This is a genomic window from Ktedonospora formicarum (genome assembly GCF_016587355.1).
Taxonomy (GTDB): Bacteria; Chloroflexota; Ktedonobacteria; order Ktedonobacterales; family Ktedonobacteraceae; genus Ktedonobacter; species Ktedonobacter formicarum.
In genome coordinates this window covers 2,585,020-2,642,690 of sequence record NZ_BNJF01000001.1, presented here as the reverse complement: position 1 = coordinate 2,642,690, position 57,671 = coordinate 2,585,020, and the positions used below count along the sequence as shown (strand labels likewise).

The following is a 57,671-nucleotide window of genomic DNA, read 5'->3' as shown; positions in this document are numbered from 1 at the left end:
GTTCTGGCGAGCCTATGACGATCAATATGCAGCCAAATGTAGCTGCCGGTCTGGCTTGTGTCTTTGGTTGGGTTAGTGGTCTGGTCTTCTTCCTGATCGAGAAGCAAAATCGTTTTGTGCGCTTCTTCGCGATGCAGTCTATCCTGCTCTCAGGTGGCTTTACTGTACTGTCTATCCTCTTGAACATCATGACTTCATTTATGCCTAGCAGTGTCGCAGTACTCTTTAGCTGCTTGACAGGCCTGATCTCGCTTGCATTCTTTGTTGGCTGGCTCATCCAACTCATCAATGCCTTCCAGGGTAAGATGTTCAAGCTGCCTGTCATTGGTGATATGGCTGAGAAGTTTGTGAATACTGGCTCATTCTAATCCGCAAATACGACGCACATAACTTTTGCAGGCCCTGCTACATGCCTATGTAGGGCTTGTATAGTGTGAAAGCCAGAGAAGGCGCGGCAGTTACGAAAACTGCCGCGCCTTCTCATTGGATCATATAACATATAAAAACCGCCTGTGTGAGCGGGTGAAACGGCGGTGTCTTATTTTCCCGTGGGGCTGCCCCCAAAGTATCGTCAGGGCTGAAGAGCTTAACTACCGTGTTCGGGATGGGAACGGGTGTACCCTCTTCGCAATAACCACCGGTTCGCCTGCGCATACAAGCGGTTCCGATTGACATGGTGTATAATAGCATCCCCTTGGGGATTTGTCAACACTTTTTCTCCCTCTTTTTTCAAAGCCGCATAAATTCTCTATTTTCTTAGATCGTTATGGATATTTCGGTATCATTCTCCTAGAGTCCTCCCTTAAGATACCATTTGTCACCTTTTTGCGTTCTCATCCGTGTACAAGAAAAGAATACTCATGCTTGCGAGCGCTTATAGAACGGCGCGCATGATACGGAAGGAGGATAAACGTGAGTACATACCAGAATCCCAATCCGCAGCAGACGCCGATAGTTGCTGGTGTCTTTCAGAATGAGAACCAGGCAAAGGTGGCCGTGGATGAATTACGCAAGCAAAACTTTGCTCATGACCAGATAGGAGTAGCCATTCCACAGAAGAGTCAGGTGGACAGTTTGTCACAGGATTTTATGAAACTAGGCGTTCCTCAGGAAAAGGCGACGTACTACGAGGATGAGTTCAAGTCTGGGCATATTGTTGTCTCTGTGCGCCCTGATGGACGCGACGAAGAGGCCCAGAGCATTCTCTTTGGCAGTGGCGGCTATAATGAGTCCGAAAAGGGCAAAAGCGAGAGCCAGTCCTCAACCCAGAATGGTAATGATCGCTAAGCGAGCATGTTCATATATGGAATAGAGAGTGAGACCGCGGCCCAAGCTTGGGCCGCGGTCTCACTCTCTATTTTATTTTGCATTTTATGTTAAGGTAGAGTTATTTTGCTTTTATCGGCTTTCTATGCGATTTTATAATATATTTTGGCTATGGTATTGACTTTATGTAAACCTATCCTATGGGAAAGTTTAACAATCTATTAACATGCCTTAACCTATCTATAAAGCATAGTTAATTCTGCAATGCTATTGTATGGATGCGACAGCAAAAGGGGTCGGGGAGAAGAATGGGAAAACCCGTTCTAGCCTCCGGCGAGAGATAGGATATTTTGGTTCGTATCATTTGTAGGAGATACTATGTTGAAGAAATGGCGCGTGGCGCTTGTACTTCTCGCTATTGTAGCGTTATCAATGCTTATTTCAGCCTGCGGTGGCGACACCGGCGACGCGAGTAACACTAACACCTCAGCTACGCAGACTCCCGTTGAGGGAACTGGTCAGCTCAATTGCGTTTCTGGCACGATCACAGCAAGCGGTTCGACCGCGTTACAGCCTTACGTTGACCAGGTTGCGAAAAAGTACCAGGCCAAGTGCTCTGGCGCGAAAATCTCGGTCCTGCCCGGCGGCAGCAAAAAAGGCCTCTCTGATGCCGAGAATGGCACCTCCCAGATCGGTAACTCCGACGTCTTCGCTGACACCACCCAGGGAGACCTAGTTGACCACCAGGTTGCTATCGTAATCTTCACCATGATCGTTAGCCCTGATGTGACCGCGAAGGACCTGACCACCGCTAACCTCATCGACATCTACACCGGTAAAATTACCAACTGGAAAGAAGTTGGTGGCGCCGACGAGCCAATCGTTGTTGTGAGCCGCCCTACCTCTTCCGGTACCCGCGCGACCTTCAAGAAGTTCGTGCTGGACAACAAGAACGAGAGCCCAGCGAAGTCCACTAACCTGACCGAGGACAGCACTGGTACCGTTGTGCAGACCATCCAACAGACAAAGGGCGCGATTGGTTATGCTGCTCTCTCCGCTTCACAGACCGCTGCTGACGCTGGCAAGGTGAAGATCCTTACCATCGATGGCAAAGAGGCGAATGCTGACAACGTCAAAACCAACGCTTACAAATTCTGGAACATCGAGCACATGTACACCAAGGGTGAGGCCAAGGATCTTGCCAAGGCTTTCCTCGACTACATGTTCAGCGACGATGCCAACCAGGCTGCTGAGAGCCTGAAGTTTGTCAAAATCAAAGATGTTCCCCAGGACATTCTTACCACACATGCCAAGTAAGTAAAACCCTGGATCGCCCTCATCCTGGAACCAGGCTAGGGCGATCCAACCTTTCTATTGCCATATGAAATAGTCCGTATTCGAAAGCCTGAGCGCTTGCCACAATGGCGGTGTTTGCCTCTCAAGTGAGGATTGGTTTTCGTCTAAGACCTTAGTCAAGGAGGATAGGTGTGCAGAGAGCGCGAATGATGCGTGTCTCAGACCAGATCGCGCATATTGTCTTCCTCATTTGCGCCATTCTGATCGTCGCCATTATTGTCGGCGTTTTTTACTTCGTCGGTTCCAAGGCTTTCAAGGTCTTCTATCTGCCCGGCGGTTCTAGCATCGGTGAGTTCTTTACCAGTACTCATTGGGATCCAACGGCGGGCAATAGTGATGTACCGGCGTATGGCGCATGGGGGCTTATTCTGGGTTCGATCTTCATTACCCTGGTTTCTGTGTTGATCGCTACCCCGCTTTCGTTCGCGATGGCACTCTTTATGGCGGAGATTACGCCGCGCTGGCTCTCGCGTATCCTCCAGCCATTGTTGGAGATTTTCACGGGAATGCCTTCGGTGGTTATTGGCTTCCTGGGCCTGACTATCTTGATTCCCTGGTTGAGCCAGATTACAAAGACGCTTGGATACGGTTATGGCGCGGCCATAGTGGTCCTGGTTGTTATGATTATGCCCACCATTATCAGCGTATCAATAGACGCGGTGAAAGCGGTTCCGGCCGGTGTGCGTGAAGCAAGCCTGGCTCTGGGATCAACTCGCTGGCAGATGATGGCGAAAGCGGTTATTCCGGCGGCAGCCTCTGGTCTGGCGACGGCAGTTGTGCTTGGCATGGCACGCGCTATTGGCGAGACGCTCGCAGTCGCGATGGTTTTAGGTGGAGAGACATTACCAGATAAGCTCTATAATCTTCAATCACTCTTTTTCTCACCATCCTCGAATATCACGCGTGCGATCCTGAATGACTTTGGTGAGACCTCTGGCTTGGCGCAGGATGCGTACTGGTCCCTAGCCTTCCTTCTCCTGGTCATTTCACTCTTGTTCATCTGTGTGAGCCGTTACCTGGCTAGTAGGAGTGTCTATAAATGAGCACACAGGCAATTGGGCGCAAACAAGAGCGGCAAGGCAGCCGACTGGGGGAGCTGACACGAATCGCGCAAAAGCTACACAGGGGGAATCGTGTCGCGCTCGGAGTGCTCTGGGCACTGGCGGGGCTCATTACGCTCCTCTTTATCGCCATCATCGTCATCCTCTTTTTGCAGGGCTTTGGGTATCTTATTAACCCTGCATTCTACTCGTTCGCGGATAACGGTGTTGGCAGGCAGATTTTCAATACCTTTTATATACTCATACTTTCAGAAGTGTTCCTCTTCCCTATTGCTTTGGCAGCGGCGATCTACACGGTCGAATACGCTCCACAGGGGAGGCTGGTGGCGAGCATTCGCTTTGCCGCAGAGACGCTGGCAGGTGTGCCGTCAATCGTGCTGGGTCTATTTGGTTTTGTCTTCTTTAGCGCCTTTCTTGGATTCCATATCAGCCGCCTGAGTGGTGCGTTGACACTCCTGTGCCTGAATTTCCCCCAGGCGTTTCGCCTGTTCGAAGATGCATTGATGTCGGTACCGCGCGACCTGCGCGAGGGAAGTCTGGCATTGGGTACAACTCGCTGGCTGACGATTCGCAAAGTGGTGTTGCCTTCTGCGTTGCCTGGCCTGATTACGGGTCTCATATTGAGCGCTGGTAAGATCATTGGCGAGACAGCCGCTCTGGTATATACCATGGGGGTATCGAGCCCTGCGAGCGTTTTCTCGCTTGATCCCTCTATACCAAGCGATACATTGACGATCCATCTGTGGTACATCAAGACACAGGGCGCAGGTTCGATAGTTGGCCTGACAGCGGCAGATTCTTCAGCGATCTCGTCTGGCTCTGCTGCCCTCCTGATAATCGTCTTGTTAGTCATCAATTTGCTTGCCAGAGGTGTTGGGCGTATGATCCAGCGCCGGGTAATGGCGGCATAATGAACGTACATGCATGGTACTCATCTAGAAGGGTGCCGCTTGCAGAACAAGGGTGAAACGATCTATGAACTCGATAGCAGTAAACTCTTCATTTGGTGGCGAGAGAGTTAATTTGCCCCGGGGTGCAAGCATCTTCTCGCGCAAAGTAGCACGTAGTGGGCATATCTCCTATGAGGGACGGCCCTACTTCATCAGCAAAGCGCTGGCCGGTCGCTACATTCGGTTGGTCGTTGTAGAGGATCGTTTAATTGTAGATGAGTCCATTCCGTTACACAAAGAATATGAGTTATCCTAACTCTTGTTGGGCACGCATTGCGTGCCCACTACCTCTCTTATGCTCCCAGGAGCGGAGAGGCTAAAGATACATCGGTATGAGGAACGCACATATCCCTGAAGCATGGCCGGAATATGCTACTGCAAGAGAGTGAATATCGAGAAGGAGATAAAGAGGGAACTATGTCAACAGAGGAACAGAGCAGCCAGTATCAGTCAGGGGGCGTGAGAACTGGGCAGCAAACATATGATCGGGCGTGGGAGAATGGTGAAGTTCGCATAGAGAACTTACCTGATAATGAGGCACAGCGAACGGAACTTCAACGTGAACAAACGCTGAATACCCATGCCGATATCGAAATTGATGTGCAGGGTCTTAACTTCTACTATGGAAAGAAGCAAGCTCTGTTTGATGTCTCACTGCCAATCCGCAATTGCCAGGTCACAGCACTGATTGGCCCTTCCGGTTGTGGTAAATCTACCTTCTTGCGTACGTTAAATCGCATGAATGACCTGATTCCAGGCACAAAGGTCGATGGAATGGCTAAGTTTGGCGAGGAGAATATATACGCTGCTAAGACTGATGTGGTGTTGCTACGTCAGCGCATTGGCATGGTGTTCCAGAAGGCCAATCCTTTCCCTAAGTCCATCTTTGAAAATGTTGCCTATGGTCTTCGTGTGCAGGGCAAATCCAACCGCGCCATCAAAGAGATGGTTGAGAAGAGCCTGCGTGGTGCAGCCCTTTGGGATGAGGTAAAGGACCGTCTCAATACCTCGGCGTTGGGTCTCTCAGGCGGTCAGCAGCAGCGTCTTTGTATTGCCAGAGCTCTCGCGGTTCAACCAGAGGTGCTCTTGATGGATGAGCCTTGCTCGGCTCTGGACCCTATCGCGACCTTAAAAATTGAAGAGCTGATCACCGAACTGGTGAAGGATTATACCATCGTCATCGTGACGCACAATATGCAGCAAGCAGCACGTGTCTCTCACTTTACGGGCTTCTTCTTGAGTGGTAAGCTAGTAGAGCAAGGGCCAACCAAGGATATCTTTGAGCGCCCACAGAAGAAAGAAACCGAAGACTATATTAGCGGTCGCTTCGGCTAGTCATTACCTTCTCTCGCGTTGAGAGGTATTCTATGGCAATTTGGGCGTGGTTTCCTATGTGGCTGGTGGCTTTGTTAATTGTGGGGCGCCGTGCTGAGGCAATGGAAATAGCCTGTGTTCAGGAGACTATGGAGGATATGGAGTGGCACGCAAAATCCTGGTAGTAGATGATGAAGCGGTCCTGGCAGAGACAATTGCTTATAATTTGGAGCAGTCAGGATACCATGTCATCACAGTAGCTGACGGTAACAGTGCTTTGGAGGCTGCGCGTAGCGAACGTCCTGACCTGATTGTGCTGGATGTCATGCTGCCAGGGATGGATGGTCTTGAAGTGTGCCGCCAATTGCGACGCGAGAACAGGACCGCGACGACTCCGATCCTGATGTTGACTGCTAAAGGCGATGAGATCGACAAAGTTGTGGGTTTAGAGGTTGGCGCGGACGATTATGTGACCAAACCCTTTGGCCGTAGAGAACTCCTGGCGCGTATTCGGGCCCTTCTACGCCGCTCTGATTATGTGCCAGCGGACGAAGATGAAAATCGATTTGAGGCTGCTCCTGAGCGGAGGCCCTCGAATCGAGAGTTGGTTGCCGGACCGTTGCGTATTGACGAGGCGGGACGCCAGGTTCATTGTCGTGGACAAGAGATCGAACTTCAGCCGAAGCAATTCGAGCTACTTACTTATCTGGTGCGCAATCGTGGCACTGTACTGACGAGAGATCAACTGTTACATAATGTATGGGGTTATGATTATGTCGGTGATACACGTACAGTCGATGTACATGTGCGCTGGCTACGGGAGAAGCTAGAGGAAGATCCAGCTAACCCTAAGCTTATCCAGACCGTCCGTGGCGTTGGATATGTCTTCCGCTGGTAAAATATAGAGCTTTTTGACAAGAGAGGTACGCTTGCGTCATAACTGATGGCACAAGCGTACCTCTCTTCCATTTCTCACCTTTTTTGGCATACAATAGAACATGCAGCCTCAATGAGAGTACGCGATGAGTGGGTAAGCCTGCGCCGTTTTACCTATCCTTTATACGTTATTGATGTGAGAAAGGGTCTTTGCATGGATGACATTGTACGTATCGGGCTGATAGGTGATGGTCGGGATGATACGCTAGCGCATCAGACAATTATACAGGCTTTGGAGAACGCGGCACACTTGCTGGCTCTACAGGTTGAGGCTCACTGGCTTCCCACATCGCTATTAGAATTCGCTACCTGGAGTGAGCTTGCGACGTTCAATGCCCTTTGGTGTGTATCTGCTGACGCATATGTGCAACCTCGCGGGGTTATACATGCCATTCGTCTGGCACGCGAACTCTGGATACCCTTTCTAGGGACTTGTCTGGGTTTTCATTATACGCTTATTGAATATGCTCAACATGTCTTAAGCCTACCCGAAGCTGATCATGGAGAGCATAATCCTTTGACTCCGCTTCCACTGATCTCTCCTCTGCTCCATTCACTCTCTTATCTCTCGCGCCGAGTCAATTTTATACCAAGTTCATCTATCAGCCAGATATATGGTGCCGATGAAACAGTAGAGGAATATGGTCGTTGTGAGTTTGGTCTTGATCCGCGTTGTCGTGATCTGATTGAGTACGACGGATTGCGTATCAGTGGTTTTGATAGGAGTGGAGAAGTGCACGCGATAGAGTTGCCTGGACATCCCTTCTTTTTCGCTACCCTCTACCAGCCGGAACTCTATGCTCTGCGACAGAAGATTCATCCCTTACTGCTAGCATTTTTGCGTGCAGCTGCCTGAAATTGTGGAAAACTTCGTGGAAAACTTGTGGAAAAGTATAGCAAATAGGAAAAATGGTCAAGCTAAACATAATCTAGGGGATGGTGTTTGCAGCCAGCTGCCCTTGCCCATGTTTCCTTGCTCCGATAGGGAGACATAAAGGAACCGCCCATGTGAGCGGGCGAAACGGCGGTGTCTTATTTTCCCGTGGGGCTGCCCCCAAAGTATCGTCAGGGCTGAAGAGCTTAACTACCGTGTTCGGGATGGGAACGGGTGTACCCTCTTCGCAATAACCACCGGTTCGCCTGCGCATACAAGCGGTTCCGATTGACATGGTGTATAATAGCATCCCCTTGGGGATTTGTCAACACTTTTTCTCCCTCTTTTTCAAAATCTCACAAAAGAGGGTGAAGATGATCGTGAAAGAGTTGTCGCGACAACATCATCAGAAGGCTTGACCCAATGAATAAGTGAGAAAATGGTGGGGAAAATACAGGGCTGATGGCTTGTGTTTTATATATGGTAGGGTTCAAGTCTTATCAGCCCTGCTGTATTACTGGATTCTAAGAAGGCCGCTCATTTCTGAGTTTCTGCTCCAGAGTCTCGTTCTGGCGTTTGACCTTCCCTTTGCGCTTCTCCGCATAGGCTTGCAGGCGCTCGCGGATCGTGGGATCGCCGATTGCTACTTCTTTGGCCGCGTGAATGGCGGCATTGACCGCGCCAGCATCGCCAATTGCCATGACCGCGACGGGAGCGCCCTCTGGCATCTGAACCATGGAGAGTAGCGCGTCGATACCCTTAAGCGCACCGAGGTCGCGTGGTACACCAATAACAGGAAGATCTGCCCGGAGATCCGCGATGTTACCAGGTAGATGAGCCGCGCCACCCGCGCAGGCAATGATGACCTGGATAGAGGCGGGTAAATGCTCAATGTGTTGTATTGCGGCTCGCAGGTCGCGATGTACAGAGTTGATTTGTACCAGGCAGGGAATACCAAATTCGTTGCATAGCGTGTTGACGGCCTTCATCATCAAGGGTAGGTCTGAGTCACTGCCCATAGTGATGAGCACTTTGGGCTCACCTATGGCCTGATCTCCTACGCCCTCTGATGAGACGAGGACACCATGATCTTCTGTCAGATTGAGCGCGTCACGCACATCCTTTAGTGGCTGCTTCTGTTGCATATTACTTTCCTGTTTCGGTTTTATGTGAAGACCAACGTCACTACCGTGCCCCCGCATGGGGGTTGCGGTTAACGCTGGCGAGTTCAGGTTTGTGGATAGATGATTCTTGATAGTTCTTGTCCTAAATGGAGAGGGAGGCGCGAACCTCTTGCGCTAGTTGATGGACCTCATCGAGTGTCTCGCCAACAACAGTGATATGCCCCATCTTGCGATCAACACGGGTCTCACGTTTTCCGTAGAGATGGACGAAGATGCAGGTGGTATCAAAGTGTTTCTGCCAGCGAACTTCGGCGGGACCGTTGCGCTCTCCTAGAATGTTGATCATGACTGCGGCGGGATAGCGCATACTGGTGTCTCCAAGGGCGAGATTGGTGATGGCGCGCAGATGTTGCTCAAACTGCGAGGTCTGGCAAGCCTCAATGGTATAATGGCCGAGGTTATGTGGACGGGGTGCGATCTCATTGAGCCAGAGTTTCCCCGCTTTATCCAGAAACAGCTCAACACCAAAGATTCCAATAGCGTTGAGGTGCGCGATAGCTTTATGTGCTATCGCTTGCGCCTCCTCCAGCAGGCGTGGGTCGATAGGTGCAGGCGCCAGTACTGTCTGACAGATATCACGCTCATGAATCATTTCTACGACTGGGTGGGCAGAGATCTCGCCACGTGCGTTGCGCGCAATCATGAGACCCAGTTCTTTTTTCAGATCCAGGCACTGCTCGACGTACAACTCACGTCCCGCCAATTTGGCAAGGGCTGTCTCGATATCCTCTGGGGCGTTGATACGCGCGTTGCCACGACCATCGTAGGCATCTTTCTTGGCCTTGAGGACCAGAGGGTAGCCCCAGGTTCGCGCCAGTTCCTCAATATCGGCTCGCGACTCAACAGAGCGGAAAGGGGCAACAGGAATAGCGTGCTGATCCAGGAACTCTTTCTGGCGATATTTATTCTGAATGATAGCCAGGATTTGTGGCGATGGATAAATGGTATAGCCATCCGCCTGAAGCTGCTCAAGTGCCTCAGTATTAATATGCTCAATCTCATAGGTCAGGATATCGCTCTGCTGTGCCAGCTCACGGAGTGCCTGAGGATCTTTCAATCCCCCCATGATCTGGCGCGCTACGGCTGATGCGGGAGCCTGAGCTGTGGGATCCAGCACAGTAAGTTCCCCATAGCCCATCGCGCGGCCAGCTTCGCTGATCATAAGTCCTAATTGACCACCACCAATGATGCCAATATGTGTAGAAGCGACAATTGCCACCTCTTCGGGATTCAGTTGTACGTTCACTCGCCAGATTTCTCCTTGATTGAATCTCTATCCTTTGGAGGACATCCTAATTCTAAGCAACCAGGGGTTAGGGTGTCAAACTCAGATACCGTGTAGCTGATAGAATGTGATAGAATGCACAGCGTTAGTGGTACTACTAGAGGAAGAAGAGGGTTTATAGAGGATGTCGCGAATACCTCCTGACAATAGAATTCGTCTTGAGAAGACGCCAGGCGGGGAGACCATGGAGACGCTGTTTCGTGTTATGGCTCATCGTCCAGAGATCATGCAGCCTGCACTGCAAATGCTTGAGGCGGCTATGCGTGGCGGAACAGTTGAGCCAAAGTTGAAAGAGTTATTGGCGATTCGTGTCTCCCAGGTCAACCACTGCTCATATTGAATGGCTGCTCATACTGCCTTGGCAAGGCAGCTAGGGGTTGAGGAAGAGCTATTAGACGCGCTCTTCCATATTGATCGTCATCGCCACCTCTTCAGCGAACGTGAACTGGTTGCTCTAAGCTACGCTGAAATTATGACGACGAGCGCGCGTGATATCAGTGAAGAGTTGTGGGATGCACTACAATACCATTTTGATGACGGCGAGATTGTGGAAATAACAACTGTGATTGGCATGTTCAATTTCTTTAATAGATTCGCGGATGCTTTAGAGATTGATCCGCCACCACAACAAGGGAAGAAATAAATATGGCAAATACTGAAGAGAAGTATCAAGCTCTGCTGAAAGATTTGCATGAGCTAGCGACGTATCTGCATGGGCGTGGAGATAAAACGCTCGCGTTGTCGCAACAGTTTAGTGTGAATGCTGAGAAGGACCCAGGTAATCGCGCGTTCGATCTGAATCAGGCTCGTATGCTGGATTATCAGCACCATATTTGGCATGAGATTGGTAGCAAGGTGGAGCAACTACTCAAACTCTATGAGCGCCAATAGAAGAGAATGACAGAGAGGGATAGAGCAGAGAGGATGGATAATCTCTCCCTGCTCTATCCCTCTCTATTCTGTGCTTAGAGGTTACCGGAACGAGCTTGCGTGTAGCGATCGGTTAGCTCCTCTTTCGTGCGGCTGTAGAGCTGACGGCCCTGAGCAATGGCTTCCTGTGCCCGAGTGCGCACATCATCGCCTAATGATCCCGAACGCAGTAAGATGCCTTGCTCACTGAGCTGAGCACGTGTCGCTTCACCGGATTGAGGTGCAACAAGCAGGCCAATGCCAATGCCAATGCCGAGTCCTAGTAACAGTCCTGTGACAAATTTCATGCGAATTTCCTTTCTCTACTGGCGCTCGCCAATAGCGAGAGATGTAGCGTGATGAATGGCGTGTCAAAACCTATATATTGTATATCGTATGACACATGCATTTAGACGCGGATTTGACCAGGAATGCCTATGATTAGATGCGGAGATACCAGTCGTCTGAGAGGTTCCCTTGAGAGTTGGCATCTCTACACTTGAAAGCTGATTAGTGACCGGTTTCGGTCTTTTCGAGTAGTTCTTCTACTTTGTCGAGAAGGACCTGAAGTTCAAATGGCTTGCGTAAGAGGAAGACCCCATTGTAGAGTTTAGGGTCGCTCTCAATCAGCTTTGAGACCTCATCAGCTTCCAGAACAGCCGCTGTATAAACGATCACTGGAATATCGCCAGTCACGTGATCGCTTTTGAGCTGCTTAAGAATATCCTGACCAGAAATATCGCCCAGTTTAAGATCGAGGATGAGAAGATCGGGTAACTGGCTTTTGACGCGTTCAACCGCGTCCTTTCCTTCTTGCAGGATGGAGACCTGATACTGCTCGTCTTCAAGGACGCGGCGCATCAGGTGCAACAGCTCATTCCTGTCGTCGACAACTAATATCCGTTTCGTCACTTCTATTCAGTGCCTCACGCAAGCTATGCTTGCTCAGACACCGCCTCCTGCTAGCGCGGTCGCGCCCCTCTTCCACTTCTTGTGTTCGCGAGGCACGGTTTTAGCGTCTCACTATGTGGTACAGCATTTTGCTTGTATTGTAGTGTACCACGTTTCCCTTAGCCCAACAAGACTACAAAGCTAAAATGCATACGGATTATGGAGAAAAAACTTTATAACAGGTATTGGAAAGAGTTGAGAGCCTCCATGCTCAATGTGTCTTTGTGAAGATGGAGAAAGATTCTGTATCTCTAGAAGCGTGTCGCAAAAATAAAAATAATGAGCGTGGTGGGACTCGAACCCACGGCAACCCGATTAAAAGTCGGATACTCTACCACTGAGTTACACGCTCATTTGACAGGGGTATTGTAGCGTATTTTCTGCGATCTGGCAAGGGGTATTCACGCTCAAGATGAAGATATTTCCAAGAAATATCCATTAAATTGATAAAGTTTATCGCTTCTTCGGCCCTTTAGGGCGAAAGTAACCCGATTATACGCGCTCTTGGGGTGGTAGAGCTTCATGTAGTACAGAGAATTTTAGTATGGCTTTGTCTTCCTGGCTTCTAGCTAAATATTTTTGCTATGATATGTATATATATAAGATTAAAGCAACAACATATATTAAGGGATTACACGATGAACGACGCTTCCTCCAAGCCTTTGCGCCTGCTCATCGCCAGTGCGCACCCAGTTATTCAAGAAGGTTTGTATTCCATGCTCGCGAGTTGTTCCAGTATAAAGGTTCTGGGCATTGCTATATCTCTTTCCGAGACTGCCCGCCTGGTAGGAGAACTGCGACCAGATATACTGCTTCTAGATTTGCACAATCTCACACCTGCCTTACTAAAGACGCTAGCACTAATTCATGGGGAATGGCCTGACCTCGTTATCGTCGGATTCGAACTTCAGGAGAGTAATGCGCCAAAGCTAGTGGAGTATATGCGCGCTGGCGTAACTACTTGCATTTCTTTCCAAACTAGTTGCGCTGCTATCGTCCAAGCGCTTCATGCTGCTATACGTGGTGAGGCGTTACTTCAGCCTGCTATCTTATGTGCTCTACTCCAGCATATATCCACGTCCAGCCAGCCAACTCCCACGCCGTCGGTGGAAGTGTATAAGGAGAGCGTGGGTCTGACTAAACGTGAGTTAGGGATACTTCGACGTGTTGCTCTGGGCGAACGCAATAAGGAGATCGCTACATCTTTGAATATCAGCGAGCCAACAGTTAAAACTCACTTGGCGAATATTTACTTTAAATTGGGAGTAGATTCACGTGCCTCTGCTGTCGCAATAGCAATGGAGAGAGGTCTATTAACGCTACGACCGCAGGCATTATAAATATATATTATCCTCAGCGGAGGAGATCTGATATCTATCCCTGGCAGTTGGTGAGCACACAATCGATGCATTCCTCCAGGTTGGAGCAACTACAATTCTGACCCAGGGTCAAGAGGCGTTGGAGGGTGTGAGCTCTCGTAATGATGCTCTGGATTTCATCAAGTTTGTGGTAGACCAGCGCCTGCCACCTTGTGGAGAGGGGAGCCTGCTCTTTTCGTTGTTCTTCAAGAAGGGACTGTATTTCTGTCAGGGTAAATCCCAGGTGGCGAGCGGTTTGAATAAATTTCAGGGTATCGATTGTGCTCTGATCATAGCGTCGCTGTCCACTGACCCTGCGTGGCTCCGGTAAGAGCTGTATGCTTTCGTAGTAGCGAATGGCTGAGGCTCGTATGCCAACGCTTTTGGCGACCTCGCCAATACTCAGTTCTTCCATAAAGCCCTCTTTTTATTTCAAATGACCACAAAAAACCGCCTGTGTGAGCGGGTGAAACGGCGGTGTCTTATTTTCCCGTGGGGCTGCCCCCAAAGTATCGTCAGGGCTGAAGAGCTTAACTACCGTGTTCGGGATGGGAACGGGTGTACCCTCTTCGCAATAACCACCGGTTCGCCTGCGCATACAAGCGGTTCCGATTGACATGGTGTATAATAGCACCCCTCTGGAGATTTGTCAACACTTTCTTGAAAGAATCTTAAAAATTGCTCAAATCTTATTAGAGATGGGCTTCATGTTGGAAAATCGATAGCGCTCTGTTTAGCTAAACAGAGCGCTATCGATTTTCCAGCTTCCGTCCTCTTGTTGAATTATTATCCCTGTCCAGTTCATGTTTTTAGTATCAACGCCACCCTGATCATTTGTTTCACGAATCACGAGATGAACAGCTACCGTCGCGGAGCCATCACTATTGAGATTTTCGCTGATAAAGGTCACATCCTGGCGCTGGACATTCGCATAACCGCCCGCGAAGGTATCGTAATCCAGGCTATTCTGGAATCTGGGTGAGAGTTGGTCATAGGCGCGCCGATAGTTGCGCTTGTTTAAGCTATCATAGTACGTCTTGACGACGTTGTGCGCCTGTTGAACTAGCGAGGGTGTGGGAGAGGGGTACTGGTTGGCGTAGGCTGTGTTGTAGGCGTGGTAGCGTTTGTTTGTGTGCTCCCATCGTTGTTTTGGGAAGCTGTTGGCTTTTGCGCGAAGGCTCCCATGACCTGTAAGCTGATAATAACTATGGCTGCGAGGATCATCAGGCTAGGAATGATTTTCAGAGCCAGAGGCCAGCCTCCCTCTCGTTTTTGATTAGGATCGGTGTTTGTCTGGTACCATCCATTGTGTGCGCCTTGCTGTGGTATTCCCTGCCATGAGCCAGGATGGGCTGGCGGCTGATTGGTAGGGTAAGGGTACGGTGGATGCTGTGGTGTATATGGTTGCGCAAATTCTACTGGAGTAGGGGGCTTGCTCTCCTCGCTCTGTGGTGTGTCCTTCAGGGCCGAGGCACTCGCCAGTTGCGTTGGCAGCGTGCTATCTGGCATGGATCGTATTGTGGTGGCTGCTTCCGAATTTTCGACGGCTTCGCGCAGCGCTTTGACGAACTCGCCCGTCGTGGGATAGCGCTCATGTTTGTCCTTGGCGGTTGCTTTCGCGAGCACAGCATCTGCCGCGAGCGGAATTTCAGGGTGAACGCCATAAAGAGGTGGGAACGTTTCATGCAGGTGCTTATCAACTATGGCGAAATGGCTCTCACCCTTAAAGGGGATCTCACCGCTTAGCATCTGGTAAAAGACCACGCCGAGCGCGTAGATGTCGGCTCGCCCATCGACTGCTTCGCCACGCAAGGCTTCAGGTGACATATAGGCGGGTGTGCCAAGAATTGTGCCAGCGGTGGTTAATGTCGTGTGCTCCCCATCCTCAACCTCTTCGGTCAGTCGGGCAATACCAAAGTCTGCCAGTACGAGTCTTCCATCAGGATAGAGTAGGAAGTTACTCGGTTTCAAATCGCGATGGATTACATGTTGGCTATGCGCATAGTCGAGAGCTGAGGCCGCTTGTGACATGAAATTGAGCGCCTGATGGACTCCCAGGCGTCCCTGTTTGGCTAGCAGACTACTCAGGCTGCCACCGCTTATATAAGGCATCACAAGGTAGGCTTGCTGATCCTGTTCTCCATATTCATAGATAGGAATGATATTAATATGTTCCAGCTTGGCGATGATGTCGGCCTCGCGCTGGAAGCGTGCCAGGAAAGCGGCGTAATTGGCCTGATTTTTTGCTTCTGTGCGCAGGACTTTAATCGCTACTGACCTTGCGGGCCGCTTCTGCTGCACCAGGTAAACGGCGCTCATCCCCCCTTTGCCAATTAATTTCTCCAGGGTATAGTTACCCAGTGTTGTGCCTATGAGTTCGCTTCCATTCTCCGTCATCGCAGCCCCTTTGTATCAATCTATGTATTCCATTATCTATTCTGCTGATTTCTTAAGCCAAAACCCATGCTAATTATAGATGCTCGGATAGTATAATTCAATTCCATCATTCTCCTGACCCAGGACTATTTTAGTGTTTTCCTTGTCGTAGGGGGTAAACCATTCTCCATATCCCTTTGGTCGCGGTCTACATAAATATGGTTACCTTTACCTCTGGCAAAGTGTATAATGAACCAGAACACGAGAAGTTATACTCCTCTCGCTGCTTGCATTATCTTTACTCAATCCTACCAAGGAGTACCTATAACTTATGCAGAACAATATGAGTAGAAATTGGTCTGACCTGCGCAACCTTGTCGTCTATATCCCTAAATTAGGCAAATCTGTTGGCTCTGTTGTCGACTTTTTCTTTAAAGAGGGAACTAATGCTGTCTATGCTCTCCGTGTGCACACACATGTCAATGGAGACTATGCTCTCCCTGTGCGTGGCATTAAAGCCATTGAACTGGACAAGGTCATAATAGAGAATGAGAACATGCTTATCAAGGCACTTCCTCCCTTACCTCAAAGCCAGGATCTCATCGGGCAGCCTGTCTTTAGTGAGAAGGACGAGGAGCTAGGGACCATTAGTGAGGTTGTGCTGGCGCTCAATCCTCCGGCGGCGATGCGCCTGAGTGGTATTACCCTCGCGTCCAATGGGCATAAAGCCTATACCATTTCTGCGGACAGCATTTCGGGATTCGTGGATGGCAAGGCTGTCATCGAAAACCATATTGCTCGTAAGCTGAGTTAAGATTTGTTATCTCTTTGAGAAAGGCGCAGACCTCTTCTTTATGTTCGCCATAAAGAAGAGGTCTGCGCCTTTCTATCTGCCGTTACATGCCGCGCAGGCGTGCAGCTTCAGCTTCGGCGGCGCGAGCATCCTTCTTGCGATAGAGTTTGCGGAGCGCTTCGGCCTTACGTAACCAGTTGTCTGGATCACCTGGGGCGAGGCTGATGGCGGCCTCGGCGGCCTGGAGAGCTTCGTTATAGCGCCCTAATAGTTTGAGTATCAGAGACTTGTTGTGCAGGGCCGAAACCATGCGCGGATTGGCTTTGAGTGCTCCATCGTACGCGAGCAAGGCCGCGCTATAATTTCCCAGGCGGTACAGCGAATTACCTCTTCCATTGAGTGCTGCCGGGAGGTTGGGATTACGGCGGAGCGCCTCGTCATACGCAGTCAAGGCGAGATCATAGCGCTCCATGCGACTGAGAACTGCTCCTTTGCCTACCCAGGCGGGAGCGAACATGGGATCAAGCTGTGTCGCGCGCTCATAGGATTCCAGCGCTTTGCGATAGTTGCCCAGATCTTGCAAAATTTGTCCGCGTCGTTCCCACACTTTGACGTAGTTAGGATCACATTGTAACGCTCGATCATAATTGTCCAGCGCGAGCTTGAACTTCTGCTGAGCGTAGAGCACATTCCCCAGACCATAGAGGGCCGGAGCGAAGCGCGGATCGCGCCTGATGGCCTCCTGATAGGCCTGATATGACTCACGCAGTTGCCCCATCTCGAAAAGAATCAAGCCCTTGCTGTTCCAGTTCAGCGCTGAGTTCGGTTCCAGGCTTAGAGACTTCTCTGCTGCCTGGAAGGCCTCACTGTAATGCTTCATCTGGCGTAGTACCAGACTCTTGTTGCTCCATGCCAGCGCCATTCCGGAGTCAAAGCTCAAGGCCGTATCAAAGGCATTAAGGGCTTGATCTGTCAGACCGAGAGCACTGAGGGCCGCGCCCTTGCCATTCCAGGCTACGGCATTCCCAGGCTCCAACAGTATAGCTCGATCGAAGGCAGACAGCGCGTCGCGATTGTGGCGCATACGATTGAGGGCTACCCCCTTGCCGTTTAAGGAGGTCACTAGATCGGGATCAAGTTGTAGGGCGCGGTCAAAGGACTTCAAGGCCTCGCGATGTTGTCCGTTGAGAGCCTGGGTTAGCCCTCGCCCCTGCCATGCCTGAGCATTGAGTGAATCAGTCTTGATGACCCGGTCATACAGGGCGAGCGCTTCTGGAACCCGACGCTGCGCATAGAGTTTATAGGCGTCCTGTAAGAGTTGGCTGGTCTCAGGCGCTGAAGAGGTGGTTTTGGTATAGGTGCCAGTCATCCCTGAGGGAATGCTAGTTTTACCTACTATATTTATCGCAGGCTGACTTAGTGTACCGCTGATACGTTGCTGCTCAATGTAGCGTAGCACATCCAGTACTTCTTGCGTGCTGGCAGGGCGTTTATCTGCATCCATTTGTAGCATGCGTTCGAGCAGGTCCTCTAATTCTGGTGGAACCTGTGGATTAAGGGCTGAAGCGGGTCTGAAGAAGAAGGGTTGTTCGCTGGGATCGACCCCGGTGAGTAAACTATGTAAGAGCGCGCCCAGGCTATAGATATCCGAGCGGGGCGTGCTTTGAGCCTTGCCATACTGTTCGGGCGCGGCAAAGCCCGGTGACCCGAGCGCGACTGTGTCATGGGATTGCCCCGGCTTGAAGACACGTGCGATTCCAAAATCAATCAGGTAGATGTGGTTGCCATTGATCATCACATTCGAGGGCTTGAGGTCACGAAAAATGATGGGCGGCTGATGTTGATGTAGATACCCTAGAACATCACAGAGTTGCTTGCCCCAGTCTAAGACATCATCAAATGGGAGTGGCTTCCCACCGGCTTTCTCTACATCATCCTCTATAGAGCGACCCTCAATAAAATCCATGACCAGGTAGGAGCGTTCATTCTCGCTAAAGTGGTCATAGATGCGAGGAAGATTGGGGTGTAGGAGGTCCGCAAGCAGGAGCGCTTCTCGCTCGAAGGCATCTTCAGCCTCTTGTGCGCTTGTGTCTGAGAGGCCTGCCTTGCTCATCTCCTTGATGGCGATGGTGCGATTATTGAACCGTGTATCCAGGGCTTTATAGACCGCGCCCATCCCACCCTTGCCTATTAGCGTTTCAAGCTGGTAACGCCCACTGAGCAAGGTTTGTTCGGGTAGCGACCCTGTGGTGTGCCGGAATGGTAATGCTTTGGCACAATATTGGCAGAAGTGCGCCGTAGCCGCATTCGCTGCTCCACAGTTCTCGCAGAACTGCTCCTGTGTCGACATAGATTTCGCTACTTCTTCTTCCAAAATAGAGTTCTTAACACACTAAGATCTGATACAAAACCCCCGCCTTCATGCGAAGACATGACAGCCTATTATGTGGCTAACGCTGAGGTGCTTGAGTGTTCATATCCTTGTATTTTAAGGAGTAATAGCTTTTCGTATAATAGCATACCTACGAGGAAATGTTGCGTGTGGCCTCGATTTGCCTCCACAACTTTATCCACTCCTCAATACTTAACATCTCAGCACGCCTGCTAGGCTCAATGCCCGCCTCCATAAGGCACTCACGAATGATCTCATTTTTGTAGTGCAAGGCATGGGTTAGTGAGTTGTGTAGTTGTTTGCGCTTTGCCGCGAAGCCTGCTTGTACAACGCGAAAGAAGCGATTGCGTTCCTCCAACGTCAATGGAACCTCATCGTTGACATCGATCCGTAAAATGGCCGAATCAACTTTTGGTGCGGGATAAAAGGATTGAGCAGGAACCCTGGCGACGATGCGTGGCGTTCCGTAGAACTGAATGCTTACTCCTAGCAGGCTCAAATCACCTGGCTCTGCAACGATGCGTTGAGCCACTTCCCATTGGACCATCACAACTAATAGTTGGGGAGCATTTGTGCTCTCTAGAAAGTGACGGAAGGTTGGCGCGGTAATATAATAAGGCAGGTTCGCGACCAGTTTGTAGGGTCTGTGCTCAAAATAGTCTGTAGGATCGATGAAGAGCAGGTTTTTCTCGACAAGCTCTACGTTGGAGGTGTTTCCTACTGTCTTGTCAAGCAGTGCCAGCATATCGCGTTCTAGTTCGACCGCTACTACCCGATGTGCCACCTTCGCCAGTTCGCGTGTCAGCACTCCGGTTCCTGCCCCAACCTCAAGAATTTCATCTTGCGCGTTGACCTCTGCCGCCTCGACAATCTTCTCAAGCACAGAACGATTTATAAGGAAATTCTGACCAAAAGACTTATTTGGACGCATATTGTGTGCGTAGAGGAGGTTTCGCAAGTCGTGTATATTTGTGAGATCAAGCGTATCGTAGTTTGTCATGGGTTTCGCCACTGGTTGGCGCTGCTCCTGGTGTTTTACCACTCTCTCTTCGTCCGTCCTTCACCGCGTTGCCCTCTGCCCGAAGGACAGGGGAATGAATAAACGATACCCCCTCACCGTATAATGGCATCGCGAAGCTTATCAGGCCCGGTATGTGATAGGTATACACCATTTTCTCTTTCTCGGGCCTCTCATTTAGTTCTGGAATTACAGCACGCAAGCGCCTATCTTGATGGTATGAGGTTCCTGATTATTATATACTACCAAGTCTATCTTGCCTCTCCGTATCCAGCCCTCAATGTACTACTACGTCACTCAAGCACTTGAGTTGCAACATTCACCTCTTTTCCCTTGTTCATATCTTACCTGCCAGCAAGAGTACATTTTTATAGTTATAATTATCGATATTCAGCCATAATACTGCCTAAATACTCCAAATCACTATCCCATACGTTTTACTATAATGTGTAGTAGGTGAGTGCAACACGTGAACTTACCGGGAAATATGCTGGTGCGTAGCTTGGATAAGGATTTGTTGTGACTAGTATGGACTTGGAGCCGATACGCCGCCTAAGAGTTCCCAGACAAGCCCAGTGGGCCACGTAAGTGGTGAGGATACTGAAGTGATGAGATACTGAATAAAAACCTTATTGTACAAAGCATGTGGATAGGAGTGGGACGTTTATGAGTCAATTTATAGGGAAAATGTACTATGATCCAGAAGGGATATATATAAATGTCAACCGAGCATCCTGATACTAATAAATCAGACATTTCAAGGCAGAACTTCAGCTCATCACAGGACGCTCTACCGCAATCAGCCGATAGAGGTATGCTTGGCAAGGGTAACCACAAGCAACCGCCCACGTTGTTTAAACAACCCTTACCCTATCTGCCAGACCACAGTGGTTCACACCTTGCACATACTGCACCAGATTCGCCTACGCAGCACGTTTCGCTCTCTCAGGCGGAAAGCGACTCTGAAAAGCGACCTCGAACGCTGCAAGCGTATATCGCCCATCTAGTTGATATCACAGAGCAGAAGACGCTGACTATGCCCAGTATTGTTGCTGTCCTCAAACCATCCATACAAACGCGTGAGACTAGAAGAAACGCAAAGGGGCATAGACAAGCCTTGCGTAAAAGGCGTTCACGCTTGAAGCATCCCAGGAGAGGGCGTTCAGGTCCTCCACGCCTGCTCATTAGTGCTTCCTTGCTCTTTCTGGTAGTTTTATTTATTGCCTTTGGTGGCACTGGCCTTGCATATGGCTATTACCAGGTTCAGCAAGCTTCCATTGACGGTATTGCCCATCATTCACTTTTTCAGACTACCCATATCTATGATCGCCATGGCAAACTCCTATATGAGTTGTATGATAAACAAATCGGCAAGGGGCGACGTACCTATGTCAACTACCAGGATATCTCGCCACTTTTGATTAATGCTACTGTAGCTGCTGAGGACCATACCTTCTGGTCTAATGGAGGTGTTGATCTCCAGGGTATTGGACGTGCGTTTCTCTCCAACGCACGTAGTGGGGAGGTGCGCGAGGGGGGAAGCACGATCACCCAACAACTCATTAAGAACCAGTTCTTTGCGGGCCAGGAGCGCAGTTTACCAGTCAAAGCGCAGGAGGCTGTGCTGGCAGCGGGTCTAACACAAGAGTACCCCAAATGGAAAATCATGGAGATGTATCTCAATACTGTCTACTATGGCAATATCAACTATGGGGTCGAAGCGGCTGCGCGCAACTTTTTTGGCCTGCAACCACAATGCCAGAAAAATGTTTGTAAGCCAGCCATCTCGCGCCTGACACTGGGTGAGGCTTCACTCCTTGCGGGTCTGCCCCAGAGCCCGACGTACTATAATCCTGTGATTAACAAAGAGGCTGCACTGGAGCGTCAAGCCATTGTGCTGAACTCGATGGTTGAGATGAAGATGATTACTCCCGCCCAGGCAGAGCAGGCCCGTGCCGAGATGCGTCAGAGCGTCATCAAGTCCTATAATGCTAATTCAGGTATGAAAGCTCCCCATTTCGTTCAATATGTCATTAATCAACTTGAGCAAGTGCTTGGAGGCCCCGTCAATCTGCGTGATGGTGGCTTTGATGTATATACTACGCTCGACTATGATTTAGAACAGAAAGTAGAGGCCATAACCTACAACAACCTGTATACAACGACCTATGACCAGGGGTTGGGTACCTATAATGTGTTGAGTCGAGACAAGAACGTGAACAACGCCGCTGTTGTGGTGATGAATCCCAAGAATGGCGAGATCCTGGCTATGAATGGTAGCGCCTCCTATGAAGCCAACACGCCTGAGGCCCCAGGGCAGATGAACGGAGCCACGACTGAGCGTCAGCCAGGTTCATCCTTCAAGCCTATTGTGTATGCGACAGCCTTTGAAATGGGCTGGTATCCCGCCATGATTGTCTCTGATCATCAGACCGTGTACCCTGTTGATCCGCCAGATTATTATCATCCGCAGAACTATGACGCCAAGTTCCATAGCGATTATCCCATGACGGTTCGTACAGCGCTTGCGAATTCGTTTAATATTCCCGCTATTGATGCCATTATGTATGCTGGCATCCCGAATGTGAAAAATATGGCGGGCCGTCTGGGCATTCCAGAGGTGGCGAATCTCCCTACCTCGCAAACAGGCCCCTCATTGGCGCTGGGCTCAAAAGAGGTTTCGCTGCTCAATATGACGGGTGCCTATGCCACCTTTGCTAACCAGGGTCTACGCATGCCTCCCATTTCAATTCTCTCTATAAAAGATAATCAGGGCAAGGAGATATACAAGTTCAATAGTGCTCATCCTGCTGGTATACGTGCGCTGAGACCAGATGTAGCGTTCTTGATTAACGACATTCTCTCTGATCGAACCGCGCGCTACAAAGAGTTCTATCCGGGAAATCCGTTGGAGCTAAGCCGTCCAGCGGCGGCAAAGACTGGTACTACTGATAGTTTCCGTGATAACTGGACTATTGGCTATACGCCGTATCTGGCTGTGGGCGTTTGGGCTGGCAATAGCAACAATGAGCGGATGTATGATGTCATTGGTATTACTGGTGCTGGTCCTATCTGGCGAGATGTGATGGAGTATACCTCTCAATATTATGACTTTCCGCCTGATGGTTTTCCTCGTCCAGCGGGCGTGCATTTAGGTACTGTCTCAGCGAATACCGGACTAGTTCCTGCGTCTGGTGAGGGGACCGTGAGTGATTGGTTTATTGATGGTACTCAGCCTACGCTTCAAGGGGCGAACTACTATGTCCCGCCTGTAGTCTGTCCGGAGCCTAAAGACGAGGATGAGGAAGATATCAGTAATGATACTGATAGCGATAAGGAAATTCCCGAAGCCTGTAAAGATCCCAAATTGAGGGATGGGAACGGGAAAGATGGTCGCGACAAAGATGGGAAAAATGGCGATAAAAATAATAGCTCGGGCGGCTCTGGTGATGGTAGCGGTCGCGGTTCGGGCAATGGTAGCCGCCGCAATCCGGGTTCGGAGTGGAGCCGTGGCAATGAGGGCGGTGACAATGATGCTCCCGGTATGATGCCTTCGAATAGGAGGAGCAGTGGTTCTAATGGACCTGATGCACTTCCAACTAGCTCAGCGGCTCCTGGTTATTGAGAGCCACTTCCCTTGTGAGCGATATGCAAGCCACCCTTCCTGGTATTCGGAAAGGGTGGCTTGTGCGTTGTGCTTTTGAGAATCAGCTCTGTGGACGCATGAGCATGCAGGTTGTTGTACCGTGGGCGTAAAGTTTTCCTGCTGCGTCAACGATGCGTCCCTCTGCTGTTGCGATGCGTCCACCCTGGTGAATGATATTACCTTCACAGCGAACAGGACCAGTCGAGCTTGTCAGGGGACGAAGATAATTGACCTTAAGTTCTAGAGTGGTATAGGCTGTCTTGAGTGGTAGCACCGATTGAACGGCGCAGCCCATTGCGGAGTCAAGCAGGGTCGCTGCCACACCGCCATGTACGGAGCCTATTGGATTGTAATGGTATTCGGCAGGCTCGACAACAAAAACGATGCGTCCTTCTTCAACTTCAGCCAGACTCATCCCCATAAGTTCCGCTATTGGTGGGGGCGCGATGGCTCCACTTAATAGTGCTTTGAGATATTCTAGCCCGCTCATCTGTCTGCCCAGTTGGGCGCTGGCGAGTGGATCGGTCCAGGTAACGGTGCGTGAGCGGGTTGGGGCTTCACTTTGTGTCTCAATCTCTTCCATGTCTGGTCCCATTTCTAGCTCTGAGCGATAAGAGCCCATATAGAGCGATTACTTGTGAGCGATTACGCGGGCGAGGAAGCCCAGGTTGGTGATTGGGGATTCTCAATGTCCCAGAGGAGTAGCGTTGCGCTATCTAATCCGCCCTCTTCATGTACACGTTCTAGCGCGGTACGAGCCAGCGGTCGTAAATCTATATCGCGAACCTCACGCTTACGTGTGAAATGATCATAGAGATACCAGGGATTCTCAAAGGGATGCTGCCCAAATTCTAGCAGCCCATCAGTGAGTAGAAGTATTCGGTTGCGGCCTCCGCGTAGTTCACGAATGCCAGTTGCATAGCAAGGAATGGGGAGGTCAAAGATATTTGAGCGCCCTACCCACTCAAAAAAACTGCGCTGGTTAAGTGCGAACTGACCAAGCCGTGCCAGTTCTGGATGCAACAGGTAGAGTACACAATCGCCGATGCAGAGCCACCAGAGAAAACGTTCTTTGCGTGCGCAGATCAAGCATGAAGCTTCGCCGCGTATAGTGCGGCAACGTTCTCTAAAGGCTGGTGAGCTAAGTTGCTGATAGATAATTTGTTGAAGTGAGATGAATGCTGTCTCGATGGGTTGCTGCATGAGGGATGCAATCATGTCTTGTTGGTCTGTAAAGAGATCCAGCAGCAGGCTTGTGCTTTGTGGGCTGTAGTGTCCATCAATGAGTGCCGCGACCTCCCAGGAAGCATCCTGAGCGCAACAAATAAAAGCTCCATCCTCATTCTTATGCGCGCCTGATGAGGAGCGACCACCGTAGCGTCCTATGACCATATGAGCACATGGGCTCACATTGGGGGTATCGAGATACATCGCTTCGCTGCCGAGCCAGCGTAGCGTTGCGATCTGTGATTGCGTGGTAAAGTGCTTCGCCAAGTGTTTCGACCTCCTGTGCAAGCATGCGCTACAAAAGCCATAAAATGGGCGAGTGCTCTCATTATATGCTCAGTCTCTACTTTCTGTACAGACGAGGGCAAATGTGATCGCCAAAATATGATACATATAAGATGTGGCATATTTAAGATGTGGCATATTTTGCTGGATGCGCGATGGCGCATTATGTAAATATCCCTTAATTATTAAGGAGTTATCTTGTGGCGAACCTTAATCTGGAGCCTGCCTCGCGTGCATCTGATGTGGAGGCTGCTGCGCCTGTTGTGATAGATGGTGCAATGAGCAGGGGGCGTGCGACAGTTCGTATCTTGGTTGCGCTCTTCACTGGCATCATGATTTCTGTACACTATACTAATTATAGCCCTCTCTCTTCAGCTATGCGTTCCGAGATGCACATTACAAGCGGTGAGGTTGGGCTCTTCTCCACGCTTCTCTTTATCGGAATGGCACTTACATATATGGTTGGTGGCGTGCTGGCGGATCGCTTTGGTACGAAGCCAGTTCTGCTCATATCATGTAGCTCGCTAGCACTGGGAAGCATCGCGCAACCACTTGTTGCCAGCCTGGCATGGATGTTGGCCTGGCAGGTCGTGATTGGATTCGCGGCTGGCTGTGCCTTTCTGGCAGGGGCGAATGTGGTTGCGGGACTAGGACGTTACTCTACATTAGGACAGGGGTTTTATGGGGGATCGGTGCAACTGGGGGCGGGTCTGGGGCTCCTCTTTACCCCACTCTTGTTGCCTCGTTTGGGCTGGCAGGGCTGCTTTCTCTTCTGGGGATTACTGACGCTTGCCTGTATTGTAACCTGGTTGCTGATCCCGGAGCGTCGAGAGGCGCGGCAGGTCAGCGCTCCTCGCTTTGGTACTGCGCTCCGTTCGCGCTCGCTCTGGTTGCTTGGGCTCTCACATATGGGTACTTTCAGTCTGGGGAATGCTATTGCGGCGACGATTACACTCTACCTGATGCATGTCTATGGTATATCGCTGGTTGTAGCGGGTGCTATTGGTTCTGTGCCGCCAATCATCGGCATGTTTTTCCGCCCGTTGGGAGGTTGGTTGCTTGCGCGTCGTTATGTGCGCTCAATGTCGCTGCTCCGGTCGGGAACCGCGCTTGGTTGTCTGGGTGTTATCTTGCTGGCCCTTCCTCTGCACCTGCCCTGGCTGGCGGTTGTGGCCTTACTGATGATCGGGATTGGCTCGACTATCCCATATGCATCTGTCTTCAATAGCGCGGCAAATCTGCGTAACGTCAAGAAGGGGCTGGCTCAGGGTTTTATGAGCACTGTCTCCACACCGCCAGTGATTCTAGGTCCCCCCTTGATTGGCTTGATCTTTGATTACACGGGTAGTTTCCTCTATGCCTATGGCTTGATCGCGCTTTTTGGTTGTATCGCGACGGGGGCCGCTTTCCTGGCTCGTTCTGCTTTGAAGAATGAGTCCTTGCAGCCTCCCGAGACAATCTAGTCGGTTATAGCTGCTCAAGCAGAGGTAAGAGACGCTCGACGTAGAAATCTGGCCGTGAATGCCGAAACCAGCGTAGAGGAGCGAGTAGAGCTAGGGGGAGATGGGCGCTGATAATGGCGCTGTCCAAAGCGGAGAAAGCCTCATCGTCCATTTCTAGTATGCCAGAAGTCATAGCAAGCCAGAAGAGCATTCCCCAGTCATTTTCATTAATTGTTTGCGCTTTATAGAGTTCTGTGAGCGCATCTTCTGCCTTCTCTTCTAATAAAAGGGCGACCGCGAAAGACAGGATAGCGTGATAGTCGTATGGGTCAATACTGGCAATGAGTTCCAGGCGCTTCGACATTATGTCGGGTTCATAGTTCTCAAGGCACATATCCAGCCATGCGCATAGCCAGTGAGCCTCAATTTGTGTGCTGTCTAGTTCGCTGCTCCGTTGATAATCGTCGCGTGCGCGTCCAAGATCTCCTTTGCGCAAGTAGACTTCCCCGCGCCCTTTATAGGCGTAGGCGGAATCGGGATCCTGTTCAATAACCTTATTAAAGTCCTGTAAAGCGCGATCAATTTCATTGAGCCAGAGATAGGTAGTGCCACGGTGGTAGGTAGTAAGCATATTTTGCTTATCGAGTTCAAGGGCATGGTTGAAGTCGGTAAGTGCTTCCTGATACATACCAAGATCAACATATGACATTGCCCGGTCAGCGTACACCAGGATGAGTTTGGGATTTAACTCCAGGGCTCGATGGAAGTCATCTAAAGCCCTGGAATGCATATCGAGCGAAGCCAGGGTCAGAGCGCGATTATAGTATACTGTCGCGAGTGATGCATCGAGTTCAAGAGCCCGGTTGAAGTCAGCAATGGCTTCATGATAAAGCTTTTGTAGGCGGTAGGCTTCCCCACGATTGTTGTAGGTAAAGGGCGCGGAGGTCGAAAGCTCAAGAGCCCGATTGTAGTAGGTCAGCGAGCGTTCGGGATGTCCGCTATCGGTACAGGCTGCGCCCATGTGGTTCAAGAGCGCGATATCGTTAGGCGCGAAGCGTAGAGCCTGCTCAAAATCCGATAGGGCATCGCTATATTGTTGCAGAGCCGCATGTGCCTGGGCTCGACTGGAGTAGGCTCCATGTTGTCCAGCAGTCTTGGGAGAGAGAGCAATTGCGCGATCAAGGTTCACAATAGCTTGGGGAAACTCATGCAATTCGAAGTAGCCGAGCGCACGCCCTATATATGCTGAAAGTTCATTCTTCTGTAAGGAGATGGTCAGACTAAACTCCTGAATAGCTTTGCGATACTCCTTTGTGAGGAAGTATATCAGACCGCGTTGGTAGTATGCTGATGGATAGTTTGGTTGCAGTGAGATGGCCTTAGAGAGGTCGTCGAGTGCTCGCTGAAAGTCATTCAGGTTACGATAGACTAGTGCACGATTGTGATAGTTAGAGGCGTCATAGGGTTGTAATGAAATGGCTTGGGTGAACTCGGCCAGGGCGCTCTGGTAATCGCCAGCCTTAGCGTAAGCCGTTCCGCGTTTCTGGCGTTCAAGTGTTTTATCGGACTCCATACCACGGGACCCTTCGTGCGATTAGTGCTTATGCTCTATAATAAGCTATTATATACCTATTGTCAACCTTTGTTGTATATCCATGAATATATATGTAAAACACATATAATATCTCAATTACATGAAATGCATATATGTATATATTTGGCGATTGTAAAAACAAAAGGCAGAGAGGTGGAAATGAACCGATGGTTACTAAGGAATAACTCTTAATCAATACCCTGATATCGTTGTAGCATCGCGCGAGCCTCTTTCTCTACGCGCTGGCGGAGGGTTATGGGCTCTAGCACGCGCGCGTGGCGTCCCCAGCCCAGTAGCCACGGCATGATATCTTGTTCATGGCGAATGTGTAAGGTGATAAGCAGGCCATCTGGCGTCTCCTCACAATTAGTCATAAAGTAGTTTGGTGTTTCCTGAAGCCAGCGTGCGATCTCTGGTGCGAAGAGCACGCGTACCACAATAGGGCGTGGGCGACGCTCTTGAGGATTGGGATTTTCAAGCTCATAGGGGCGCTGGAAAGTGCTTGCAAGCACTTCAATTGCCTCTATGCGGTCGAGGCGGAAATGGCGGATCTCTTGGCGCAGATGACAGTAGGCTACCAGATTCCAGATGTTGTAGAGCGAGACCAGACGATAGGGATTCACTTCGCGCGACGTGACGCCACCTTTGCCGTTCTGCTCACCGTGCCGAGTATGATAAGTGAAGCGGATACATCGTCGGTCGAGAATGGTCCGGCGGAGTAGGAGTAACTTTTCATGCTCGTCTGATGCGTTTTGTGGACCTGGGGCTACAAAAACAATATTATTGCGCAGGTAGCGGACCTCTTCGTGTAAAAGTTTGGGAAGAGCACCACTTATCTTGCGCGCTGCTGCCAGCGCTGCTTCGCGATACTGTTCGTCGAAGTGCTGTGCCATCAGATCACTGCCAAGGAGTAGCATGGTCGCTTCGGGTACCGAGAAGCTAAGCGGGGGCAGGAAGTATCCCTCCATGAGGGCATAGCCCTGCCCAGGCGTCGAGACAACGGGAACCCCCGACTCACAAAGAGCCTGGATATCACGATAGATTGTTCGCTTGCTGGTCTCAAAAGTCGCGGCTAGATCTTCGGCGCGTTGGCGGTCTTTGCCTTGTAATTCTAAGATAATGGCAAGCAATCGGTCCGTACGATTCATGCCCTAATTATAGCATGCGTACTACTTATATAGCGGAACGCTCTTCCTTGCCGCGTACCAGCGAGGCAAAGATACCAAGCGCAGCGATGCATGCACACACGATGAAAGTGACCTGGAAGGCGTTCGTAAAAGTCTGTTGAAGTGCCAGGAGTTGCTCTTCCGCTATGTTATTTGAGCTGAGCAGACGACCTGCAGCGGAGCCACCTAGCGCGCCAAAGAGCGCTCCTGCAATAGCCACACTGAAGCTCTGCCCCATCGTACGGCCAGTCGCTAGAAAGCCAGAGGCCAGTCCCTGCCTCTGGCGAGGAGCAGCCCCAGAAGCGCGCTATTATTGGGCGATTGGAAGATGGCCTGCCCAGCACCCACTACGACCAGTCGCCAGATGATATCAAAGATCGAGCTCTGCGCATTAAGCTGACTAATCAATATCAGGCCGATACAGGCGATAGTCATACCAGTCGCAGCCAGCCAGCGCGAACCCACACGATCCGCCAGCGAACCGCTCAGCGGTGCGATCAAAGCGATGGTCAACGGGAGCGGCGTCAAGAGGAGTCCAGCTAGCTCGGTTCGGAAGTGTCGTAACTCCTCAAAATAGAAAGGCAGCATAACGCTCACCGCGAAGAGAGCCAGAAAATTGAGAATAAGGCTAATGTTGGCCGAGAGAAAAACCCGATTGCTGAAGAGCGAGAAATCGATGATTGGGCTGGCGACTTGCGCTTCTACGAAAGGCAACGCAACAAGTGACAGGACGCCAAGCACAACTAGCGCAAGCAGAATAGGAGAGGTCCAACCAATCTCGCCGCCAAAAGATAGGCTACCTGTGAGCGAAGCCATTCCTACCGCGAGCAGAAGTGCTCCCAGAGGATCAAAGCGCCCAGAATTGCGTTTCATGCTCTCCTTGAGGATACGTAGTGTAGCGATAATGCCTATAATGCCAATGGGCACATTTACATAGAAGATCCAGCGCCAGGAGAGCGACGAGGTGATTAGCCCACCCAACGTTGGTCCAACGCTTACGCCGAGCGCGACAGTGACTGCGTTAAAGCCCAGGGCACGTCCACGCTCATGTGCGGGAAATGCGCTGGTAAGTAGAGCCGGGCTAACAGCCATAATAAGCGCGCCCCCAAGACCCTGAAAAGCGCGTGAGACTATCAGGATTGGCAGGTTGGGTGCGGCCCCACAAAGCGTGGAGCCAAGCGTGAATACTGCTAGCCCGCTAATCCATACTACTTTGCGGCCCAGCATATCCGCCAGCCGCCCGGCGGTCAACAGTACGGCAGCGGTGGCGACCAGATAGGCGATGATTATCCACTCTACGGCCCCATTTAAGGGTACTTGGAAGTGGCTTGCGATGGCTGGCAGGCTGATGTTAACAATCGAAGAATCGAGGGTCGCCATAAACACGCCAATGCCCACAATGGCGAGCACGGCCCACTTGTTCATGTCTCCGTGATTTACCGCGTTGGAAGTTGTTTCTGTCGTTTGTGATGTCTGTTGCTCAATTGAGGACGAGGTGTTCTGTGATTTCATAGTGAAAGAGCCGCTTCCGATGATAATGCTAAATAAGTGGTGAGTAATTCGTAATAACCTATAGCCTAGTATATGCAAAAGTGTCTATGTAGTGACGGGCTATCGACTGCTACATATCGTATAACAAGCCTGACCCTTGTGCTGCATGTAAATACCCTTACCAGGACAGATATGTGCGAGCGAAGAAATAGACTGTGAGTAAGAGCCCGACACCGATGACGAAAATCCGCACATATTTCGGGTCAAGCTTCCGAGCGTAGTATGCTCCACCGTAACCCCCTAACACTGTGCCCACGATCATCAGGAGCGCCTGAGGCCAGAAGATTGCGCCCCGAATGATGAAAAGCACCATTGCCGACCCATTAATAACTACGGTGAGTAACGTTTTGACGCTATTCATCTCATGGATATTCTCCATTCCCATTAAGGCTAATGTTGCTAGCATCAAGATACCGATACCGCCTCCAAAGAAGCCTCCATAGATTGAGATGAGAAATTGTGCGCCTGCTACCAGAATCAGAGTTGGAATATTGATAGCCGAATGTTCCAGCATCCGCGTCCGCAGGCGCGCGGTAAAGTAAGGACTAACAGCGAAAAGTAGTGTTGCCAGGAGCAGCAGAAAAGGTACGAGTTGAACAAAAGTATCCTGCTTGGTACCAAGTAATACCAGCGCCCCAATAAGGCTACCGAGCAGGCTACTAGCGATTAAAATAATGAGAATAGCGGGTTGCTGGTGTTTGAGCTCTCGGCGATACGCGCCTACGCTGGCGAGCGAGCCAGGCCAGAGCGCCAGTGTATTGGTCGCGTTCGCCTGGATAGCAGGCAGTCCAGTAAAGAGAAGCGCGGGGAAGCAGAAGAAGCTTCCACCTCCTGCGACCGCGTTGAGTGTGCCACCAATGATAGCCGAGACAAATAAGACCACAATATCAAGCCATGTCATGTGCATAAAAGAATACCCCTATTCTACACTGCTATGAGGTGTATCTCTCCTTAAACTATATCACCTGCCAGGGGAAGAATGTTGGATGAAGTCCTGTCCAGCTACATGCATCATAGAACTTGTGCATATAATGGGCATAGAGGGTGTTGCCATAGGAAAAGCACCCTTAACATTAGGCAGAGAAGAACAGGAGAATAGCATAATGTTTGTGGTTGTTAATAAGATCGCGGTGCCACCGGAGCGTATGCAGGCGATGATGGAGGCTTTTGAGCGTGAGGCGCCCCGTATGAAGCACTTCAAAGGTTATCTTGGCATGGAATTATGGAAGGCCGAGGATAATAGCGTGCTTGCTGTCTCGCGTTGGGAGTCGCGTGAAGCGGTCGATGAATATACCAATCACCCAATGTTTAAACAGCACCACGGTGATGTGAGTAGTCAGGGGGGAGCAACCTACTACGAGGCTAAAGTTCTGTAGCTGAGTTTATGAGCTCGTAGAGGGAGCATTGGCAAGCTACGTTGTACTTGTCAGTGCTCCCTCTGTCTGTTGCTCTATTTTAAAATGGGTGACGGATGATGATGAAGATCACGATAACAAGCACGATGAGTGCCAGCGTTCCCAGGGCGAAGAAGAGGGTCGAGCGACCAAGCTTGATTCCACCTACCGGACCGGCTGCCTTGAGTTTGGCTCGCTCATCCGCGAGACGCTGCTTACGTCGATCAACGCGCTCTTTGCGTTTCTCACGTTCTTTGAGCATGCGGTCATTCTCGCTGGAAGGTCCTGTTCCCATCTGTTCCATGCGTCGCCGCATAGTTCGGTTATAGCTCTCATATTGTTGCTGCTGGGGGTTATTGCTGCCAGAGGTTTCCCGAGGCAGCGTTGATTTTGCACCTGCGATAGCGGAGCCGCCAACCTGGGGAGCGCGAGCCTTTTTTGGCTTTTTTCCGCCAGTCTTCGCTGGTTCCGGAGTTGTTGGCTGAGGGGGCCCTCTTGCCTGGGTGCTTTATTATCTTTCGCCATGACGATTGTTACTCCTTTGGTTGTACCTCATGCTAGCTATGAATAACCTGTTTATGATACCGGAATGATTATCTCTCATTCATGTCCCCTAGTTCAAGAGGGGAGATTGTTCTTGCGCGAACTGACCTATCCAGCCTTTGACCGCATCGACGGTCAATTCGTACTCATCAGCCAGATCTTCACGAATGTAAGGGACTAAATGTCCTGTGAGAATTTGCCCACTCTTGATAGCCTCAAGATTCGCGCGTGCCTGAGTTGCGCATGCCGCCATAGCGGAATTGTGGTCGGCAAGAAGGGCCTTGATACTGGACCAGAGTGCTCCAAGTTCGCCTTGTACTCGAAGTAGCTCATCACTAGGCTCAAGGCGGCCCATAATCTCAATCATACTGAAGAGTGTATCTTCATCAACCAGTCCCAGATGCTCAGCCGTAAGCAAGATGCGCAGAGCGTGCGCGATTGGCTTATGGACCAGGGCCACATTCAGTTCCGCATCGTTGCGCATGCCGCGATCATTGATATTCGCAGATCCTATCGTTACCCATTCATCATCAACAATCGCCACTTTGGCATGTACATAAATAGGACGATAGAAGCACTGGTCACCTTGCTGGAGGTGGGTTGCGAGCGTATAGACCTGGAGCCGTCCTGATGCAACGGCCTCAGGCGCGAGTTCTTGCAGATAAAGTAAGCCGTCGTCGGTAAAATCGCGACCCACATTAGGATGGTCAGGAAGAACCAGAATGACATGAACACCACGCTCTAAAGCCTCCGCCAGCACCTTGCAGAGGCGTTCCATATCTTCATGAGGAGGACCAAAAGCGGGATTCTCTAGACCCAGGAAGGTACGCCGCCATAAGTACTGGTTTTCAATGTAGATAAAGCGTTGAGCGTGACGGAAGAGCTCTAAATAGATCTCTAAAATAGTCTTGATACCATTGGGCGCAAACTCATAGGTCTGTGGTGGAATTGTGCGAACAATCTGTAGAGGAATAGTTTCGTGCTCATGCTCATCAATTGGCCGGATGTTATCTGATGGTTCAGGTAGCAGCAAGCCTTCGTCAAGTTGCTGGCGAGCGACAACGCTGTTCCAACGCTGACAGAAGTTTCGGGCCACATCAGCGACCGCTGTTCCCTCAAAGTGAAAATGTACATCATGCCAGGAGTGTGGCATTTGATCGTTGAGCCCCAAGCGGAGCACATTATAATAGATATGCCCTTTCGTATCCCAACGGTCGAAGTCGCCACCCTTCTCAGTCATCAGATCAATACCCCCCACAAAGGCGTAGCGATTATCGATGACCATTGTCTTCTGATGTAGTGATTGAATAGGATGGTTGAGTAGGTCGCGATCACCATTGTCGGTGAGGCAGAGGATACCCTGTGCTTCTAGCTCCTCTTTGATTTGTTGTGATCCCTTTTGAAAGGGGGCTGAAAAGAAATCCCAGAGCAGGATGCGCACATCTACCCCTTTAGAAGCAACATACCCAAGCACATTCGTCACATCAAGTGAGTCGCAGTCCTGCCAGAAGGCGATATCCGCTTCGGAGAGTCCTTTTTTATGTAGCCAGCGGAGTAGCTCTTCTTGTTCAGGTGAGCCATCAGCTCCAGCGCGATGATGTTTGCCTCGTACCATTGCAAGTTCGGGTGTTAGACCCCAGGCTGCGATGAGGATTGACTGTTTCGCGCGTAGGAAGTGGATGCACATTTCAAGCATCGTCATGCGCCCATCAATCAGGAAAGAGGAGCGGAAGGCAGATCGTATGGGGAAATCACTGGTTGTCCACTCGGGCTGGGGAGAAGCATCTCGCTCTACCTGTAAACTTGCTTCGAGAGTATCCATAAATTCCTTTTTATCAACCTGATTGTATTCAACGAATGTAATAAGACAGCAAAAAATATTAGATTGCGTTGGGAATATCGCAGAAGAATGTTTCAACTTTGAATTGATGCTCTAGTAGTGCCCCAATGGCTTGAATGCCTATCTTCTCCGAATTATAGTGCCCGATAGAGATAAAGTTTACTCCCTCTTCGCGCGCGTATGACTCAGTTGGCTCTCCCGTTTCGCCTGTAAGAAAGGTATCACAACCACGACTGATGGCTTCTAGCAGATAGCCCTGACCTCCTCCGGTTACGACCCCCAGGCGGCGGACGGTTTGTGGTCCATACGCGTATAACAGAGGGCGTACTCCTGATTCGTTTGCTATCTCTTCGACCAGATCACGCAGAACAGTGCGCCTAGGTGCTGTGCCAATCGCGCCGATGTCTCGACCAGAAGCGTTCGCGAAATTCACGCCCTCTACGATGAAGCCAAGCTGTTTAAGCCAGAGCACATTGTTGCCGATCTCTGGATGGGCATCGAGTGGGAGATGATAGCCCAGGAGTGTGATATCGTGCTCAAAAAGGACTTTGAGGCGCCCCTTCATCATAACCCCTATCTCGCGAGGCATGTTGTTCCAAAACAGCCCATGATGCGTGATAAGCATGTCAGCCTCGCCAGCCGCAGCCATGCGGAAGGCTTCAAGATTGGCGCTCACGCCAAGGGCGATCCGTTTGACTCCCGCTTTGCCAATAACCTGCATTCCATTGGGGCAATAATCACGGAAAGCCGAAATATTCAGATAGTCATTGAGGAACCGAACAATATCATCGCGAAATACGCTCATGTAGCTTGTCTTCCCTTTTGCTGAATGTCTCAGGTGCATCCTGTTCCTTCAGGATGCTATTTTCTCGAATAAGCGAACTATATTACATATGCTCGCGTTCCACAAACTCTCTGGCGAGGCGTGTGGCTGTCTCTTTATCATCTGATGCGAGTGCGCCATCAATGACCAGGCCCAGGAGATACTCTTTTAGAGGACGGAGCCAGGGACCTGGACCACGCTCGAAGAGCTGCATCAATTCGTTACCATCAAGAGGACTTTTGATTGGTACACGCTCGGCCTCTTCCTGCAAGTGTTGACAGCGCTCCTCAAGCTCAGTGACACGTGCGTTGGCCCGTGCAACCTTGTCAACTCGGTAGCTTGTTATATCTGCGCGAGAGAGGTCGAGGAGTGTAGGTAAGTCGTGCCCCGCGTCTAACATCAGGCGTCGAACAGCGCCGTCAGTCCAATCGGTAGTATAGGCATTCGCGCGCATGTGCAAGCGAACAACTCTAGATACGGAATCGATAAACTCCCGATCAAAATGGAGACGTCGCAGGATATCGCGGGCCATATGGGCCCCTACTTCTTCATGCCCAATGAAATGTACCTTATGGTCTTCAACACTCTTGGTACGAGGTTTAGCGATATCGTGTAAGAGCGCGCTCCAACGTGTCTTCAGCCCGGATGACGAGCGTTCGACGACGCGAAGCACATGCGCGTAGACTTCTTTAGAGGCGGGAACTCGTGGATTGGATTGCTGGCTGACGCCACGCAAGTCCAACATCTCTGGCATGATGTACTCCATGAGTCCAGCTTCAACCAGGAGATCAAGCCCTTTCGCTGGATGAGGTGAGAGGAGGAGCTTGTTCATCTCATCCCGAATGCGCTCACGACTAATTTTCTGTAACTTGGCAGCCTGCCGTTTAATCGATTGCCACGTTGTTGGCTCGATGACAAAGTCGAGTTGAGCAGCGAAGCGGATTGCGCGTAAGAGGCGCAGTGGGTCCTCATCAAAGCGTTTATCTGGCTCATCACCAACCGCGCGTAGAATATGGGCTTCGAGATCCTGGCGACCGTGAAATAAATCGATAATGTGCCCATTGAGCGGATCGCGTGCCAGTGCATTGATCGTAAAATCGCGCCGTTTCAGATCTTCAGCCAGATCTGTCCCAAAGCAGACCTCTGGTTTACGCGATTCTGGATCATAGCGTTCACTGCGAAAGGTTGTGATCTCAACAATATTATTGCTATCGTAATGTAGACGTACCGTGCCAAAGCGCTCACCAACAAGGACGACAGCGCTGGGTTTGGTGGGGGCGACCAGGCGTTTGATTTCCTCTGGAAGGGCATCAGTTGCCAGGTCCGCGTCAGCGGACTCTCCCCGATGGAGCAACACATCACGTACTGTCCCACCTACCATATAAAGTTGTTTATGCTGCGCACGGAAGTCTTGAGCCAGCCTGATAATAATATCTAGCATGCTAACGTTCTGTATCTGCTATCTTCGGCACACTCCTTATCCGAATACCTGAGCGCATGTTGCTATGAACATCAACACTACTTTCGTGGTAGCGACGTTGGTATTCATTTGCGCTTAGATATTTGTGCAAGGAGTGCGCGCTAGCCGCGACTGCGGCGCTGGTTTTCGTATTAAGAATACAATGGCCTGGCATTTGCCAGTGAAAATGCTCTCTTTAGGTAAACCCTGCCTGAGGGACTGGTAAAAGATGCTGTGTCCAGTCTGAAGCAGTTATGTCCTATATTGGAAAGAAGTATATCCAACCTAATTTTACAATGGGACTATTGTATCATGTTCGGATAGCGACGTAAAAGAGGTTTGGTGGGTGGATTTTCTCCATCTTTCAACTTGAATGCTGACTAAATATGATATGGTGACCACTTTCTAGGAGGCGGGAAGATCACGAAGCCAGCGTTGTGCCTCTCTAGTTAAATGGTGGTGACGCGAGGCGAAGAAGGCTGCGCAAGCACTGCCTAGCCTGTGAGCGGTTGCGAAATCTTCTTCTAGTTCGGCGACACGCGCCAGACCATATAGAGCACGTGTATGCCCCTCATCACCTATGTCTGGGATGTCAAGCATTTCTTGAAAGTAGGTTCGCGCTGGCTGAGGCTGGCGCTGATAGACTTTTAGTTTGCCGTACTCGAAGAGTAGGTCGCAGAGTTGGCGTGGACGATGAATCTCACGAGCCAGGATCATAGCTTCGCTCAGGTAGCTTTCCGCATCGGTGAAGCTCGTACAGGCTGTCATTGTTGCCCCCAGTCCCGTGAGCATGATGACAATGTAGCGTTTATTGTTTGTCAGACGTGCTCGAACCAATCCCTCCTCATAATATTCTATTGCCTGCTTGTATTTCCCCTGAAATCGCATGATGTTTCCCATATTGTCAAGGCAACCACAAATGGGGTTTGTATGTCCAATTTGTCTTGATAATTCTAGCCCTTCACGTGCGTAAGCCTCTCCTTGCTCATACTGCCCTCGCTCATTGGCGAGAAAGCCAAGATTGGTCAGGACATTGCATAGGCTCTCTTTGGCATTGATCTGGCGCGCCAGGATCTGGGCTTCCAACAAATATGCTTCAGCATGCTTGAAATCTCCTAGTTCACCGAGAACACATCCCAAATTATTTAAAATCTGACTGGTGAGCTCGCGGTGCCCTATCTGGCGAGCTTGTTCCAGGGCTTCAAAGAGCAGGCCTAACGCTTGCTCATAATCGCTACGCTCAAATATGAGTGTGCCTAGACGCAAAAGCACCTTCGCCTGATGCTCTGGGTTATCGAGTCCCCTTGCGAGTTCCAGGCTTTCCCAGGCATATTCCTCTGCTTCCTTGTAGTGATCCAGGCTTCCATGAGCATGTGCCAGCCCTAGTAGTAGTTGGGAGAACTGTTCCTGGTTAGCATGCCGTTGCGTAAGCACCGTTCCTTCTTCAAAATACATGATGGCGTCGTTGTAGTATCCTCGGCGTTGTAAGATGGTTCCCAGACATGTCAGTAGATCACTGATAGCGATCTCATCTTTTAAGTGTCGTGCCAGCTGCAGGCCGCGTTGATAGTATGTCTCGGCTTGAAGATAATTTCCCGACTTGCGGGCGATTCTCCCCAGGTCGCGTAATATCGCGATGAGATCGCTTTGGCGTTGGTGTTGATGCGCGAGTTCAAGTGCGTCGCTCAGATATCTTTCCGCCTCTGCATAGCGTCCCCGCGTAAATAGGTAGCTACTGATAGCCCTGATACCGCGTAAAAACATGTCTGGTATCTGATGTGTTCGCGCGGCTTCCAATGCTGCATGAATGTTCTGGCTCTCTTGATCAAGGAGATGATAGTCGCTGGCATGTTGTTCTAAATAGGCTACAAAATGGATCGCGAGGCGATGATACACCTCATTATCTTCGAGCTGTACTCGTGCGTAATCAGCGATTGTTTGGTGGAGCGCATAGCGATTGGGACTACTACTCTCCAGGAGACCTGCATCGGAAAGGGCATCAAGCGCTTCATGCGGTAGTTGCATCACGGCAAGCGCAGCCTCTTCTGCGAAGCTATTAGGCTTGGCTGGAAAGACTGAGAGGGCGCGAAGGGCGGTTCTGGCCTCTTCGTCGAGGAAAACGTCGCTGACCTCGATAATAGCTTGTAGCGTCACACGTGTATCAGGTGGTAAGCTTGTATGGCGGTCGATGAAAGAGCGAGGCTCGCTGATATTAAGGCGTTCGGGAGCATGTCTCAAGCGCGCTAGCGCAGCTGCGATGCGCCGAGGCTGCCGGCTGTACGATTGAGTGCGTAAGTATTTGCCAATGAGTGTGAGCGCGAGCGGGAGACCACCAACAGAACGCACCAGTTCGAGTGCATTCTCCGCCTCTTCTTGTACGACATGAGGAGCCAGGCGCCCCAGCAGTTCCATGCCATCACCCTCAGACAACTCGCTAACCAGTGTCGCGTTGTTTTCAGCGAAATGGAGCGCAATATGCGGAAAACGTGTTGTGAGCAAAATAGCGCAATTGGGGCCACCAATCTGGCAATTCAGGGCATCCTCAATCTGCCATACATCATCAATAATGATGAGTATGCGTCTCTGGCCTATCGCAAAGCGTAGAGCTTTGACCCAGGGCTCGCTATGTTCTCTACTAGGAAGAGCTTTCATGCCAATGTCGGGAAGTGTTGCGGCATCAATATGAAGTAACATACCCCAACGACTCAGATGCCCCGGTATCTGGGGATGAGGCCCCAACCCTGCCCAGAGAATCCCATCCGAAAAATAGTGTCGTATCATGGGGTCATGGGCCAGGGCTACTGCGAGTGAGGTTTTGCCCACGCCAGGGATTCCGTTCAGGGCTACCAATGCCGGTACCTGATGTTCATCGCAGAGATGGAGGCTTACATGGCGTAATAATGCATCTCGTCCAACGAGCGAGCCGCCGACAGTCGATAAGAGTGGAATTGCTGGATCAAGAGCCGGAGATAGAATCGATGATGGCACATATTCGCTTACTTCGCCCTGCCTAGAAGGCGCATCTTTTGGCTCTGGAGGCGTCTGGACAACATCTTCATGTACCAGTCCTAACTCTTCTGCATTCTTGCCGAAAAGATCACAAAGACGCTCACGGAAATAAGGATAAGGAAAGGACAATCCACGTTCCCAACGACTAACCGTCGCAGGGTCGGTGCCTATTTCCTGGGCAACCCTCGATTGTGACCAGCCGCGTAATTCGCGTTCGCGCCGTAAGCGTTGATTTGGCTTCATGCACCTCGCTCCCCATGTGAAAAATCAAACGGGATGCTGTATCAGATAGATATGTATCTATATATTTGCGACAGCATATGTGGCTTCCAAATACCAGGGTATAATCTCTTCTCTGATGAATGCGAAAGAAAGGAATGGGCGTAAATACGGAAATCAAGTATATACATAGAAAGAACAGGGTAAAGTTGTTATGTAGTTGTCTAGTAGTTGTCATTGTAGCAGATAGTGCCCAATATGCATAATAAGGAGGGTGGGGCATAGGCAAAAAGGTTTACGTACAAACAGGGGTATAGAGTTCAAGAGGAAGTCAATACATGAGTAAACTCGTGATGATAATTGATGACTCTCCTACGGTACGGAAGATTGTCGAAATAAGTTTGCGGCGCGAAGGTTTTACCGTTGCCTCGTTTGCTGATGGCGTTGAGGCATTGCGGTCAGTAACGAGCAGACAACTGGAGCGTATTCCTGATCTAGTCATTCTAGACATTGATTTACCTAAGATGAATGGCTACGAGATTGCGCGTTACTTGCGTTCAAAGCCAGCCTGGAGCGATACGCCTATTATTATGCTTTCTCGTCATAATGGCGTTGTAGATCGCCTGAAGGCGCGGCTGGCGGGGGTACAAACATATCTCTCTAAACCTTTTACGACTCAGACTGTACGGGATGCTGTGAATTCCTGCTTAAAGCTCGCACAAGAGGTGCAAGCTGTGTAAGCGCTATAGCAGCATATTACGGTAGCGGCAAGATTACTTCGATCCCGCCTCGCAACACCCAGGGCAAGCCGAGGATATATCCTCGGCTTGCCTATCCCTATTTTAGGCACTATAGGTGTCTTTGTGTACCTTTCTATGTTGATATGTATCTTTACGCTCGACTCGTGTGCGTTCTTCCTGGTGCGATTAGCTTTCTCTGATTGTGGGATTGCTAGTCGCCCCAGGAAGCATGTTGTGGATTCGCGCCTCTATGAGTGGTTATTCTTTCTGCTGTTCTAGAGCTGTGTTTTCCAATTCATGCGTGTGGGCGACGTATAGATGGGGTTCTGGCTACTGGTTTTACTCTACTCTCCGTTTGCTTTCTAGCTCCTCCCCTCAAACTCTATAGTATTTTATTGCTATAAAGACACGTTGATACCCATATCACTTGACTGGAGCATATCTTCTGGTATACTTGAAGAAATTATGTTCTATAAAAATATGCATAGAAAGGAGGAAGAGTCATTGGATATGATACAGACACGAAGGGAACCACGTCCTATTATGTATGACAACGCTGATGACGAAGACATTGTTTATGAGACACGTTCACGGACGAGCACGCGGAGGTATCGCTCCAATCAAGGAACACGTGAGCGGAATACGCGTGATGATGTAATGATTGATCGCCAGGCTGTGCCTCAGCGCAGACGTTCAGGTCAGACGCGCGAAATGCCAGCCCTTGAGGCTCCTGTGCGAGAGTCGCGGAGATTGTCGCAGGAGAAGAAAGCCAAAAAGGGTGTGCCTGCCATGCTTGTCATGGGTATTGGGATGGCTTGTACCGTAGGCATGCTCGTTGGCCTAAGCTCACTTTCTTCATGGTGGCATGTCTATCAGGACGATTTACGCTATGGTCGCCCGAGAACAGATCAATTTAATGCCGTTGTTGGTCATGGGGATAGCGCCTCGAATGAGACTCATTTCGTTATTATCAATTTAAATCGTCACATTCAAATTATTGAAGTACCTGGCGGTGATCCCTCGAAAGTTCGCATGTTTAACGGTCCAACTCTTGTGGGCGATGGGCAAGATCTCACACCTGCCTGGGGCGAAACAAAGGACGCGAATGGCGATGGCAAGATTGATCTTGTGGTGCATGTGCTAGATCAACAAGTGATTTATCTCAATGATGGGTCTACCTTCAAGTTACAGCACTAATGCCTCTTCCAAACCTGACACCCCCCTTTCGGGATGCCAGGTTTTTTCAGGCGAGAGAGAGATGTATCGTTATACTTGTTTATATGTTATAGATTTTAAAAATGTTATTTTATATGCCAGTGCTTATATAGGTTTCTAATCTGCTCAAGGGTATGAATTGGGAGCAGGCTGATAACCAGCCCTCTCCCAATTCATACCCTGTCTCTTTTGGGCTACAATAGAGGTGAAAACTGTTTGCCAGCAGGAGGTTATGGATGAACAATGTAAGTAACGAAACGCAGCCTGCCTCTCTCTATTTCTGGGGCGTTGGGGATATGCATTATCGTGCTCTACCCGCGTGGCGAGAGTTACATACTCCACGCTTGCAATATATGTATGATGACCTTCGCTTACTCTGGGAGGAGAAGCGACCCGCTTTTTGTGTATCGCCAGGTGATATTGTAGATACCTGTGCGCTGGAAAATCATCAATTTGCCCGGCAACAAATTGAAGCGGAGCTCTTCGGTGTGCCTTTTTATCCAGGAGTTGGCAATCATGAGTATTATGGGCCAGATGGCGAGGATCTGGCAACAATGATGCAGACATTTGAGATGGTCTGGCAGCGTCCACAGAGGTATGCATGGTTAGTTGGTGGGGTGATCTGTGTGATGTTGGATTATCCTAATCCACACCTCACGCCAGATCCCACATATATAAGTATCTCTGGTGAAACACTAGCTTTCCTAACGGAGACCCTGGAAGCGCATCGTCATTGTCCTGCAGTGGTCTTTCTGCACTCTCCTCTACGAAATACTGTGCTATATCGTAGTTCATCCACAGGCAAGGTTCGTGACTACAATTCCACACAGAATTTTTTCTCTCCAGAGAACTCGCAAGAGGTGCGAGATATTCTGGCTTGTCATGAGAGAGATATACTCTTTATTAGTGGTCATGTCCATGCTGGCTGGGGCGCTCCTGATATCGTAAAGACAGAGAAATCTGCAGCCAAAGCGATTACCTATGTCAACCTTATGTCACCCTGGTATACAGGTAATCATGGGGCGACTCGCTTTGATCAAGACCAGCAGACATTTGTGTATACTCCTGATGATCCTAATTTGATAGTGAGTTTCTCTTTTCAGTTGGAGTCTGGTGAGGTCCATATTCAAGCACGTGAGCATAATTCGCGCCGCTGGCTCAAGGACTGGCGTTTCACATTCGCTTGAGGAGCCTGTGTTCTATGCGTATCAATCGTATAATCAAAGCTATCCCTCGTCATCTTCCCAGATCCAATTGGTTTTGACCACCAGAAGGATGTCTGAGTTAATGATAAAAAGAAACCTGTGAGATTGCTCTCACAGGTTTCTTGTCTTCCCCACCCCACTTTTCCATCCCCAATGGTTTTTATCATAGAGAATGGTTACCGCCTACAAATGAAACCACCCTTCTACCTGACCACCACTTGATGCAGCCACCCTCTCGAGACCACTTGCTTCCCCTCCACTTTGGAGCTTGGTCACTGCCACTCACCAGCTATGACGCCCCACTATACGCGCTTCCCTGCCACCCACCATCCTGCTATACTCTCCTCCTCACCACTTGACAGCTCTACCTAGATCATTAAATACGCATATAGCACGACGCTTCGCCTGGATTCCTCGTCTGTTTTCCACCACCTGGACCCAGTTCCGCGCCGCCTCCTGGTCTCACCACTCCCCACCTAAAGTCATCATTCCACTCAACCCATTCGCCACCGCCACCTATTACATCGCTTCATGCCTATGTTTAACGTGGTTCAGGCTGCCTACATTGAGCGTACGAGTTGCCCAATGCCCTTTTGCTAATCGCCTCTTTCACGCTTTTACCTGCTTGCCATCATTGCTGCGTGCCCCACACTACTTGCTAATTATCTTCCCTCCACGCTACTTTGATACAAGCTCACCACTTTCCCCTACCACATTGTCCACAATTTCACTTCCCAATACACAACAGGGCTGTAACCTCTTCCTCACCAGGCCTGCCCCTTTACCCTTCCACTACCCACTGTCACTGGAGCAGGCCTTTACCCTTCCCCAACATGTACCAGAGGTTTATCTTTCTGTTACGCACATACTATAACATGTTGTGATGACGAAGCAATGAATTGATAAATGTGTATGATGAAAATTAGTTCATAGTTTTTGCAAAAGCGTTGGAAGAGGAAATTACAGTTTATTCATCTTACGCCAATCCTGGGAAAAACGCTCAACGGCGGCCTCGCTTTCAGGGTCTGTCACCATTTCATAAAGTACATCTGGCGCGACTGTTAAGTCGTGTGCACCAGCCAGCAGAGCGTTAGCAGCCTCTATAGGCGTTTTGATGCTGGCCGCGAGGATGCGAGGTGCAAGATGTTGTTGCGCAAACAACTGTGCCATACAATGGATTCGTTGGCTGGCGTCAACTCCTGCACGCGACAGACGGTTATAGTATGGAATGATGTAGTCGACAGGTACCATGGCTGCGCTATATGCCTGTGCCAGTGAGGTCACAGCAGTAAACGAGAGGCGATACTCCTGTTGCTTGATCTGCCGAGCCACGCGTATACCAGTAACGGTCAGTGGAATTTTCGGAACAACGCGTTGGGGATTCACGTTGATATATGCGAGCGCTTCGTTGTACATCTCCTCCGCCTGAGTAGCTCCCGGTTGGATGAAGATGGTTCCTTCTGGCAGATGATGAAGCAATTCGTTTAGTAGCGCGCGTGGAGAGAGCTTCTGACCACGTTGGGATGCGTTCAACATGAGCGTTGGATTCGTGGTAACTCCCGAGACTGGTATGATCTGTGCCACAGCTATGATATCATCGAGATATGCACTATCAACATAAAGGGCCATAGCTTATGAAACTCCAATCTTCTTTACTTGATGCGACCGTTCACATTTCCGAGCCAGAGCGTGTGCTGGTACTAAACTCAGCTCCCGACCCTTGCGTGCGGCATCTGATGGAACGCCGCTCTTCTTCTTCGATTGCCAGTGGTAAGGTCATTCTTGCCGAAGATTCTGTTGCTAGCGCCAACACGCTGCTACATATTGCGCCAGAGCGCGTGCAGCATGTGGCCTTCCATGATTATACTTTACATTACGTTGAGGGAGAGTTTGACGTTGCGCTTATGAATCTGCTCTACCAGCCATCTAACGCCTGGATGACTTATGGTGTAGACCTTGCTGCCGGGGCGTTGCGCGAAGGTGGGGTGCTCTATGTGGCTGGGGCTAAGGAGCGTGGCATTCTAACCATTGGTAAGTATATACAGACCACTTTGGGCAATTGTGAAACGTTGGAGATTAGTAAAGGGCAGCGTGTGCTCAGTGCCGTCAAATCGCGCGATCTGGAGCCTCGAACAAAGTTCGAGCCTCTCAAATCCTTCGCGGAGAACAAATTGGATGCGGGAACACGCCTCCTGCTGGGCGCATTAGAGGTTCGTTCCACCGACAAGGCTTTGGATCTAGGGTGCGGGGCCGGTTTTATTGGACTGCATATCGCACGTCTTGCTTATGAAGGTCATGTGACGATGCTAGATGTGAGTTTGGCGGCGGTAGCCGCTTCCCAGCAAGCTAGTGCCGAGCAAGGATTCACTAACGTACGTGTCCTGCCTAGTGATGGTGCGCGTGCTATACTTTCAGAGCGCTTTGATCTTGTTGTGACTAACCCCCCCTTCCATCAAGGAGGTGTCCAAACTACTGAAGTTGCTGAGCGCTTTATTCATGAGGCTGCACATATTCTACAGCCGAAGGGACGCTTTTACCTGGTGGCGAACCGTTTTCTGAAATACGAACCTGTTTTGCGAGCATGTTTTCAAAGAGTTGAAGAGGTTGCGGGAGATTCCAAGTTTAAGGTGCTTCGCGCGACACATCCCTCTCGTAATGCCTAAATGTAACTCCCATAATGGGGTACAATACAATATAGCTCCCATCCTTGGGATAGTGAGTGCTTGTTTTTCTAGAGAAGATCTGAGTGAGGAAGAGATGATCAAGCCGCGCAGTTCTTTTGTTGACACCGATATTATTCGTCTGCACTATCTGGAATGGGATCCGGCGCAACTTGCGAGAATGCGGCCCGACGCTGGCGAGGAGCAGGAGCAGGATTGGGATAGCGACAATATTCCTCTAGTTATGTTGCATGGCCTGGGTGCTACTGCCGATACCTGGCTTCTACTAGCCGAGGAACTGTGTACACAACATCAGCAGCATCCAGTTATTGCCTTTGACTTGCGAGGGCATGGCTTGAGCGAGCAACCTGAGGCAGGATATGATCTGATGAATATTGCCGAAGATGTGGTACATGGTATGGCGGTCCTAGGTTTGGGTCAGGTTGCGCTGGTTGGTCATGGCTGGGGTGCGCGTGTGGCTCTGGTGCTTGCCGCTCGTCATCCCGCGCTAATAAGTCACTTGATTTTGATAGATTGCCCGCATGTTGAGCCGAGATACTGGCCCGATATGACTCGGGAAAGTTTTATCCGTGGTCGATTTGATGAGAGTCGTACTATGCCATGGCCGGATTTTGTACATGAGATGCGTGCCGAAATGGAGGGTTTCTGGACCCCGGATGTGGAGGCTATTGTTCGCACTTATGTCTATGAGCACGAAAATGGTTATGTGGAAGAGCGCCTTGGTCCTCAACAGCAGCAACAAATTAGAGCTTCTCTCTGGGAAGATCGTGCTCTCAGTTACTATGGTAAGCTGACATGCCCTGTTTTGCTCGTGCCTGCTGCTGCCCAACCAATGCCAGGTGAAGAGCCCCCCGAGCGATTGGAGATGGCAACTGAGTTCGCGGCTGCTAAGGGCTATATGGCGGCCCAGGTGGCGCGTGCTATCACACGTTGCTCTGTCTTATGGATGCCTGATACCACCCACTATATCCAGTTGCAACGCCCCGACGTGCTGGCACGCTCAATCATCGATTTTGTTGTTGACCTCTCATAAAGCGCCGCCCGCACACATATAGAGCATGAGGGATATAGTGCCCCTGTGTCTTCTTTCCCGCCGCGTAGATTGCAATCTGCGCGGACAAAGTTTAATAGCTCAGCACAACATAGAAAGCAAGCAAACCCATGGCAAGAATCATCTATCTCAACGGAAACATATATACTATGGACGTTGCCCAGCCGCGAGCCCAGGCAATGGCTATTGATCTGGTAAGTGGTCGCATTCTCGCCATTGGCAGCGATGATGAGGTGCGTCGTTTGGCAGATGCCCACAGCGAAAAGGTTGATCTGCGTGGTCAAACAGTTTTGCCTGGCTTCATTGATGCTCACATACACCTGATGAGTGCTGCCTATCGCGCTCATCATATCGACGCTGAGTTCTGTACTACAGAGGATGAGGTAGCCGAACTGGTACGCCAGCGCGCGCAACAAACTCCGCCTGGACGCTGGATTCAAGGCGGACGCTGGGACAAAAATACCTGGGCTGGTTCAGGTGCAGGTCGATTTCCAACAAAAGTTTCTCTTGATGCTGCTGCGCCTCATCACCCCGTCGTGCTTTGGAGCAAGGATGGTCATCTTCTCTGGGTCAACTCGCTTGCCTTGCAGCGAGCAGGAATTAGTGCTGAGACGCCAGAGCCCGAAACGGGAGCTATCTTACGAGATGGCTCAGGCGAGCCAACAGGTATCTTGCAAGAAGAAGGTGCGACTGAACTGGTCTATCGTGTCATTGAGCAGTCTGATCCTGAATTGGATCGTGTGCTCATTGAACGTGCTCTGGAACAGTTGCGCAGCTATGGCATTACCACTATTCATGATATTGAGGGTGAGAATGTCTTGCACCTCTTTCAGCAGTTACGCGCGGAGAAGCAACTTAATGTGCGTGTGCAGATGATCCTACCACGTCAGATGTTACCTCAGTTGCGAGCATCCGGTATTGGCATCGAGAAGAGCGAGTTGATAGGTGTTAGTGGTATCAAGATCTTCGCGGATGGCACCCTTGGCTCACAGACTGCTGCTATGCTGGAAGGTTTTGAAGGGAATCGTGATAACCGGGGCATTCTCTCCATCCCAGAGCAAGAGATGCAGGATGTTGTGCGTGATGCGACCGAACTTGGTTTGGCGGTCGCTATTCACGCTATTGGTGACCGGGCCGCACGTGTCGCGCTTAACTCTATTGAGTATGCCCAACAATGGGCGCAACGCGAGGGCCTCGCCCGGCAGGCGTCAGCGCTGCGCTATCGCCTGGAGCATGTACAACTCATTGCTCCTGAAGATCTGGAACGTATGAAGCGCCTGGGCGTTGTGGCCTCGATTCAACCCTATCATGCTGTATCAGACCGCGATATTGCCGTCCGTTATTGGGGCAAGCGTCATAAGCGTGCCTATGCCTATCGCACCATGCGCGAAATGGGTATACCTATTGCTCTTGGTTCAGATGCCCCTGTTGAAACATTTGACCCTCTCAATATTCTCTATGCTGCGACCGTAAGAAGCGACCCCTATAGTAAACGACCGTCATGGATACCTGATCAGGCACTTGACATACGTGATGCGCTCTGGGGATATACTCTGGGTGCGGCTTATGCTGCGGGCGAGGAAAATGACAAAGGATCTTTGACAAAAGGGAAGTTAGGCGATGCCATTGTCTTACGCGAGGATATCCTCATGACACCACAACAAAAAATGGCTGAGAATGGCGTTGCCGCCACGATTCTAGGGGGTCGAGTCGTTTCAGGCCGCGTGTAGAGCCAGGTTAAGGTGGTGAAATCCATATAGCCTTTTTGGTCTATGCTTCTCCATGTTTCAAGCTGTTTCAATATATACATATGCTAATATACACATCAATGAACAGCACATTGACTGTAGGCACTATTTGGTGTCCGTGGACCACCTGGTCCATGTAGTGGCAATGTAGTTACCACTTATCGAAAACCTGAACGCGTGAGCGCTAGCCATGCTAGAGGTATTGTTTTCGCATAAGAGGTTATATGGAGGCAAACGTACATGCAGAAGTATTACCAGAAGGCTTGGCAATACTGTAAACAGCACCGGACAACAAGTATTGTAGCTGGACATGTTGTCGTCCTGACCGTACTTGCACTAGCGCTGCTTACAACGAGCTTTGGTGGCTCAATGTTTAGCGCGTTCGCCGCGTCCAGTTGTGGGCCGAATGATAAGACTTATGTAGTGAAGTCCGGTGATACGCTCAGTCAGATCGCTGGTCAGGCTGGAACGACGTACAGTAAACTGGCTGATTATAATAAGTTGTCCGACCCGAACGTAATTTATATTGACCAACATATTTGCATTCCAGGCAATGGCGCCTCTTCCAATGGTGACAACTCTAATTCTGGAAGCACGACCAACACAGGCACCATAGGTTATACAGCACCTGTCGTCAAAGGTACCGGCAATTATTTTGCCTTCCCACAATGCACATGGTGGGCCAATAAGCGTTATCATGAGCTACATGGTGTTTATGTTCCCTGGACGACGAACTCCAATGCCTATCAGTGGGTTGATCGCGCACACGATAATGGCTGGCGTGTCTCATACACTCCAGTGCAGGGTGCGGTAATTGTTCTTCAACCTTATGTGCAGGGCGCGGGCGGTCTTGGTCACGTTGGTATCGCGGAAAAGATCAACGCCGATGGTACCGTTTCAGTGAGCAATACCAACTGGGGTGCGAACCCAACCTCGGTGACATACACAACTATTACCCCCGGTTCTGGTGTCGCATTTGTCTACTAAGTGATATCTTTCACCACGAACCCATTTTCTTTTCGGAGCAGGAGCAGGCGCTAAGCCTGCTCCTGCTCCGTCTGCACAGCGTGTTGATCGGATAAGCGGACGAACGCTGCGATATATCGCCTTTCTTTGTCTGCCATATTACTCTCTCATGCGCTCCTGCTCTCTATTTGACAACCCTATTTGGGGCTTGCTCTCATCTAAGCTCACTCTTAATAGCGAGTCTAGTAGATACAATGATGTATATGGAGGCGAGAAATAGGTATTTCTCATACGTTGGTTCCGGTAGAGTTGAATCCATGAAAACGTTATGATATGCTACGCGCAGATAGCAGTAGCGTGTAACCATGACTTTCAGTCATAAAAGAATAGCAGCCTCTAGCTAGCGCCATAGCCAGCGAACCATAGAGCGATGGAATCAAGGGAGACGTGATGGCTTCAGCCTCGATCTGGGGAAATCCGGAATTTCAAAATGATTCGACCTACTCAACGCCTTTAGTGAAAAAGCTGTTGCAGCAGATGATGACGCAGTTTGGTGCGCAAGGAGCCTGTATTGCCCTGTACGATGAGGCTAGCAATCAGATGCGCATCATATCTCATGTCCGCGTTCGCAATGCCGCCACATTCTCTTTAATGCCACCATCCGATCCAGGATTATCTAATATCCGTGTTCCTCGCCGTCGTGTAACATTAAAATTGCAACGCGACGAAGATGATAATCCTATGCGCAACGACTCCCAGATTTTAACTGAGGTTGAGGATGTACAGCCTGAGCAATGTGAGTTGTTTGCCATAGGTCAGTGCTATACACGCGATCAGGATGTCATTGGTCGGGTCTGGCAGAAGAACGAAGCCTATGTGATGACACATGAGGAGTACCTGCTGACCTTTCGCAGTCAGTTCGAGAACTCACTCCACGTTGATATTACTCCTAGCGCCTATCTCGCTGTCCCTATTCAGGAGATCTTACCACTAGAGCTTCAGACCAGGCACAGAACACCGCCAAAAGTGATTGGTGTGATTGTCCTTTACCAGCTTGAACATGCGAATGGCGCGATATTCCAACCACGCCAACGTCATGAGGCCGTTCAATATACTGAGCGTGTCGCGCTGTATTTGCAGAATGACAATTTGCAGCGCGAGCAACAGCGCACAGGCGAATACTTACAACGCCTTCAGGAGATCAGCGTTGCTTTTCCTACCAATGTCAAATTATCCGATTTAATAGAAGACGTCTATCGCTTTGTGGCGCGGCTTGTTGATGCCTCCTCGCTACAATTAACTCTCTATGATCGCGATACAGTCTGTTTGTATGATGTGTTCGCTGTGAATGATACAGAACGTGTTGATGAGCTCGCGTCCAATCCAGTTGTTGCCACGAAAGAAGGACGACCTATCTGGTGGCAGGTTGCTCAAACAGAGAAGCAGACACTACAGTTTTCGCCAGCGCGTGAGCCTGAGCAGGCAGCACGTTATGCCGAACTATTACAAGGAGCCTGGGGGGATCAGAGTGAAGCCGAATCATTCCTCTTTATGCCCATGAAGATGTTTAATCGCGTTACTGGTTCTCTAAGCCTGGCAAGCAAGCGAGCGAATGCCTACCATTTTCGCGAGGTTCAGGTCCTGGAAACTATGGTCCAGATTGTGACTGTGAGCATAGAGAATGCTAAACTCTACGAGCGTGATCGCCATCTTCTGCGTGATGCTAAGCAGCGCGAGGCTCAACTAGCTGCCATTAATAGCACATTGCAGACGATTACTTCTGTGCTTGACGTAAGTGTCTTGCTCAATAGTTTTGTTGAGAAGGTGGCTAGCCTGGTCGATGTCGAGCTCTGCGTCTTTTTCCAGCCTTCTCCTACGCGAGAAGAATTGGTTGCTGAGGCCATGTATGGTCGCCCTAGCGTTAGTCTGCTCGATGATGGTAGTGGACGACCGGCGATTGAGCCGCCTCATAATAAAGAAGAACATGAGGCACTGACACGCATGATTCGCTTGCCGTTTCAAGAGACCTTTCTTGAGCGTCAGGTGCGTGATGAGGCATTCTTCTACCTCGACGTTGAGCGCATTGAGGAGTTAGCACAACATAGCGACGAGGGAGGCGTCTTCTTTTTACATGCCATTCCCGGTCAACAACTCTTGATGATTCCGATGTTCTATCAGGAAGACTTCATAGGGTTACTCTCGGTGTCTCTCCCTAAAGGTGGAAGGTCCTTTAAACCCAAAGATGTTGGCATGTTGCTTGCGATCTGCGCGCAGGCTTCAAGCGCGATTCGCAATGCTCAACTCTTTGAAGAACGTGAAGAGGCGTATGCTGAATTGCAGCGTATGGATAAGCTTAAGGACGAATTTCTGGTGACAGCCTCACATGAACTTCGTACGCCAATGAGCGCGATAATTGGTTACTCTAGCTTGCTTAAGCGCCAAAGTTCCCGTATCGGGCCCGCAGATATCCTGCGTTTTGCGACCAAGATCAGTACCGCCGCTGAGCAGCTTCACGATCTGGTTGAAAATATGACGGAAGCCGCGAAGATGGGGGCGGTTGACAAGAATCTTGAGTTGAAGTTGGAGCCTATTCAGGTTCGTTCTGTGGTTGAGATCGCAGCGAGCACGCTTCTGTTGAGTATTGAGCAGCGCATACGCATGCGTATCGATGAGCGCCTGTGGGTACAAGCTGATGGGGTGCACATGCGTCAGGTGGTTCAGCTCTTGCTTGATAATGCCTCAAAGTATTCATCAGCGAAAAGCGAGATTGTTGTAACGGCTGAGGAGGAGACGCTTGACCGAATAGCGGAGATTTTGCCAGAAGGATCTATAGATCATATGACAATTATGGAGCAAGGAAATGCTCCTATGATTATTGTACGTGTACATGATCAGGGAGAAGGTATTCTCCTGGAAGATCAACAGCGCATCTTTGAAAAATTCGTGCGTGCGCCGCGCTCACTAACAACACCCGTACGTGGTTCGGGCCTGGGGTTGTATATTTGTCGGCGATATGTAGAGGCGATGGGAGGCAAACTGTGGCTGGAGCATAGCGCGCTTAACGAAGGTTCTGTTTTTGCTTTTTACCTACCACTAGTAGAGCCGCCAGCCGAAGCAGGAGAATAGCATGCAGTTGCACAAGCAGCCCCAGGAGATCCTGGTAGTAGACGACGACCCTATCATTCGCGATATGATGGTAGATATCCTGAGCTTTGAGAATTTCCCTATCTCTATCGCCCGTAATGGGCGAGAAGCTCTGGAAAAGATGCGCGAAGGACGCGGGTATCTGGTGTTCATGGATATGTTGATGCCCGTCATGGATGGACGTGAGGTATGTCGGGAACTATTACTTGAGCCTGATGTCCGCTCCCGTCACGTAATCGTTTTGATGTCCGCTCTGGATAATCTTGTCGAAGTTGCGCCTCTCAATGTTGACGCAACCATGCCCAAGCCCTTTTCCGTCGATGATGTCTTGCACGTTATCGAACCTTATATGCTCAATCGTTAATTTGTGTAAGAGTTGCCTTCAATGAAATATCTAAAACGTATAAAGATCGATTCCCATGAATTGATCGTCGTGGGATTGATTCTCTTTGCCTTTTTGTTACGCTTGGGCCTTATTAGTCAGGGGTGGCCCCCAACTAATAGTGACGAGGGAACAATTGGCTTGATGGGATTGCATATCGCTTTCAAAGGCGAGCATCCCACATTTTATTATGGTCAATATTACATGGGACCGCACCAGGCTGTTGTAGCGGCATTCTTTTTTCGCCTCTTTGGCCCATCGCTCTTTCTATTACGCCTAGGTCTTCTATGTATCTTTACCCTCTTCCTGATTAGCACCTATGCTCTGACGCGTATTCTCTATAGCAAGGGATGGGCTCTCGTAAGCTTGTTTATGTTGAGCGTTGGCTCTATCTACATGCTTGAACGTGAGTTGACTGCTATTGGTGGATATACAGAGACATTGCTCTTTGGCTCCCTACTTATGCTGCTGGCGAGCTGGCTTGTTGTCTCTTATCGCCCCTACCGGCTGTTTCATGAGCGTCGTTGGCGTATCGCAATTTATCTGCTCTGGGGCATTATCGCTGGAACCGCCATATGGGACGACTTATTGATCGCTCCTTTTGCTCTGATGGCTGGGCTGGTCCTTGTCATTTTTTGCTGGCGTGAAATGCTGCAACTGGTCACACCTATTGCAACCTTGATTGGTTTGCTCATTGGCGTGTTTCCTTTATTGTACTATAACCTCCATGCCGAACGTGGCAAAGACTCACTGACAACGCTACTTAAATTGAGTGGTTCTAGCCATTTGAGTACAGGTGAAAAGATAGCAGGCATAATTCGCTCCATAGGCATGAGTGTGCCTATGATGACTGGCGAACCCTTTTGTCAGGCGAATGAGTTGCATTTCCTTGGCCCTTTGACCTCCTATGATCCCGGTTGTATGCTGATTCGTCGGCTTTGGGGCTATGGATATATGCTTCTCTTTGTGGTGGCTGTTCTCCTGGCGCTTTGGGGGCTATGGCTGGCTATACGGGCTCGCTGGTCCAAGCGGCATGTCGAATTGACGCAGGCGGAGCAGGAAACACAGCGCTGGCTACGTCGGCAAGGAATACATCTGGCGTTGCTCATTAGCGGTATTCTGACGTTCTATATCTATGCTGTGAGCAAAGCGCCATTAGATTGGCCTGCTATCCATGCTCGCTATCTGATAGGGCTGCTTATCGTTATGCCTGCTATCTTCTGGCCGCTCTGGCAGGGACTTACTCTCGTCAGATCGAGTGTAGGTAAAGTTGCTCAACTAAGGCGTATTGTTTGTGGTTCGCTGCTCGCATTGGTGAGTATTCTTCTGGTCGTGGGATCAATTACCGCGTATGCGGATGTGCCAGAGGTACGTGCTCGCAATGAGCATGATCAGGCGTTAATTTCTACTCTGGTCGAGCACAATGCTCTGCATATCTATAGTGAGTATTGGACCTGCAACAAGCTTATATTCCTTAGCAATGAACGTATCATTTGTGCCGTTCTCAGTCCAAAGCTCAGAGATACTCACAATCGTTATCATAGCTACTACGATATTGTGAAGGCTGATCCCCAAGCAGTCTATGCTTTTCCTATCGATAGCGAGTACGTAGCCCGAACCTCAGATGGGAAAGGTTATCGTGTGCCAGCAGTCGATGCGCTCGCACACGATAAACATCTTACCTTTCAGATCCTCTATGCCGCTGGTTATGTGCTCTATCTGCCAGGCTAGATGCCTGCTTCCGATTTGGCCGATTCCTGAGGAGCCTCTTGCGTCTTCGTAAGCGGCTCCTCGGCAGGAGAGGCCACTTGTTTTGGTCGCGATCGCGTCAGGCGTGCTCCGATTTGGATAAAAGGGCGCTCTATCGCTAGGTAGAGCAGGAAGACGCCGGGAAGAGTCACAACTATAAACCAGACCCAGTAAAAGCTATATAGTAACAGTGGGGGCCATGTGGGGTGTGCGATAGCAAACTCCGTGCAGACCTGAAACAGGGGCAGATGCCACATATAGAGGCCATAGGAGAGAAGTCCCAGCCAGCGCAAGGGTTGCCACTCAAAAAAACTTTTCAGGCGTGGCCCACCAAAAAGGATCGCCAGGACGAGCGCACCGTAGCCAATGCCATAGCCTAGTTCTGCGGGTATGTCAAAATAGATGTGCGGAATAACCTTCGGTCCAATGGCCGGGATCGCCTTGGCATTCGACATCGCGTATTTCCAGAGAAACCAGAGTAGGAGCCAGAGTAGGCCAGCACTAAAGAGATATGGGCTGAGGCGTTTCAGACGATCTGCCAGAGCCGAGACGCTGCCAGTTGATGCCTCTACATTCTTCTGTCCCGCGCTTGTCGTGGCGTATGTGTAGAGTGTGCTTATGAGCATTCCTTGCGCAAAATTTTCCATGAATTTGCCATGCAGCCCCGATACTGAAGCTCCAAAGCCAAAAAACATAAAAAGCGTGCTCGGCCAATAGAGTCGTGATGTAGTTGGGATAGGATGTGCATGTAAGGATGTTCCTAGCCAACGAGAAAAAACTCCCCAGGCCGCCAGCGCGAGCAGACAACCTACTATGACCTTCAGGCGTGTTCGTGCATCAGAAGAACGGCGCGAGATCATATTGACAATAACAGCGATGCCTAGTGCTATCAAAGGTAGAAGCAGGTAAAATTGCCATTCTACCGCGAGAGTCCAGAAGGGACCGTTGACTTCCTTGTAGGTAGTTGCCGAGGAATCCATAAAGAGTGTGAGAAATGCTAGCCAGTCGGGCCAGCGATCAAGCTGTAGGAATTGAGGTGCATATACGAATACCATGATTATAAATGAGACATAGTATACAGGCAAGATCCGGAAAATTCGCCGTAAGTAGAAGCGCCGCCACCCAGGCAGAGGCTTCTGATAGAGTATTGAACTGGCATATGGCAGGAAGAGCAAAAAGCCGGAGAGTATAAAGAAGAGATTAACACCTGTATCCCCCGCAAGGGCTAGAGCAGAGAAGAGAGGAAAGGTTTTCAAGGGAGCCCATAGCGGTACGCTTCTATATGTCGTAAGAGCGGTATGAAAGATAACAACCATCATGCATGCAATAGCGCGTACACCATCTAGTGCGCCAATAGTTTGCTGTTTGTGACCTGCTTTTTTTCCTTCTAGGAGGACGCTAATCGTCTCTATGCCACGTTTCCAGAAAGGAGTGCGTTGTGCTGTGAGCTGTTGTTGTCCCTGCATGGATCTTCCTTATAAAAGTAGTCGCGGAGGTAGAAGATGGCCTCCTTTATTCAAACGAGTGGCAACAAGGTTTGCAACATAATGTGCGATATATATGGTGTCGGGACTGACCATTGTTGCCTATGCCTGTGAGTAAGTGCTGCATTATCCCTATTTATTATCCCTCTTCAAGTTGGGCGAGCGTGTGTGAAGAGCCAGGCCAATTTATGGGTAAGCCCTCAATACGCATAATCTTGAGCGCGTTTGTTGTGGGGCAGGAACCACTACGCAGGCGGTAGTCAAAGCTCATCTTACCATGTATTACATGTTCGCGGAAGTGGTAGTTGCCAATTTGTGGCAGTTCCTCTTCGAGCGAGACAAGCTCCAGATCATGGGTAGAGATAGCACCTACACAACGCTGCCCTGCCAGGGCATAGATGTAGGCGTGACTGCCGATCAGGCGCTCGCGATTATTGGTTCCCTTGAAGATCTCGTCAATTAAGAAGAAAAGTGGAAGGCGTGGTTTGCTCTCAAGACGCGAAAGCAACTGGCGCAGGCGACGTACTTCCGCATAGAAGTATGAGTACCCATCAGTTACCGAATCTACAACACGAATACAGCAATATACTTCAAAGAGAGAAGTGCGTAACATCCGCGCGTTTACTGGTGCGCCAGCATACGCCAGACAAAGGTTCAGTCCCATAGTGCGTAGGAATGTGCTCTTCCCTGCCATATTAGATCCCGTAATTAGCATGACATTGCCCATAGATGCGAAGGTAACGTCATTGGTTACCTTCTCTGCATCGTCCAGCAAGGGATGTCCAAGCTCGCTGCCCTGTAGAAGTGGCTCTTCTCCTGTCTCTTCCTCACTGAGGAGCTCTGGTAATGTATATTCTGGATTGAGATAGCCAAAGTTTGCTAGTGAGCATAGTGCCTCTAATTCAAACCAGACCGCGAGCCATTGTGGCAGGTATTCAACTGCTTCCCTCTTCGAGTGAGCCAGTTGGTTCGCGATATATGCATCCCACGGGAGAAAGGCATTTAGAAAAAGTGCTCCCACCTGATCACGTGAGAAGGTTGCCATTTGAGCCAGTCGACGCAGGTGGTTGAGGAGATGTGATGGT

Annotated in this window: 51 protein-coding genes, 1 tRNA gene and 3 rRNA genes (2 of these 55 only partly in view); 28 read left to right on the top strand and 27 right to left on the bottom strand. The window is 50.1% G+C overall.

Annotated features, from left to right (window positions below; translation table 11 throughout):
* On the top strand, positions 1-368 hold the 3' portion of the coding sequence (locus tag K3T82_RS11390; RefSeq protein WP_220193582.1) for a DUF4870 domain-containing protein. The gene continues 244 nt to the left of window position 1, outside the view; 368 of the gene's 612 nt are visible here — the last part of the coding sequence; the start codon falls outside the window, past its left edge; its stop codon occupies positions 366-368.
* A 157-nt stretch (positions 369-525) separates the two neighbouring features.
* Here the strand turns inward: K3T82_RS11390 and rrf (K3T82_RS11385) are convergent.
* Positions 526-642 (bottom strand): 5S ribosomal RNA (gene rrf, locus K3T82_RS11385).
* Between the two features lie 270 nt (positions 643-912).
* Between rrf (K3T82_RS11385) and K3T82_RS11380 the strand changes: the two genes are divergently transcribed.
* The 8 genes from K3T82_RS11380 to K3T82_RS11345 all read left to right on the top strand — a co-directional run bounded on the left by K3T82_RS11380 (position 913) and on the right by K3T82_RS11345 (position 7,739).
* Positions 913-1,287, top strand: a complete 375-nt coding sequence (locus K3T82_RS11380; RefSeq protein ID WP_220193581.1) for a hypothetical protein — start codon at positions 913-915, stop codon at positions 1,285-1,287.
* A 357-nt stretch (positions 1,288-1,644) separates the two neighbouring features.
* Positions 1,645-2,583 (top strand): phosphate ABC transporter substrate-binding protein, encoded by a 939-nt coding sequence (locus K3T82_RS11375; RefSeq protein ID WP_220193580.1) that lies wholly within the window; start codon positions 1,645-1,647, stop codon positions 2,581-2,583.
* A gap of 170 nt (positions 2,584-2,753) precedes the next feature.
* Entirely contained in the window at positions 2,754-3,665 is a 912-nt protein-coding gene (pstC, locus tag K3T82_RS11370) for a phosphate ABC transporter permease subunit PstC (RefSeq protein ID WP_220193579.1), read from the top strand.
* Entirely contained in the window at positions 3,662-4,594 is a 933-nt protein-coding gene (pstA, locus tag K3T82_RS11365; protein ID WP_220193578.1) for a phosphate ABC transporter permease PstA, read from the top strand. The genes pstC and pstA overlap by 4 nt, the downstream gene beginning before the upstream one ends.
* A 64-nt stretch (positions 4,595-4,658) precedes the next feature.
* Entirely contained in the window at positions 4,659-4,889 is a 231-nt protein-coding gene (locus K3T82_RS11360) for a hypothetical protein (RefSeq protein WP_220193577.1), read from the top strand.
* Positions 4,890-5,050: 161 nt separating this feature from the next.
* Complete coding sequence (pstB, locus tag K3T82_RS11355; protein ID WP_220193576.1) at positions 5,051-5,968, top strand: phosphate ABC transporter ATP-binding protein PstB; 918 nt, start codon at positions 5,051-5,053, stop codon at positions 5,966-5,968.
* Positions 5,969-6,110: 142 nt separating this feature from the next.
* On the top strand, positions 6,111-6,845 hold the full coding sequence (locus tag K3T82_RS11350) for a response regulator transcription factor (protein WP_220193575.1): 735 nt from the start codon (positions 6,111-6,113) through the stop codon (positions 6,843-6,845).
* Between the two features lie 192 nt (positions 6,846-7,037).
* Positions 7,038-7,739: a glutamine amidotransferase-related protein gene (locus tag K3T82_RS11345; RefSeq protein ID WP_220193574.1), complete on the top strand. Its 702-nt coding sequence runs from the start codon at positions 7,038-7,040 to the stop codon at positions 7,737-7,739.
* A gap of 163 nt (positions 7,740-7,902) precedes the next feature.
* Here the strand turns inward: K3T82_RS11345 and rrf (K3T82_RS11340) are convergent.
* From rrf (K3T82_RS11340) to K3T82_RS11330, 3 genes are all read right to left on the bottom strand, one after another.
* Positions 7,903-8,019, bottom strand: a 5S ribosomal RNA gene (gene rrf, locus K3T82_RS11340).
* 262 nt (positions 8,020-8,281) lie between these two features.
* Positions 8,282-8,902 (bottom strand): 5-(carboxyamino)imidazole ribonucleotide mutase, encoded by a 621-nt coding sequence (locus K3T82_RS11335; RefSeq protein WP_220193573.1) that lies wholly within the window; start codon positions 8,900-8,902, stop codon positions 8,282-8,284.
* 121 nt (positions 8,903-9,023) lie between these two features.
* The gene (locus K3T82_RS11330) at positions 9,024-10,187 is read right to left on the bottom strand and encodes a 5-(carboxyamino)imidazole ribonucleotide synthase (protein WP_220193572.1); all 1,164 of its coding nucleotides are present in this window, start codon (positions 10,185-10,187) and stop codon (positions 9,024-9,026) included.
* A gap of 163 nt (positions 10,188-10,350) precedes the next feature.
* On the opposite strand from K3T82_RS11330, the gene K3T82_RS11325 reads away from it, so the two are divergent.
* The 3 genes from K3T82_RS11325 to K3T82_RS11315 are packed head-to-tail and all read left to right on the top strand — an operon-like array spanning position 10,351 to position 11,117.
* The gene (locus tag K3T82_RS11325; RefSeq protein WP_220193571.1) at positions 10,351-10,566 is read left to right on the top strand and encodes a carboxymuconolactone decarboxylase family protein; all 216 of its coding nucleotides are present in this window, start codon (positions 10,351-10,353) and stop codon (positions 10,564-10,566) included.
* Positions 10,567-10,584: 18 nt separating this feature from the next.
* Complete coding sequence (locus tag K3T82_RS11320; RefSeq protein WP_220193570.1) at positions 10,585-10,869, top strand: carboxymuconolactone decarboxylase family protein; 285 nt, start codon at positions 10,585-10,587, stop codon at positions 10,867-10,869.
* Positions 10,870-10,871: 2 nt separating this feature from the next.
* The gene (locus K3T82_RS11315) at positions 10,872-11,117 is read left to right on the top strand and encodes a hypothetical protein (protein ID WP_220193569.1); all 246 of its coding nucleotides are present in this window, start codon (positions 10,872-10,874) and stop codon (positions 11,115-11,117) included.
* A gap of 74 nt (positions 11,118-11,191) precedes the next feature.
* On the opposite strand, the gene K3T82_RS11310 is transcribed toward K3T82_RS11315, so the two are convergent.
* The 3 genes from K3T82_RS11310 to K3T82_RS11300 form a co-directional block, all read right to left on the bottom strand.
* Positions 11,192-11,443, bottom strand: coding sequence for a YtxH domain-containing protein (locus K3T82_RS11310; protein WP_220193568.1), 252 nt, complete (start codon positions 11,441-11,443; stop codon positions 11,192-11,194).
* A gap of 202 nt (positions 11,444-11,645) precedes the next feature.
* The gene (locus K3T82_RS11305; RefSeq protein ID WP_220193567.1) at positions 11,646-12,047 is read right to left on the bottom strand and encodes a response regulator; all 402 of its coding nucleotides are present in this window, start codon (positions 12,045-12,047) and stop codon (positions 11,646-11,648) included.
* A gap of 319 nt (positions 12,048-12,366) precedes the next feature.
* Positions 12,367-12,438 (bottom strand) — tRNA-Lys (locus K3T82_RS11300).
* Positions 12,439-12,724: 286 nt separating this feature from the next.
* On the opposite strand from K3T82_RS11300, the gene K3T82_RS11295 reads away from it, so the two are divergent.
* Positions 12,725-13,426, top strand: a complete 702-nt coding sequence (locus tag K3T82_RS11295) for a response regulator transcription factor (protein ID WP_220193566.1) — start codon at positions 12,725-12,727, stop codon at positions 13,424-13,426.
* 34 nt (positions 13,427-13,460) lie between these two features.
* On the opposite strand, the gene K3T82_RS11290 is transcribed toward K3T82_RS11295, so the two are convergent.
* Positions 13,461-13,859: a MerR family transcriptional regulator gene (locus K3T82_RS11290; RefSeq protein WP_220193565.1), complete on the bottom strand. Its 399-nt coding sequence runs from the start codon at positions 13,857-13,859 to the stop codon at positions 13,461-13,463.
* Between the two features lie 54 nt (positions 13,860-13,913).
* A 5S ribosomal RNA gene (gene rrf / locus K3T82_RS11285) occupies positions 13,914-14,030 on the bottom strand.
* 267 nt (positions 14,031-14,297) lie between these two features.
* Between rrf (K3T82_RS11285) and K3T82_RS49060 the strand changes: the two genes are divergently transcribed.
* The gene (locus K3T82_RS49060) at positions 14,298-14,426 is read left to right on the top strand and encodes a hypothetical protein (protein WP_268886628.1); all 129 of its coding nucleotides are present in this window, start codon (positions 14,298-14,300) and stop codon (positions 14,424-14,426) included.
* A gap of 80 nt (positions 14,427-14,506) precedes the next feature.
* Here K3T82_RS49060 and K3T82_RS11280 read toward each other — a convergent pair whose 3' ends face one another.
* Complete coding sequence (locus K3T82_RS11280) at positions 14,507-15,841, bottom strand: serine/threonine protein kinase (RefSeq protein ID WP_220193564.1); 1,335 nt, start codon at positions 15,839-15,841, stop codon at positions 14,507-14,509.
* 310 nt (positions 15,842-16,151) lie between these two features.
* On the opposite strand from K3T82_RS11280, the gene K3T82_RS11275 reads away from it, so the two are divergent.
* Entirely contained in the window at positions 16,152-16,634 is a 483-nt protein-coding gene (locus K3T82_RS11275; protein ID WP_220193563.1) for a PRC-barrel domain-containing protein, read from the top strand.
* Positions 16,635-16,716: 82 nt separating this feature from the next.
* Here the strand turns inward: K3T82_RS11275 and K3T82_RS11270 are convergent, their stop codons facing one another.
* Together K3T82_RS11270 and rsmA are read right to left on the bottom strand one after the other, a co-directional pair.
* Positions 16,717-18,963 carry a tetratricopeptide repeat protein gene (locus tag K3T82_RS11270; protein WP_220193562.1) on the bottom strand — a complete coding sequence of 749 codons (2,247 nt, stop codon included), beginning with the start codon at positions 18,961-18,963 and terminating at the stop codon, positions 16,717-16,719.
* Positions 18,964-19,135: 172 nt separating this feature from the next.
* Entirely contained in the window at positions 19,136-20,047 is a 912-nt protein-coding gene (rsmA, locus tag K3T82_RS11265; RefSeq protein WP_220193561.1) for a 16S rRNA (adenine(1518)-N(6)/adenine(1519)-N(6))-dimethyltransferase RsmA, read from the bottom strand.
* A gap of 694 nt (positions 20,048-20,741) precedes the next feature.
* Here rsmA and K3T82_RS11260 point away from each other — a divergent pair.
* Positions 20,742-23,648 carry a transglycosylase domain-containing protein gene (locus K3T82_RS11260; RefSeq protein WP_220193560.1) on the top strand — a complete coding sequence of 969 codons (2,907 nt, stop codon included), beginning with the start codon at positions 20,742-20,744 and terminating at the stop codon, positions 23,646-23,648.
* 82 nt (positions 23,649-23,730) lie between these two features.
* Here K3T82_RS11260 and K3T82_RS11255 read toward each other — a convergent pair whose 3' ends face one another.
* Positions 23,731-24,252 carry a PaaI family thioesterase gene (locus K3T82_RS11255; RefSeq protein WP_220193559.1) on the bottom strand — a complete coding sequence of 174 codons (522 nt, stop codon included), beginning with the start codon at positions 24,250-24,252 and terminating at the stop codon, positions 23,731-23,733.
* Positions 24,253-24,314: 62 nt separating this feature from the next.
* Positions 24,315-25,163: a PP2C family serine/threonine-protein phosphatase gene (locus tag K3T82_RS11250; protein ID WP_236031112.1), complete on the bottom strand. Its 849-nt coding sequence runs from the start codon at positions 25,161-25,163 to the stop codon at positions 24,315-24,317.
* A gap of 218 nt (positions 25,164-25,381) precedes the next feature.
* Here K3T82_RS11250 and K3T82_RS11245 point away from each other — a divergent pair, with 218 nt between their 5' ends.
* Positions 25,382-26,644: an MFS transporter gene (locus K3T82_RS11245; protein WP_220193558.1), complete on the top strand. Its 1,263-nt coding sequence runs from the start codon at positions 25,382-25,384 to the stop codon at positions 26,642-26,644.
* A 4-nt stretch (positions 26,645-26,648) separates the two neighbouring features.
* On the opposite strand, the gene K3T82_RS11240 is transcribed toward K3T82_RS11245, so the two are convergent.
* The 5 genes from K3T82_RS11240 to K3T82_RS11225 all read right to left on the bottom strand — a co-directional run bounded on the left by K3T82_RS11240 (position 26,649) and on the right by K3T82_RS11225 (position 31,841).
* Complete coding sequence (locus tag K3T82_RS11240) at positions 26,649-28,196, bottom strand: tetratricopeptide repeat protein (protein ID WP_220193557.1); 1,548 nt, start codon at positions 28,194-28,196, stop codon at positions 26,649-26,651.
* Between the two features lie 209 nt (positions 28,197-28,405).
* Positions 28,406-29,365, bottom strand: coding sequence for a helix-turn-helix transcriptional regulator (locus K3T82_RS11235; protein WP_220193556.1), 960 nt, complete (start codon positions 29,363-29,365; stop codon positions 28,406-28,408).
* 25 nt (positions 29,366-29,390) lie between these two features.
* Positions 29,391-29,603 carry a hypothetical protein gene (locus tag K3T82_RS47635; RefSeq protein ID WP_236031110.1) on the bottom strand — a complete coding sequence of 71 codons (213 nt, stop codon included), beginning with the start codon at positions 29,601-29,603 and terminating at the stop codon, positions 29,391-29,393.
* 32 nt (positions 29,604-29,635) lie between these two features.
* Positions 29,636-30,895: a DHA2 family efflux MFS transporter permease subunit gene (locus tag K3T82_RS11230; RefSeq protein ID WP_236031108.1), complete on the bottom strand. Its 1,260-nt coding sequence runs from the start codon at positions 30,893-30,895 to the stop codon at positions 29,636-29,638.
* A gap of 157 nt (positions 30,896-31,052) precedes the next feature.
* Positions 31,053-31,841 (bottom strand): sulfite exporter TauE/SafE family protein, encoded by a 789-nt coding sequence (locus tag K3T82_RS11225; protein WP_220193555.1) that lies wholly within the window; start codon positions 31,839-31,841, stop codon positions 31,053-31,055.
* Positions 31,842-32,037: 196 nt separating this feature from the next.
* On the opposite strand from K3T82_RS11225, the gene K3T82_RS11220 reads away from it, so the two are divergent.
* Positions 32,038-32,310: an antibiotic biosynthesis monooxygenase family protein gene (locus K3T82_RS11220; RefSeq protein ID WP_220193554.1), complete on the top strand. Its 273-nt coding sequence runs from the start codon at positions 32,038-32,040 to the stop codon at positions 32,308-32,310.
* 79 nt (positions 32,311-32,389) lie between these two features.
* Here the strand turns inward: K3T82_RS11220 and K3T82_RS11215 are convergent, their stop codons facing one another.
* The 5 genes from K3T82_RS11215 to K3T82_RS11195 form a co-directional block, all read right to left on the bottom strand.
* Positions 32,390-32,644 (bottom strand): hypothetical protein, encoded by a 255-nt coding sequence (locus K3T82_RS11215; protein WP_220193553.1) that lies wholly within the window; start codon positions 32,642-32,644, stop codon positions 32,390-32,392.
* A 297-nt stretch (positions 32,645-32,941) separates the two neighbouring features.
* Positions 32,942-34,693: a phospholipase D family protein gene (locus tag K3T82_RS11210; RefSeq protein ID WP_220193552.1), complete on the bottom strand. Its 1,752-nt coding sequence runs from the start codon at positions 34,691-34,693 to the stop codon at positions 32,942-32,944.
* A gap of 58 nt (positions 34,694-34,751) precedes the next feature.
* Positions 34,752-35,516: a Nif3-like dinuclear metal center hexameric protein gene (locus tag K3T82_RS11205; RefSeq protein WP_220193551.1), complete on the bottom strand. Its 765-nt coding sequence runs from the start codon at positions 35,514-35,516 to the stop codon at positions 34,752-34,754.
* 82 nt (positions 35,517-35,598) lie between these two features.
* Positions 35,599-36,975 carry a CCA tRNA nucleotidyltransferase gene (locus K3T82_RS11200; protein ID WP_220193550.1) on the bottom strand — a complete coding sequence of 459 codons (1,377 nt, stop codon included), beginning with the start codon at positions 36,973-36,975 and terminating at the stop codon, positions 35,599-35,601.
* A gap of 423 nt (positions 36,976-37,398) precedes the next feature.
* Positions 37,399-40,245, bottom strand: coding sequence for a tetratricopeptide repeat protein (locus K3T82_RS11195; protein ID WP_220193549.1), 2,847 nt, complete (start codon positions 40,243-40,245; stop codon positions 37,399-37,401).
* A gap of 314 nt (positions 40,246-40,559) precedes the next feature.
* Here K3T82_RS11195 and K3T82_RS11190 point away from each other — a divergent pair, with 314 nt between their 5' ends.
* The 3 genes from K3T82_RS11190 to K3T82_RS11180 all read left to right on the top strand — a co-directional run bounded on the left by K3T82_RS11190 (position 40,560) and on the right by K3T82_RS11180 (position 43,363).
* A complete protein-coding gene (locus tag K3T82_RS11190; protein WP_220193548.1) occupies positions 40,560-40,961 on the top strand; it encodes a response regulator in 402 nt (133 codons plus the stop codon).
* 510 nt (positions 40,962-41,471) lie between these two features.
* The gene (locus tag K3T82_RS11185) at positions 41,472-42,158 is read left to right on the top strand and encodes a hypothetical protein (protein WP_220193547.1); all 687 of its coding nucleotides are present in this window, start codon (positions 41,472-41,474) and stop codon (positions 42,156-42,158) included.
* A 254-nt stretch (positions 42,159-42,412) separates the two neighbouring features.
* The gene (locus K3T82_RS11180; RefSeq protein ID WP_220193546.1) at positions 42,413-43,363 is read left to right on the top strand and encodes a metallophosphoesterase family protein; all 951 of its coding nucleotides are present in this window, start codon (positions 42,413-42,415) and stop codon (positions 43,361-43,363) included.
* A gap of 978 nt (positions 43,364-44,341) precedes the next feature.
* Here K3T82_RS11180 and K3T82_RS11175 read toward each other — a convergent pair.
* Positions 44,342-45,010, bottom strand: coding sequence for a transaldolase family protein (locus K3T82_RS11175; protein ID WP_220193545.1), 669 nt, complete (start codon positions 45,008-45,010; stop codon positions 44,342-44,344).
* Positions 45,011-45,015: 5 nt separating this feature from the next.
* On the opposite strand from K3T82_RS11175, the gene K3T82_RS11170 reads away from it, so the two are divergent.
* From K3T82_RS11170 to K3T82_RS11140, 7 genes are all read left to right on the top strand, one after another.
* Positions 45,016-46,044: a methyltransferase gene (locus K3T82_RS11170; protein WP_220193544.1), complete on the top strand. Its 1,029-nt coding sequence runs from the start codon at positions 45,016-45,018 to the stop codon at positions 46,042-46,044.
* Between the two features lie 94 nt (positions 46,045-46,138).
* On the top strand, positions 46,139-47,095 hold the full coding sequence (locus K3T82_RS11165; protein ID WP_220193543.1) for an alpha/beta fold hydrolase: 957 nt from the start codon (positions 46,139-46,141) through the stop codon (positions 47,093-47,095).
* A 128-nt stretch (positions 47,096-47,223) separates the two neighbouring features.
* Positions 47,224-48,843, top strand: a complete 1,620-nt coding sequence (locus K3T82_RS11160) for an amidohydrolase (RefSeq protein ID WP_220193542.1) — start codon at positions 47,224-47,226, stop codon at positions 48,841-48,843.
* A gap of 258 nt (positions 48,844-49,101) precedes the next feature.
* Positions 49,102-49,848, top strand: coding sequence for a COG3942 and LysM peptidoglycan-binding domain-containing protein (locus tag K3T82_RS11155; protein WP_220193541.1), 747 nt, complete (start codon positions 49,102-49,104; stop codon positions 49,846-49,848).
* 429 nt (positions 49,849-50,277) lie between these two features.
* Positions 50,278-52,953, top strand: coding sequence for a GAF domain-containing sensor histidine kinase (locus tag K3T82_RS11150; protein ID WP_220193540.1), 2,676 nt, complete (start codon positions 50,278-50,280; stop codon positions 52,951-52,953).
* A gap of 1 nt (position 52,954) precedes the next feature.
* Positions 52,955-53,335, top strand: a complete 381-nt coding sequence (locus K3T82_RS11145; protein WP_220193539.1) for a response regulator — start codon at positions 52,955-52,957, stop codon at positions 53,333-53,335.
* 21 nt (positions 53,336-53,356) lie between these two features.
* On the top strand, positions 53,357-55,084 hold the full coding sequence (locus K3T82_RS11140) for a hypothetical protein (RefSeq protein WP_220193538.1): 1,728 nt from the start codon (positions 53,357-53,359) through the stop codon (positions 55,082-55,084).
* On the opposite strand, the gene K3T82_RS11135 is transcribed toward K3T82_RS11140, so the two are convergent.
* Complete coding sequence (locus tag K3T82_RS11135) at positions 55,081-56,568, bottom strand: acyltransferase family protein (protein ID WP_220193537.1); 1,488 nt, start codon at positions 56,566-56,568, stop codon at positions 55,081-55,083. The two genes, K3T82_RS11140 and K3T82_RS11135, sit on opposite strands and share 4 nt — an antisense overlap.
* Before the next feature lie 157 nt (positions 56,569-56,725).
* Positions 56,726-57,671: the 3' portion of a MutS-related protein gene (locus K3T82_RS11130; RefSeq protein ID WP_220193536.1), read on the bottom strand. The gene runs 938 nt beyond the window's last position; 946 of the gene's 1,884 nt are visible here — the last part of the coding sequence; its start codon lies off the right edge, out of view — the gene reads right to left on this strand; the stop codon is at positions 56,726-56,728.

Coding starts and splice junctions, on each gene's coding strand:
- K3T82_RS11375 (WP_220193580.1), top strand. CDS start 1,645: ATGTTGAAGAAATGGCGCGTGGCGCTTGTACTTCTCGCTATTGTAGCG.
- pstA (WP_220193578.1), top strand. CDS start 3,662: ATGAGCACACAGGCAATTGGGCGCAAACAAGAGCGGCAAGGCAGCCGA.
- K3T82_RS11360 (WP_220193577.1), top strand. CDS start 4,659: ATGAACTCGATAGCAGTAAACTCTTCATTTGGTGGCGAGAGAGTTAAT.
- pstB (WP_220193576.1), top strand. CDS start 5,051: ATGTCAACAGAGGAACAGAGCAGCCAGTATCAGTCAGGGGGCGTGAGA.
- K3T82_RS11345 (WP_220193574.1), top strand. CDS start 7,038: ATGGATGACATTGTACGTATCGGGCTGATAGGTGATGGTCGGGATGAT.
- K3T82_RS11335 (WP_220193573.1), bottom strand. CDS start 8,902: ATGCAACAGAAGCAGCCACTAAAGGATGTGCGTGACGCGCTCAATCTG.
- K3T82_RS11325 (WP_220193571.1), top strand. CDS start 10,351: ATGTCGCGAATACCTCCTGACAATAGAATTCGTCTTGAGAAGACGCCA.
- K3T82_RS11315 (WP_220193569.1), top strand. CDS start 10,872: ATGGCAAATACTGAAGAGAAGTATCAAGCTCTGCTGAAAGATTTGCAT.
- K3T82_RS11310 (WP_220193568.1), bottom strand. CDS start 11,443: ATGAAATTTGTCACAGGACTGTTACTAGGACTCGGCATTGGCATTGGC.
- K3T82_RS11295 (WP_220193566.1), top strand. CDS start 12,725: ATGAACGACGCTTCCTCCAAGCCTTTGCGCCTGCTCATCGCCAGTGCG.
- K3T82_RS11290 (WP_220193565.1), bottom strand. CDS start 13,859: ATGGAAGAACTGAGTATTGGCGAGGTCGCCAAAAGCGTTGGCATACGA.
- K3T82_RS49060 (WP_268886628.1), top strand. CDS start 14,298: ATGAACAGCTACCGTCGCGGAGCCATCACTATTGAGATTTTCGCTGAT.
- K3T82_RS11280 (WP_220193564.1), bottom strand. CDS start 15,841: ATGACGGAGAATGGAAGCGAACTCATAGGCACAACACTGGGTAACTAT.
- K3T82_RS11275 (WP_220193563.1), top strand. CDS start 16,152: ATGCAGAACAATATGAGTAGAAATTGGTCTGACCTGCGCAACCTTGTC.
- K3T82_RS11270 (WP_220193562.1), bottom strand. CDS start 18,963: ATGTCGACACAGGAGCAGTTCTGCGAGAACTGTGGAGCAGCGAATGCG.
- K3T82_RS11260 (WP_220193560.1), top strand. CDS start 20,742: ATGTCAACCGAGCATCCTGATACTAATAAATCAGACATTTCAAGGCAG.
- K3T82_RS11255 (WP_220193559.1), bottom strand. CDS start 24,252: ATGGAAGAGATTGAGACACAAAGTGAAGCCCCAACCCGCTCACGCACC.
- K3T82_RS11240 (WP_220193557.1), bottom strand. CDS start 28,196: ATGGAGTCCGATAAAACACTTGAACGCCAGAAACGCGGAACGGCTTAC.
- K3T82_RS11235 (WP_220193556.1), bottom strand. CDS start 29,365: ATGAATCGTACGGACCGATTGCTTGCCATTATCTTAGAATTACAAGGC.
- K3T82_RS11230 (WP_236031108.1), bottom strand. CDS start 30,895: ATGAAATCACAGAACACCTCGTCCTCAATTGAGCAACAGACATCACAA.
- K3T82_RS11225 (WP_220193555.1), bottom strand. CDS start 31,841: ATGCACATGACATGGCTTGATATTGTGGTCTTATTTGTCTCGGCTATC.
- K3T82_RS11220 (WP_220193554.1), top strand. CDS start 32,038: ATGTTTGTGGTTGTTAATAAGATCGCGGTGCCACCGGAGCGTATGCAG.
- K3T82_RS11215 (WP_220193553.1), bottom strand. CDS start 32,644: ATGCGGCGACGCATGGAACAGATGGGAACAGGACCTTCCAGCGAGAAT.
- K3T82_RS11210 (WP_220193552.1), bottom strand. CDS start 34,693: ATGGATACTCTCGAAGCAAGTTTACAGGTAGAGCGAGATGCTTCTCCC.
- K3T82_RS11205 (WP_220193551.1), bottom strand. CDS start 35,516: ATGAGCGTATTTCGCGATGATATTGTTCGGTTCCTCAATGACTATCTG.
- K3T82_RS11200 (WP_220193550.1), bottom strand. CDS start 36,975: ATGCTAGATATTATTATCAGGCTGGCTCAAGACTTCCGTGCGCAGCAT.
- K3T82_RS11195 (WP_220193549.1), bottom strand. CDS start 40,245: ATGAAGCCAAATCAACGCTTACGGCGCGAACGCGAATTACGCGGCTGG.
- K3T82_RS11190 (WP_220193548.1), top strand. CDS start 40,560: ATGAGTAAACTCGTGATGATAATTGATGACTCTCCTACGGTACGGAAG.
- K3T82_RS11185 (WP_220193547.1), top strand. CDS start 41,472: ATGATACAGACACGAAGGGAACCACGTCCTATTATGTATGACAACGCT.
- K3T82_RS11180 (WP_220193546.1), top strand. CDS start 42,413: ATGAACAATGTAAGTAACGAAACGCAGCCTGCCTCTCTCTATTTCTGG.
- K3T82_RS11175 (WP_220193545.1), bottom strand. CDS start 45,010: ATGGCCCTTTATGTTGATAGTGCATATCTCGATGATATCATAGCTGTG.
- K3T82_RS11170 (WP_220193544.1), top strand. CDS start 45,016: ATGAAACTCCAATCTTCTTTACTTGATGCGACCGTTCACATTTCCGAG.
- K3T82_RS11165 (WP_220193543.1), top strand. CDS start 46,139: ATGATCAAGCCGCGCAGTTCTTTTGTTGACACCGATATTATTCGTCTG.
- K3T82_RS11160 (WP_220193542.1), top strand. CDS start 47,224: ATGGCAAGAATCATCTATCTCAACGGAAACATATATACTATGGACGTT.
- K3T82_RS11155 (WP_220193541.1), top strand. CDS start 49,102: ATGCAGAAGTATTACCAGAAGGCTTGGCAATACTGTAAACAGCACCGG.
- K3T82_RS11150 (WP_220193540.1), top strand. CDS start 50,278: ATGGCTTCAGCCTCGATCTGGGGAAATCCGGAATTTCAAAATGATTCG.
- K3T82_RS11145 (WP_220193539.1), top strand. CDS start 52,955: ATGCAGTTGCACAAGCAGCCCCAGGAGATCCTGGTAGTAGACGACGAC.
- K3T82_RS11140 (WP_220193538.1), top strand. CDS start 53,357: ATGAAATATCTAAAACGTATAAAGATCGATTCCCATGAATTGATCGTC.
- K3T82_RS11135 (WP_220193537.1), bottom strand. CDS start 56,568: ATGCAGGGACAACAACAGCTCACAGCACAACGCACTCCTTTCTGGAAA.